Raw genomic sequence first — 54,722 nt, 5'->3', positions numbered from 1 at the left:
CAGCGTCCAGGCCCCCGACGGAACGATCTGGAAGGTCGCGACCTCCGCGAAGAAGGAGACGGGGCCCGCCACGCGCGCGTACGACGAGATGGTGCTCCTGCTCGGCGTCGCCGACGTCAAGGCGAGCAAGCAGTTCTACGTGGAGCAGGGCCTGGCCGTGGGCAAGAGCTTCGGCAGCAAGTACGTCGAGTTCACCGCGGACCCGTCGAGTCCGGTCAAGCTGGCCCTGTACAAGCGCGCCGCCCTGGCCAAGGATGCGGGCGTACCCGTCGACGGCAGCGGCTCGCACCGGATCGCGCTGGGCAGCACCGCCGGTCCGTTCACCGACCCCGACGGGTTCGCCTGGGAAGCGGCGTCCCTGACGCCCGCCTCCTGAGTTCCTGATTCTTCGTCAGCAGTGTGAGAGGGGACCTGTCATGACGCGCACCGAGCAGGAAGACGGCTTCACCGCCGAGGAACGTGCCGCGATGAAGGACCGCGCCAAAGAGGTGAAGGCGGGCGCCCGGCGCCGTGCGGGCGGTGCGAAGGCCGACCCGGAGAGCGAACTCCTCGCGAAGATCGCCGAGATGGAGGACGCGGACCGCGTCCTCGCCGAGCGGATCCATGCCCTCGTCAGGGCCGCCGCCCCGCACCTCACGCCGAAGACCTGGTACGGGATGCCCGCGTACGCGAAGGACGGCAAGGTCCTCTGCTTCTTCCAGAGCGCGGCCAAGTTCAAGGCGCGCTACGCGACGCTCGGCTTCAACGACGTGGCGACGCTGGACGACGGCACCATGTGGCCGACCGCCTTCGCCCTGACCAGCGAGCTGACCGCCGCCGACGAGGCCCGCATCAGCGAGCTCGTCAAGCGGGCGGCCGCCGGCTAGGAACCGTCACAGGCGGAGCAGGCGCTCCGCCGTCTCCCGGTAGTCGCGCAGTGCGATCCGCAGCTGCTCGGTGTCGTCCTTGGAGTCCTGCCAGGACGTACGCAGGGTGTCGCGGCGGCTCGCCAGCGTCTCGGTGAGGCTGGCCGTCAGGTCCTCGAGGATGTGGTCGGCCTCCTCCACGGAGGCCCGCGGCTCGTCGACGAACCCGGTGACCGCGTGCCGCAGCCGCCCGGCCAGTTCGTCACGGGTGCCCGTGGGGACGAGCTCGGTGTGGAGGTCGCCGTCGCCGGTCCCGTGGTCGAAGTGGCGGGCGCTGCGCTCGTGCCCCTCGGGGCTCGCGACCAGCGGCGCCGGCTCGTCGGTTCCGCTCCCGCTCCCGCTCCCGGTCCCCGTCCCCGTCCCGGTCACCGTGTTCTTCTCGACCGACGTCTTCTCGGCCGCCGTCTTCTCGGCCGCCGTGTGCCCGGTGAGCGGCCCCGCCGCCTGCCCCGGTTCGTCCTGCTGTGTGCGCTCGAACTCCGTCATCGTCCCTCAGCTCCCTCAATTGCCCTTGGTGGTACGCCCTTTGAGGGCATGGCCCGCCGTGCGGTCGGAGCCGACCAGTACGTGGAACAGGGCCCGCGCCTCGACCATCGCCGTGCGCATCTCCTCCGTACCGCCGTCCCGCGTCTCCGCCGCCCGGTGCACCCGCCGGTAGCCGTGCACCTGCGGGCCGTGGTGGACGGAGAGCGCGGCGAACTGTTCGTCGTAGCGGCTGCCGTCGGGGAAGCCGCGCTCCTTGGCGAGGTCGGCGAGGATCAGGTCCGCCTCGGCGACCGCCTCGGCCGGGGACTCGACGAAGCGCTCCTGGGCGTCGGCCCAGCGCTCCTGGTACCGCGCGCGGGCGGCGGGCTCCAGCGGCTGCTCCCGCAGCGAGCCGTGGATCCGTACCCGCTCGGCGAGTTCGTGCTCGGCGGCCTTGGCGTCGCCGTCGTGCCGGGCCACCGCCCGGTCGTACTCGGGGCCGAAACGGCGCTTGAGGCCGTGTCCCCCGCGGGGTGCGGTGCGCGCGGCGAAGAGGCCTGCCGCGACGACGACCACGACCCCCACCACGATCAGAGCGATGATCAAGCCTGTGGACATGAGTACTCCCGGACCTTCCCGGTGTCGGTGGTGGACTGCTCCGCGCCGGGTTGCCCCCACCGTCCGCTCCAAACAGATCCGGGGGCCGCCGGCGAAATCCGGTTGCGTCTCCGCGCCCCACCGGCCCCACAATCCCTCATGCGCACCTCTTGGACCGTCTCCCCCGAGCCGTACGACTCCCCCGTCGCCGCCGAACTGTGGCGCGCGTACTACACGGAGGTGAGCGACCGCTGGTACCGCCTGCACGAGGGGCGTGCCACGGACCCGGCGGAGCTGGAGCGCGAGGTCGCCGCGGGCGGACAGGAACAACTGGCCCCGCCGCAGGGCCAGTTGCTCGTCGGACGCTACGAGGGCGAACCGGCCGGAACCGCGGGGGTGCGCCTCACCGACCCGCGCACGGACCCGGTCACCGCGGAGCTGACCCGTGTCTTCGTACGCGAGGAGCTGCGCGGAAAGGGCGGGGCACCGCTGCTCGTCGCGGCAGCCGAGGACGCGGCCCGCGCGCTGGGCGCCGAGGTGCTCCGCCTGGACACCCGCAGCGACCTGGTGGAGGCGCGGGCGCTGTACGCACGGCTCGGGTACGAGGAGACGGCCCCGCACAACGACGGCGTCTACGCCGAGCACTGGTTCAGCAAGAAACTGACCAAGTGACCGGCGCAGCCGCCCAGTTGTTGAACGTGCCTCAGTTGTTGTAAGGGCTGATGAGCGTGGCCGCCCGGTGGTTGTAGCCCTTGCCGTCGGAGCGCCAGCCGGTGCGCGGCGCGGTGAGGGTGCCGCCCGGTCCTGACGGCCAGGTGAACATGGCGATGCGGCCGTCGCTGTAGCCGTAGAGGGTGGCGAGGTCGTCGCGCCCGTCGCCGTCGTAGTCGCCGGTGAGGGGCTTCATGTTCCCGTAGGTCCAACTGCCCGCCTTCGCCTGGTAGGCGGTGACCGGTCCGGCGAACCTGCCCTCGCGGTCCGCGGCGAAGGTGAAGACGGCGTCGCGCCCGTCGGCGTAGTCGTACCAGAGGGCGATGTCGCCGATGCCGTCCCCGTTGAAGTCCCCGGCGTGCGGATAGGCGCGCGCGAAGTTTCCGAACGTCTTGCTGCTCCACGAGGCGGTCCTGGTGAAGCGGCCGTCGGCGGTGGCGAGGAAGGTGTGCAGGGTCAGGGTGCCGTCACTCGCCCCGTAGAGGGCGGCGAGGTCGTCGCGGCCGTCGCCGTTGAAGTCGCCCGTGACCATCTTGGTCGCCCGGCGCTGCCAACTGGTGGGCTCCTCATGGGCGTTGACGGGCGCCGCGAACGAGCCGTCGGCGCCGGCGGCGAACGTGAAGATCCTGTTCCGCCCGTCGCTGTACGCGTACCAGGCGGCGAGGTCGTCGCGGCCGTCCCCGTCGAAGTCGCCGCTCTGCAGCGTCATGGACGTGCCGTAGAAGCCGCCCGGGTTGGACTCCCACGATCCGACGGGCCGGCCGAAGCCGCCGTCCGGTGTGGCGAGCGCGGTCATCAGGCGGACCCGGCCGCCGAGGTAGTCGTAGAGCATCGCGGCGTCGGCGCGGCCGTCCCCGTTGAAGTCGCCGGAGGCGAACTGCATCCGGTCGATGTTCCAGCTGCCCGGGTTGGAGGCGTAGGAGCCGAAGGGCTGCCCGAGGGTGCCGTCGGCGGCGGCGGTGAGGGTGTGCAGACCTGAGCGCCTGTCGCCGTACGTGTACCAGACGGCCAGGTCGCTGCGGCCGTCGCCGTCGTGGTCGTGCCGGGCGGCGGCGCCCTTCGGGTCCACCGTCAGTCGCAGGGTGAACGGAGTGCGGACGGGGACCCGGTCCGGGTTCGACCCGCCGTCCGCCGCGGCGACCCCCTCGGTGGTGACGGTGCCCTCCGCGGCGTCGTCCGCCACGGTGACCGGCACGCGGTAGTCGTGGGGCCCCGCGCCCGCCCGCCGCTCGCAGGTGACCTGCTGTCCGGCCTGGGTGCACTCGGGCGAGTCCGCCGTCACCCCGGGCGGCAGCCGGAACGTGAACGCGTGGCGCGCGAACAGCCATCCGCTGTTGTTGAAGGCGACCGCGGACCCGAGGTCGGGGTGGGCGCCCGGTGCCGGTGCCTTGATCGTCAGGGTGTGGGAGCCGGGCCCGGACAGGGTCTGCGCGGTCGTCGGCCGCTCGGCGACCGTGTAGGCGTAGGTGTCCTGGCGGTGCGGGCTCGCGGTGGCGACGGTGAACGCGGCGCCCCCGGTGCCCTCCGGCACGACGATCTGCGCCGCGACGACGAAGACGGCGGGCCCGCCCTCCGTGGCCGTGCAGGTCAGCACCCGGCCCGCGGCGCCGCAGTCCATGTCGAGGCCCGGCGCGACGGTCCCCCACGCCGCCGTGCCCGACAGCGTGTACGTGAACACGTCCCCGGCCGACCCCGAACTGCCGCCCTGCGGATGGAACATGACGGTGCTGCCCTCCGTCACGCTCACGTCGATCGGGGCGGCGACGGCGCCGGCGGACGGGACCGCGACCCCGCCCAGCACGAGCGCCGCCCCCGCTCCGAGCGCGGTCGCGTACCGGGCCGCGCGCCGACGAGGTACTGAGATGCCTGAGATACCCATGCCGCCGCATTAGACCAGTGAACCCGGCATTTACCGTGTATCGGCCCATATTGACACTCAGGCTGCGAGTCCGGCGGATCCGTCGTGCGGCCGCTCCGCGTCCGAGCCGCACATCTCCTTGTTGAGCTCGGCCACCAACTGCTGGAGGTCCGTGGGGCGTTCGGGCCCCCACCAGTCGCCGAGGAGTTCGGCCAGGGAGTCCTCGCGGGCCTGGCCGAGCCGCGCGGCGACGGCGCGCCCCTCGTCGGTGAGGACGAGGTCGAGGCCCTCGCGGGTGGCGAGGCGCCGCTCCTCGACCTGCCGGGCCGCCTCGATGACGACCGGCAGGGGCACGGTGCTGCGCTCGGCGAGGACGGCGGGTTCGGCCCAGCCGTAGCGGTTGATGCGCAGCACGAGCCAACTGGCCGCGGGCATCAGGTCGTAGCCCGCCCGCGCGGTGATCTTCTCGTAGATCGCGCGCCGCCCCTCACGCGTCCCGAGGCTGGACAGGGCCCGCGCCACCTCGTCGTACGAGGAGCGCTCCACGGGGTTGGATGCGAGCGTCTGGGTCGTGTCGGGGGCCGTGACCGAGGCGCGCAGCTTGTCCTCGCGCAGGAACCAGGACAGGGCGAAGGCGAGCAGCGCGACCGGGACCGCATAGATGAACACGTCCGTGATGGAGGTGGCGTACGCGTGCAGGACGGGCTGGCGCAGCGCGGGCGGGAGTTCGGCGATGCCGCGCGGGTCCGCCTTGAGCGAGTCGGTGCTGACGCCGGGCGGCACCTGCTGTCCGGCGAGGGCCGAACTCAGCTTCGTGCTCAGCCGGTTGGCGAAGATCGTGCCGAAGATCGCGACGCCGAAGGAGGCGCCGATGGAGCGGAAGAACGTGGCGCCCGACGTGGCGACGCCCAGGTCCTCGTACGGCACCGCGTTCTGCACGATGAGCACGAGCACCTGCATGACGAGTCCGAGGCCGAGACCGAAGACGAAGAAGTAGCCGCTCATCTCCCAGGTCGAGCTGTTCTCGGTGAGGTTGTGGAGCAGGAGCAGGCCGAGCGAGGTGACGGCCGTGCCCGCCACGGGGAACACCTTCCAGCGGCCGGTACGGCTGACGATCTGCCCGGAGACCGTGGAGGAGAGCAGCAGGCCGATCACCATCGGCAGCATGTGCACGCCCGACATGGTCGGCGAGACGCCCTGTACGACCTGCAGGAACGTCGGCAGGTACGTCATCGCGCCGAACATCGCGAAGCCGACGACGAAGCTGATGATCGCGGAGAGCGTGAAGGTGCGGACGCGGAACAGCTTCATCGGCAGGACGGGCTCGGCGGCCCGGAACTCCACGAACACGAACACCACGGCGAGCATCACGCCCACCACGGCGAGCCCGATGATCTCCGGCGAGCCCCAGCCCCAGGTCGTGCCGCCGAGCGAGGCGACGAGGACGAGACAGGTGGCGACGGACGCGATGAGGAAGGTGCCGAGGTAGTCGATGCGGTGCTTCTGGGAGCGGACCGGGATGTGCAGGGCCGCGGCGATGACGAGGAGGGCGACGACGCCGACGGGCAGGTTGACGTAGAAGACCCAGCGCCAGCTCAGGTGCTCGGTGAACAGTCCGCCGAGCAGCGGCCCGAGCACGCTCGTCGCACCGAAGACGGCGCCGAACAGGCCCTGGTACTTGCCCCGTTCACGTGGCGAGACGATGTCGCCGACGATCGCCATGGACAGCACCATGAGCCCGCCGCCGCCGAGTCCCTGCAGCGCGCGGAAGCCGATGAGCTGCGGCATGTTCTGCGCGACGCCGCACAGCGCGGACCCGACGAGGAAGATCGCGATCGCGAGCTGGAAGAGCTTCTTGCGCCCGTACTGGTCGCCGAGCTTGCCCCACAGCGGGGTCGCGGCCGTCGCGGCGAGCATGTACGCGGTGACGACCCAGGACAGGTGCTCCAGGCCGCCCAGGTCGCTGACGATGGTGGGCAGCGCCGTGGACACGATGGTCTGGTCGAGCGCGGCGAGCAGCATGCCGAGCAGCAGCGCGCCGATGGAGACGAGGACGCTGCCGCTCTTGCCCCGGTCGCCGGGGAGCGCCCGGTGCACATGGGCGCCGGCACCAGCACGGACGCCGCCACTCACGCCGCCACTCACGGCACCGTTCCCGCCGCCGCTCTCCTGGGCGCTGTCCTGGCTGCTCATGGCCACCTCCACCGGCCGCCTTGAAAGGCTGCCCCCTCCCATCCTGGTAGGTCTGGGACGGTTTGGCCTGTTGAGTCCTGCCGGTTCCGGCGAGGTCCGGCCGAGTTCGAGGCCGGTGCTGCGGGCGGGGCCCGGGGGTCTGCATAATGCGCTGCAGCTCTCGGGGAGGGGGGCCACACATGAGCGATGAGCGGCGTACGTGTCCGGAGTGCGGTGCCGAGGAGAGACCCGACGGCGGGGGTCCGTCCTGCGCCTGCGAGGCGGAGGGCTTCGGTCCGCTCCGCATCCGCCCTTACGTGACCCTGCCGGAGCCCACGCTGCCGGTACCGCCGAGGGTCTCCGACCCCTACGCACGCGCACCCCTGCCGCCGGAACAGAAGCCGGCCGACACCACCGCGGGCGACCCGGACGACGGGGCCGATGCGCGCGAGCCGCGCCGCCCACCGGCCCTGCTGCTGGCCGCGGTCGCGGGGGTACTGAGCGTGGCCGCGCTGGTGGCGGTCCTGATCTCGAGCTCCTCGGGCGGCGGGGGCCCGGACACGTCGGCGCAGGCGGCGGACACGGAGTCGCTGGCGGTCTCGGCGTCGGCCCCGACCCGGCAGCCGTCGCCCACGGCGTCCCCGAGCCCATCGGCATCGACCCGGAACACGACACCGCCCGCGTCCCCGTCGGCGACGCGGTCCTCGTCGGCGCCCGCGTCCCCCACGCCGACCCGAAGCCGGGTGACGACGCCTCCGCCGACCCCGACACCCACCACGCCGTCCCCGTCCCACGGGCACGGCCACTCGTCGAACGGCAACGTCCTGCGCCGCGGCGACACCGGCCCCCAGGTCAGCGAACTCCAGTCCCGCCTGGCCGAGTTGAGGCTCTACGACGGCACGCCGACCGGCACCTTCGACAGCAGGACCCAATACGCCCTGGCCACCTACCAGTTCGCCCGCGGCCTGGACGAGGACCCCCCGGGCACATACGGGCCGAGCACCCGCAGGGCCTTGGAGTCGGAGACCTGATCAGCCCCTCCGGAGTTCGGCCTGATCAGCCCCGCCCTTGAACGGGAGGCAGCGGGGTCCGGGACTCAGCCCCGCAACCCGAGCATCATCGCCCCGCAGCTCACCCGACGTGCAGCAGGATCTCCCCGCCACCGGCACCCTCGACCCGGACCGAGGTCAGATCGGCCACATGGACGGTGGGCCCGTGCGCCCCAGCACGAGGCCCGACCCCCACCACCCGCATCCCCGCGGCGCGCCCCGCCTCGATACCGGCCCCGGAGTCCTCGAACACCACGCAGTCCGCGGGGTCCACCCCCAGCTCGGCGGCGCCCTTCAGGAACCCCTCGGGGTCCGGCTTGCTGGCCCCCACGTTCTCGGCGGTCACCCGGACCACGGGGTAGGGCAGCCCGGCGGCGGCCATCCGCCCGGTCGACAGGGCGACGTCCGCGGACGTGACGAGGGCGTGCGGCAGCCCGTCGGAGATCAGGGAGTCCAGGAACGCGGCCGCGCCCGGCACCGCCACGACCCCGTCCATGTCGGCGGTCTCCGCGGCGAGCATGCGGGCGTTGTCGGCGAAGTTCTCGGCCATGGACCGCTCGGGCAGCAGCTCGGCCATCGTGGCGTGCCCCTGTCGTCCGTGCGCCACGCGCATGACGTCGTCGCCGTCGAATCCGTGCTCGGCGGCCCAGCGCCGCCAGATCCGCTCGACGACGGCGTCGGAGTTGACGAGCGTGCCGTCCATGTCCAGCAGGAGGGCGCGCGCGGACAGGACGAGAGGCGTGGCCGTCATCGGCAGCTCCTGAGAACGGAGACGTACGAAGGAACAAGGCGGCCCCGCCCGCCGGTCAGGGTACGCGGACGGGAACCACTTTGTTCTCGCACGATACAAAACATTCCCCAGTGATCGCCAATCGGAGCACGGACCGGCACGGACCGGCATGGACCGGCACGGACCGGCCGGACCAGCACGGACCGGCACGGACCGGCGCAGACCCCAGGGACCCCTGCGTCACCACCGGCCACCAACTCCCCACCCGCCCAACGAAGTTGCGTACCGAACCCTTGCCCGCACCCTTGCCCGCACCCCAATTTGACGCGACCCTGTCACTCAACGCACACCTTCCCGAAACCCCCGCCCCCCACGATGGCCGCACGCCAACTTCCCCCCACACACCGGGAGTTCACATGTCCCGCACGCCCGTTGTCTACGCGCGTCGACTCCTTCTGACCGCAGCCGCGATCACGCTGACCGGCGCCCTCACCGCCCCCACGGCCGGCGCGGCGCCGCCCACCCCCGTGACCGCCGCCACCGCCCGCACGTACCTCTCCGAACTGACCGTCAAGGCCGAGGGCTCGTCGGACGGTTACAGCCGCGACAAGTTCCCGCACTGGATCACCCAGTCCGGCACCTGCAACACCCGCGAGGTGGTCCTCAAGCGGGACGGCAAGAGCGTGGTGACGGACTCCAACTGCGCCGCGACGTCCGGCAGTTGGTACTCGGAGTACGACGGCGCCACCTGGACCGCCTCCTCCGACGTCGACATCGACCACGTCGTCCCGCTCTCCGAGGCGTGGAAGTCGGGCGCCAGCGGCTGGACCACGGCCCAGCGCCAGGCCTTCGCCAACGACCTCACGCGCCCCCAGCTCATCGCCGTGACCGACAACGTCAACCAGTCCAAGGGCGACCAGGACCCGGCCGAGTGGATGCCACCGCGCACCGCGTACGCCTGCACGTACCTGCGGATGTACGTCCAGGTGAAGCACTACTACGACCTGTCGGTCGACTCGGCGGAGAAGTCGGCGATCCAGTCGAAGCTCAGCGGCTGCTGATCCGGAACCATCCCGCCCGCCTCCGGCGTTCCGTACCGTACGGGGACGTCGGAGGGCCGGGAGGAGATCACATGGCGAGGCTGCGCCTGGGACCACTGTTGCGATACGTGGACGAGGAGGCCGCGACCGTCTGGGTCGAGGCGAGCCGGCCCTGCGTCGCCGAGGTGCGCTGCGCGGACGGCGCGCGGGGCAGCGCGCACACGTTCCAGGTCGACGGCCACCACTACGCGCTGGTCCCGGTGCACGGCCTCACCCCGGGCACCAGGACGACGTACGAAGTGATCCTCGACGGCGGCCCGGTCTGGCCCGAGCCGGGCTCGCGCTTCCCGGGCAGCACGATCAGCACGCCGTCGTACGCGGCCGCGCCGGACGACCCCGTCCGCGTCACCTTCGGCTCCTGCCGCTGGGCCGCACCGCCCGCCGCCGAGCACGACCCGGTGGGCCCCGACGCCCTGGACACGCTCGCGGCCCGCCTCGCCGCCGCCCCGGACACCGAGCGCCCCGACGTCCTGCTCCTCCTCGGCGACCAGGTCTACGCGGACGAGACGTCACCGGCGACCCAGAAGTGGCTGGCCCGCCGCCGCGACCTGACGGAGGATCCCGGCACCCAGGTCGCGGACTACCAGGAGTACACGCACCTCTATTACGAGTCCTGGCTCGACCCGGAGATCCGCTGGCTGCTGTCCACGGTGCCCAGTTGCATGATCTTCGACGACCACGACATAGTTGATGATTGGAACACCAGTGCGGCCTGGCGTGCGGACATGCAGGCCACGCCCTGGTGGCGCGAGCGCATCCTGAGCGGCCTGATGTCGTACTGGGTGTACCAGCACCTGGGCAACCTCTCCCCGGCCGAACTCGCCACGGATCCCCTCTACTTGGAGGTCTGCGCGACCCCGGACGGCACGGACGCCCTGCGCGCGTTCGCGGCCCGCGCCGACGCCGATCCCGCGTACGCGCGCTGGAGCTACCGCCGCGACTTCGGCCGCGTACGCCTGCTGATGGTCGACTCACGGGCGGCCCGCGTGCTGGACGACGAGGAGAACCGGGCGATGCTCGACCCGGACGAGGCCGCGTGGGTGCGGGCGCAGGCCCTGGAGGGACAGGGCTCCGCCCCCGGCGCCTACGACCACCTCCTCATCGGTACGTCACTGCCGTGGCTGCTCCCCCATCTCATCCACGACATCGAGGCGTGGAACGCGGGCCTTTGCCGGGGCGAGCGCGGGCAGCGCTGGGCGAGCAGGGGTGAAAACGTGCGCAGGAAGGCCGACTTGGAGCACTGGGCGGCGTTCCCGGCGTCGTTCGACGCGCTCACGGACCTGGTCGCGGAGGCCGGTTCGGGCCCCGCGGCACCCGCGACGGTGGCGGTCCTGGGCGGCGACGTGCACCACGCGTACGTGGCCGAGCCGACCTGGCCCGCCGACAGCGGCGCCCCGGCCGCCCCCAGCGCGCGCGTCCTTCAGCTCACCTGCTCCCCCGTGCACAACTCCATCCCGACCTGGATACGCGTCGGCTTCCGCTTCGGCTGGAGCCGCGCCGGACGCGCTCTCGGCCGCCGCTTCGGCCGGCACGGGCGCGCCGCGCCACCTCGTATCAACTGGCGCAAAACGGGCGGCCCTTGGTTCGGGAACCATCTGATGACCCTGACCCTGCGCGGCCGCTCGGCGGACCTCTCCCTCGACCGGGCCGACGCGCGCCGCGGACTCGTCCGCGCGGAGCACCGCACGATCACCTGACCCCCCGGCACGTGCGCAGTGATCCATTTCACACCTGGACTCCCCCACTCGACTCCCCCCGGTGAAACGGCATGATGAGGCGGAGCGTCCGCTTCCGGGATGTGTGTCGCCGGGCAGAAGAGACTGCCGACACACACCCCGGGCAGCCCCACCTGCCCCGGGAGTTCCGTTTTGCCCGCCCCCCACCCCGAGTTCAGCCTGGCGATCGTCGGCGCGGGTCCCCGCGGCACCAGCGTCCTGGAGCGGCTGACCGCCTCCGCGGACGAGCTGCTGCCGCCCGGCGCCCGGCTCACCGTCCATGTGATCGACCCGTATCCGCCGGGTGCGGGCGGCGTCTGGCGCACCGACCAGGCGCCCGAGCTCCTGATGAACACGGTCGCCTCGCAGGTGACCCTCTACACCGACGCCTCGGTGGACTGCTCGGGCCCGATCCGGCCGGGGCCGAGCCTGCACGAGTGGGCCGCGCGGCACGACACCGCCGTCGGCCCGGACGCGTATCCGAGCCGCGCCCAGTACGGCCGGTATCTGCGTGCCGTGTTCGCCGCGGCCGTCGCCGCCGCCCCGCCCGGCGTCGAGGTCGTCCCCCACGCGACCCGCGCCGTCCGTCTCGACGAGGGGCCCGGCGGCCTGCAGACCCTGGCCCTCGCCGACGGCGGCGAACTGACCGGGCTGCACGCCGTCGTCCTCACCCAGGGCCATCTGCCCGCCGTCGGCACCCCGGCCGAGCGCCGCCTCGCCGAGACCGCCGGGCGCCACGGCCTGCGCCACGTCCCGCCCGCGAACCCGGCCGACCTCGACCTGACGCCGCTGCGCCCCGGCGAACCGGTCCTGCTGCGCGGCCTCGGCCTCAACTTCTTCGACCACATGGCCCTGCTGACCGAGGCCCGCGGCGGCCGCTACGTCCCCGCGCCCGACGGCGGCCTGCGCTACCTCCCCTCGGGCAACGAGCCGCGCCTGTACGCCGGTTCGCGCCGCGGCATCCCGCACCAGGCACGCGGCGACAACGCCAAGGGCCCCTACGGACGACACCAACCCTCGGTCCTCACACCGGAGTTGATATCCCTCTTCCGCAAGAGAACGGACTCGGGCGACGCCCCGGACTTCCTCACCGAGATCTGGCCCCTGGTCGCGAAGGAAGTGGAGACGGTCTACTACGAGACCCTGCTGAGGCCGATGAACCCCCGTCCCGGCTTCCGGGAGCGCTTCCTCGCCGCCCCGCACCGCTCCCCCCAAGAGGCGTACGTCCTCAGGGAGTTCGGCATCCCGGAGGACCGCCTCTGGTCCTGGGACCGCACCTCGCGCCCGCACACCTCCCACGCGTACGACTCCCCCGCCGCCTGGCGCACCTGGCTCCTCGCCCATCTGCGCGAGGACGCGGCCCACGCCGCGCTCGGCAACGTCGAGGGCCCCGTGAAGGCCGCGCTCGACGTCCTGCGCGACCTGCGCAACGAACTGCGCCTGATCGTCGACCACGGCGGCCTGTCCGGCACCTCGCGCCGCGACCACCTCGACCGCTGGTACACGCCCCTCAACGCGTTCCTGTCCATCGGCCCGCCGCGGCGCCGCATCGAGGAGATGACCGCCCTGATCGAGGCGGGCGTCCTGACGGTCGTCGGACCACGGCTCGAAGTGACCGTCGCGGACGGACAGTTCACGGCGCACTCGCCCGATGTGCCCGGTTCGGCCGTGACAGCCACCACACTCGTCGAGGCCCGACTGCCGGAACCGGACGTGCGCAGGACCGCCGACGAACTGCTCGCCCGGCTCCTGAAGACCGGCCAGGGCCGGCCGCACGCCCTCGACGGTTACGAAACCGGAGGCCTGGACGTAACACCACGCCCGTACCGTCTGATCAACCGTCAAGGTCGCGCACACGCACGGCGGTTCGCGTTCGGCGTGCCGACCGAGGGCGTGCACTGGGCGACCGCGGCGGGAGCCCGTCCGGGGGTCGACTCGGTGACACTTTCGGACGCCGATGCGGTGGCCCGTGCGGCTCTGCGCACCGCTTCAGGAGCGGAAACGGAACCGGATGCAGAAGACGTTCATGGCCGAATGTTGAACTTGCAAGCATCAGTTAGGTTCCCCTAACCTGTGGAGCTCCCCGACCGAAGGAGTCCCCCACCATGACTGGACGTCTCAACAGCGCCCAGCCCTATGCCCTCGGCCTGTTCCGCATCGTCATCGGCCTGCTCTTCGCCTGTCACGGCGCCGCCTCGCTCTTCGGCGCCTTCGACTCGCCCACCGTCGAGACCGGCACCTGGCCGGGCTGGTACGCGGCCGTGATCCAACTCGTCGGCGGCGCCCTGGTCCTGCTCGGCCTCGGCACCCGCCTCGCCGCGTTCGTCTCGTCGGGCTCGATGGCGTACGCGTACTTCAAGGTCCACCAGCCCGAGGCCCTGTGGCCGATGCAGAACGGCGGCGAGCCCTCGGCCATGTTCTGCTGGGCGCTGCTGCTCCTCGTCTTCACCGGCTCGGGCGCGTTCGGCCTGGACCGCCTCTTCGCCCGGCGCACCGAACCGGCGGCCGCCGCCCAGGCCCAGCCGGACCGCGCGACGGCCACGGCCTGACCTGCCGCGAGCGATTACGGCAGGGACGCGAACGGCACGGTGAAACAGGCCACCCGCGTCCCTGCCCCGCCCGGCACGTCGTGGATCACGACCGACCCGGCCTCACCGCGCCGCAGCCCCCATGACTTGCGCACCGTGGCCGTGCCCTTGCCCGCGGCGTCGGTGGTGAAGTCGAGCCACACCTCGTTCGCAGCGTTCCCCTCGGTCTCCCGCTTCGGGTCGGCCACGTGCTGGTAGTGCCCGCCCGCCGCGGCCGGATCGACACCGCACGGCTTCTGATGCACGTGCGCGCCGAAGGCGTGGCCGGGGGCGAGCCCCTCGACGTCCAGCTCGACCTTCATGCCGCTCTCGTCGCCGCGCTGGGCGACCGCGATCGACGCGGCCGCGGGGACCAGCTTCATGTCGTACGTGATCGCGGGCGACGGCACGAACGCCATGGGCGGCGCGAACCTCGCCTCGGTCCGCATCCAATAGCAGTCCGCGGCGCCACCGCCGCCACCGCCCGCCGCGAACACCGCCGCCGCGAGCGCACCGGCCACCATCCCTGCCACCATCGCCGTTCCTCTCCTCGGTACCTGTCTGGTGGCTCGTTCGTACGGGACCGGAAGCGGTGATGCCGCGCCGGACGCGGCACACGGGTGAACGTGAGATGGGGAACATCTGTACCCCTTGCGTCACTCGGGTCACATCCTGGGCGTACGCTGTACAGCTGGAATGAAACCGCTCCTGTCTGGAGGGAACGGTCGGGGGAACGTTCGTACAGGAGTTGGCGCGCAGTGCTGGACAGCGTGGGGTCACTGACCGGAAGCCCGTGGATCTACGCGATCGTGGCGCTCTCCGTGCTCTTCGACGTCTTCGTCCCGGTGCTGCCCAGCGGCGTCCTGGTGATCACCGCGGCCACCGCTGCCGCCGCCGGGTCCGGCGCGGCCACGGGACAGGTCCCGCACGGCGTGCCCGATCTGCTCGTCCTCACCCTCTGCGCCGCGACCGCCTCGGTCCTCGGTGACCTGGTCGCCTACCGGCTCGCCTGGCGGGGCGGTGAGCGCCTGGACCGCGCGATCGCCCGCTCCCGCCGCCTGACGACCGCGCAGGAACGTCTCGGCGGAGCGCTCGCCCGCTCCAGCGGCGGCCTGCTGGTGATCATCGCCCGGTTCGCCCCCGCGGGCCGCTCGGTCGTCTCCTTCGCGGCCGGTACGGCGCACCGCCGGGTCCGCGAGTTCCTGCCCTGGTCGGCGGCGGCGGGCGTGGCCTGGGCCGCGTACAGCGTGGCGCTCGGCTACTTCGGCGCACAGTGGCTCGGCGCGAGCTGGCTGTCCACCGTGGTCTCCCTGCTCGCACTGGTCGGTGCGGGCCTCGTGGCGGCGTACGTGATGCGCCGCCCGGTCCCGGAGACTCAGGAAGCCTGAGCCCGCGGCGCCCCCCGCACCTCGAGGCCGTCGAGCAGTGCGGCCGTGGCCCGCGCGATGTCGTCGACGGCCTGCTCGAACACCTCCTGGTTGTGCGCGGCCGGCGCCCTGAACCCGGACACCTTCCGTACGTACTGCAGGGCTGCGGCCCTGATCTCCTCCTCGGTGGCTTCCTCGGGGAGCGCTGGCGGTCGAAGAGTCCTGATGCTGCGGCACATGTCTCCAGTCTGCCGTCACACCCCCAGGGATCGACCACACGTTCGCGTGAACTCCCCGAATCGGCTCGCCCCACTAAATCGAACAGACGTACCATTGCCGGGTGGCAGCGACCGAAGATTCCGAGTTCGACTTCCCGAGCGACCTCCTCGCGGGCCAGGAGGAGCTGCATCACGTCCGGGCCGACCTGCAGGTCCTTCTCAAGCGGCTGCCCTGGTCGGTGGCGCCCCTCGACGCGATCAGCGACACCCAGGGCTGGCGCAAGCTGGAGCGCCCGGCCTCCCCGGGCTGGACCGACGACGAGCAGGCCGAGGTGGAGAAGCTGCGCCGCCGCGAGCTGGAGCTGGCCGTCTTCGTGACGTGCCACCGCTACTGGTCCGAGCTCTCCGGCCCGACAGCGGTCCGCGCCCGCGCCCGCCTCCAGCACATGGACGACCTCCCGGCCGGGGACGCTTCCGGAGACGCTTCCGGGGACGACGAAGACCCCCAGCCATGACCATGACTGGGGGTCTGTTCGCGGTGGGCGCGGACGGTTTCGAACCGCCGACATCCTGCTTGTAAGGCAGGCGCTCTACCCCTGAGCTACGCACCCGGCATCCCGTGCTCTCGCGACTGCTCGCGCGACCGGGACGAGCCGACAGCGTACCTTGCCGCTCCCCGTGCACCGAAACGCGTAACGGCCCGGCCCCTTGGTGGGGTTATCTCCACCAAGGATCCGGTGGCGGTCCGGATCCCGCCCCGTGCCCTCACCCCCGTACGTTCATGACGTGCCGACCGCCGGTCGGGTGCCGCAACACCAGCCGTCCCAGGGGGAGTTCACCATGACCGTCCGTCCGCTTCGCGTGGCCGCCGCCGCGGCCGTCGTAGCAGCCGTCGCCGCCACGGTCACCGCCTGCGGCGCCGACGCCTCCGACGACGCGCATCCCGACCACCGTTCCTTCGCCCTGCAGGGCCGCACGCTCACCGTCGACTCGGACGACTCGGCGCTCGAGCTGGTACCGGGCGACGGCGACCAGGTGAAGGTCACCCGCTGGTTCCAGGGCTCCACCGTGGTCGGCTCCGACCCGAAGGCGACCTGGGCGTGGCAGGCCGACGGCACCGGATCGCGGCTGACCCTGCGGATGCACTGCCGCGGCATCGTCACGGACTGCTCGGCCCGGCACCGTGTCGAGGTGCCGCGCGGCGTCGCCGTCGTGGTCAAGGACGGCGACGGCAGCGTGCGCGCGAGCGGCTTCGAGAAGGGGCTCGACATCACGACGAGCGACGGCTCGGTGCACGTCGAGAACGTCACGGGCCCGCTGCGCCTGCACAGCGCGGACGGCTCCGTGCACGCTTCGGGCGTCGATGCCCGCCAGGTCTCCGTACGCACCTCGGACGGCTCCGCCGACATCGCCCTGCGCACCGTCCCCGACCGCGTCGACGTCCGCAGCGCGGACGGCTCGCTGACCCTCACGGTCCCCGGCGCCACCACGTATCGCGTGACCGCGGGCTCCGCCGACGGCTCGGTCCACGTCTCCGTCCCACGCGACACCCGCAGCCCGCACGTCATCTCGGCCCGCACCCAGGACGGAAAAGTCACCCTCCGAACCGCGAACTAACCGGCCCGTGTGTTCGTCATTAACCGGTGGGAGAATGGACACCGGTCAGGGCTGATACGGGCACGGGCAGCACGGGAGAGTTAGTGACGGCGACGGCGGAGGCACAGCGCCCTTCAGGGGCGCGGGACGTTGTCGGTCAGCGGCTCCGCCGCGGCACGCGGACAGCCCGTCGCACCAGCCCCCTCGGCGTTTTCCTCACCCTGACCCTGCTCCCCGTCCCCCTCCTGGCGGCCACGGTCACGACGGCCTTCGCGGGCGGCGGCACCCGCAGATGGTTCGGCGGCCGGTCCGAGTCCCAGCGCGCGGAGGCACAGGCGGCCAAGGACGCCGCGGCCGCCGCGTTCTACGAACTGGACACGGCCCAGCGGGATCTGCGCATCTCGATAGAGACGATCACCGCGGTCGACGACTCGCCCGCGGCCCGCCGCGCCGTCGCCGACTTCCAGCAACTGGGCACGCGCATCGACGAGGTCAGCGGCCAGTACATCACCGCGGTCGACGCCCACGACCTCGACCGGGACGACCTGGAGGCGAGCGCGGCAGCCCGCGCCCGGACCGAACTGACGCGGGCGAAGGACGAGTTGACCCGGGTCAAGCAGGACCTGGACCGGTTCGAGCAGGGCCTCGGCCCGCTGCTCGGCAAGGCCGAGACCCAGCTGGCCCGCCTCGCCCCGGCCGTGGAGCGCGCCCGCCAGTCCCTGCTCGCCGCGACCACCGCGCTCGACTCCGTACGACAGTCGCAGCTGAAGGCCGACGACCTCGCGGCCCGGCTCGCCGCCCTCGCCCCGGAGCTGACGAAGCTGAACCAGGGGGCGGGCCGGCACGGCGTACCGGAGACGCTGCAGCGCGCGGAGCGGGTCGCGCGGGACGCCGAGGCCGTGCGCGCGGAGGCCGAGCGCCTCCCGGAGCGGGCGGCCGAGATCGACCGACGCCTGGTCTCCCTGCGCACCCGCGCCCAGGCGCTGCGGACCCGGGCAGGTCAGGTCGAGCCGGTCCTCAGCGAGCTGCGGCGCCGGTTCTCGGCCGCGTGCTGGCAGGACCTGCAGCGCGTCCCGGACCTGGCCGAGACGAACGTGCGGCAGGCCGAGACCAGGCTCGCCGAGGCCCGCACCGCCCGCGACGAGCAGCGCTGGCCCGACGCCACGTCGCTGCTGTCCACGGTCCGCGCCCTGCTGAACACGACGGACGAGTCGGTCTCCGCCGCCTCCGACCGCCTGCAGCGGCTGAACGCGGTGGCGAAGGACCCGCAGCAGGAGATCGACCGCACGCGGTTCGCCATCCGTGACGCACAGCGTCTGGCCATGGCGGGGCGCAGCACGCCCGAGCCGCGGCACGCCCGCCCCCTCGACGACGCGGTGGCCCGCCTCGAGCGCGCCGCCACGGGCCTGGAGGGCCGCCACCCCGACTACTGGCACTTCCTCACGGAGACGGAGGCCGTGCGGCAGACCGCCGCCCGGGTCGTCGCCCAGATCCGCGAGGAGCGCGGCGGCGTCGCCTGAGATCCCGAGAGCCTCTCCCTGAGGTCGCGGACGCGGTTGGCACTGCCCCTGTGACGGGCGGATCCTTGTAGTACGTACGTGCAAGGAGGCGAACCATGGCCACGCATGTACTCCACCCAGGATCCCGGCGGCATGTCACCCTCGACGAGCACCTGCCCGTCGACCACCGCCTCGGCAAGGTCTACCGGACCGGGGCAGGGCTGATGGGACTCGTCCTGCTGGCCTTCGGCATCCTCGGCCTCATCGACAGGATCGGCTTCTTCGACACCGGCGGGGACACGGTCGCCGGCCTCAACACGAACGGCGCGCTGAGCGTGCTGTCCATCTGCGTCGGGCTGCTGCTGTTCGCCGGCATGATCATCGGCGGCAACTTCGCCTCGACCCTGAACATGACGCTCGGCGTCCTCTTCATCCTCAGCGGATTCGTGAACCTCGCACTGCTCGACACCAGCGCCAACTTCCTCGCCTTCCGCATCCAGAACGTCCTGTTCAGCTTCGTCGTCGGACTGCTGCTCATGGTCTTCGGGATGTACGGCCGGGTCAGTGGCTCGCTCCCGCACGACAACCCGTACTGGCAGGCGCGCCACCCGAAGGAGGCAAATCAGCCTGCCTCAGAGGCACATTGATGTCTCAGAGGCACATTGATATTGCACAGGAAGCCGTGCGAGCCTGCTCCGCATGACCAGCTCACCGTCGGTGCCGCACGCCGGGCGCGCTGCGCGCCGCACCGCGGTCGAGACCCTGGCGCACGGCATCACGGACGGCACGTATCCGATCGGCTCGTCACTCGAACCAGCTTGTCTGGCACGGGAGTTGGGCCTGACAGAAGCGACGCTCGCCGAAGCGCTCGGCATCCTCAGGGCCAAGGACGTCATCGACGCGGCGCACCGGGTGCGCCCGTCGACCGAGTGGAACGTGCTGGACGCGGACGTCCTGCGCTGGACCCTGACCTCGGGCCCCGTCCCTTCCGCCCCGCCGGACGGGCACGGGCCCTTCGGGTTCTTCCCCGACCTGCACGAGCTGCGCCGCGCCGTGGAGCCGTCGGCCGCCGCGCTCGCCGCGCAGCACCGCTCGTGGGCCGATCTGACCGCCCTCGACCAGGCGTTGACGGCGATGGCCGCGGCGGAGCACGCACCGCGGGCCGACCCGACACTCGCCGCCCGCGCCGACATCGCCTTCCACACGACGCTGCTCACCGCCTCGGGGAACCGCTTCTTCGCCCAGCTCCCCCGCGTCCTGGTCCCCGCGCTCGCCGCCCGCGGGCAACGCATCCACGCGGGTCCGCACCACCACCCGCTCCCCTCCCACACCGAAGTCGCGGCGCGCGTACGGGACATGGACCCGGACGGCGCCTACACGGCGATGCTCGAACTCCTCGACGTCCCGTTGCACGACGCCCCATAGCTGCTACTCATAGCCGTACCCATGGCCATTCCCGTGGCCGTTGCCCATAGCCTGTGCCCATGCCTCGCTACGAATACCGCTGCCGCACCTGCACCACCACGTTCGAACTGACCCGCCCCATGGCCGACTCCGCGTCCCCCGCGACGTGCCCACAGGGCCACCCGGACACGGTGAAACTCCTGTCGACGGTGGCGATGACGGGCGCCGCGAAGTCATCCGCGCCGGCGCCTTCGGCGGGCGGCGGGGGCGGTGGCGGCTGCTGCGGCGGAGGCTGCTGCGGCTGAGCCCCGAGCGGCGACGCGGGGGTACCCCGGCACACGGCGACTCGGGGGCACCCGCGACACGGCGACGCGGGATCATCCTTCAAACGGCGACGCGGGATCACCCGCCACACGGCGACGCGGGATCATCCTTCAAACGGCGACGCGGGATCACCCGCCACACGGCGACGCGGGATCACCCGCCACACCGCGACGCGGGATCACCCGCCACACGGCGACGCGGGATCATCCTTCAAACGGCGACGCGGGATCACCCGTCAAAACGGGCAGCCCGCGTCACGCCTCCCCGAGATCCCCGAGATCCCCCAGATCCCCCAGATCCCCCAGATCCCCGAGGAACCCCCGCACAATCGCCTCCCCCGCCAGCACCCCGCGCTCCTCCAGCACGGTCACCCCGTCCGCATGCCACCCCACATCCGCCAACTCCCCGTGCCCGGGCCGCCACCCGCGGTCCACCACCCGCAGCAGATCGACGTCCAGCAACGAATCCCCCGCCCCCAGCACCCGCCCGGCCCCCACCCGCCGAGCCACCTCCTCGACCGCCGCCCCCTTGGTCAACGGCTTCGGCACGGCGTACACCTTCCGCCCCTGCAGGGAGACACCCCAGCCGACCCCGTCGGCCCACTCCCCGAGCTCCTTGACCCACCCTTCGGGCAACAGCCCCCGGTCCACCACGAGGTACGCGAACAGATCCTCCGCGACCCGCTCCTTCAGCAGCCAGGCCGGGTCCGCGGCAGCGACCATCCGCTCCCGCACCTCACCGAGCGGCGCGCACTCCCCCTCGATCCGCGCGGCGACCCGCGCACTCCACTCCGGGTCCGACACCCCGTCGACCAGCAGGTGCCCCCCGTTGGCACAGATCGCGTACGCCGGCTCGGCCCCGGGCAACCGCACGCGCCCGTACTGCTCCCGCGTCCGCGTGGTCGTCGGCACGAACACGGCCCGCTCCGCCAGCTCCACGAGCAGCGCCGCCGCGTCCTCCGTCACGTACGACAGGGGCTTGCCCTCGTACACCTCGACGCAGAGCAGGCGCGGCGCCAGCCGGTCCGGCACGGTCAGCCCCAGCGCCCCGGCCGAGTAGATCAACGTACGGTCGAGATCGCTCGCGACGACGGTCGGCGCACTCACTTCGCCACCACCGCCGTCCCGTCCGCCCCCGTCGCCCCGCGCGTGAACCGTGGATGGATCAACCCCACGCAGCTGTACGGCAGTTCGTCCACGACCTCCACCGGCACCCCGCGCTGCTCCGCCAGCAGACGCACGTGGTCGAGGTCCGCCCCGGCCCCGGCCCGCGCCAAGATCTTCCATGGCACGCGCCGCAACAGCACCCGGGTCGTCTCGCCGACCCCGGGCTTGACGAGGTTCACGTCGTGGATGCCGTACTCCTCGCTGATCCGCTCGACGGCGGCCCAGCCCTCCCACGTCGGCGCCCGGTCGGCCCCGAGGAGCTCCTTGACGTCCGCGTCGACCGCGTCCCGCACCTCGTCGAAGCGCTCCTCGACCACGTCGAGGAACTGCCGCGACACATCCGCCCCGGCGAGCTCCCGGTAGAACTTCGCCCCGTGGAAGTCTCCGGGCCCGACCAGGTCGGCGCGCAGCACGGTGCGCGATATCAGCCCGGACACCGTCGAGTTGAGACAGGCGGAGGGTATGAGGAAGTCCTCGCGCGTCCCGTACGTGCGCACGCACGACCCGGGGTCGGCGAGCACGGCGATCTCCGGATCGAACCCGGCGACACCTTCCGCGTCCTCGAACTCCCTTATCGCTGCGGCCAGTTCACGGGTGATGGCGCCCTTGCCCGTCCACCCGTCGACGAACACGACATCGGCCGGGTCGTGATGGGCGGCCAGCCAGCGCAGCGCGTTCGCGTCGATGCCACGCCCGCGCACGATGGAGACCGCGTAGTGCGGCAGCTCCAGGCCGTGCCGGTGCCGCGCCCAGCGCCGCATCAGCACGCCGACCGGCGTCCCGGCCCGCGCGAGCGACACCAGGACGGGCCGCGGCGACCGCTCCGCGAGCACGGTCTCGGTCACCACGCCGACCGCCCGCGCGATCCGGGCGGCGGACGCGCCGAGCGCCGCGTGGAACAACTCCTGGTACTGCGCGCTCGGTTGGTACTCCTGCGGCAGCGACTCGGCGTAGTGCGCGCCGCCGCTCTGGATCGCTTCCTCACGCTCCTCGGTCGGCGCCTCCAGGGTCACGTCCGAGAGGTCCTGCAGCAGCCAGCCGACCTCGTCGGGCGCGTACGAGGAGAAGGCGGGGCCGCGCAACGGCTCGGGCAGCGACATGGAGGACCTTCCCTGGGAGTCAGCCTGAGGAACCGGCCGAGAAACCGGCCGAGGAACCGACTGCGGAACCAGCTGGGGTACGTACGACGGGATCACGACCACGACGACCCGCCGCACGTGCTCGGCGACGCGCTCCAACAGGCCGCCGGGCGCGGCGAGTTCCCGCGTGTCACCGACCGAGTCGAGGACCACGACGGCCGTGTCGAAGCCTCCGCCCGCCACGTTGTACGCGTATCTCTCGCCCGGCCCGTCGGCAGGCGCGTCGTGCGCGGGGAAGACGAGGCGGGTGCGGATCGCGTAACCGGGGTCGTCGACGGCGAGGACCGGCGAGCGGGTCGTGGTGGAGTACGCGACGTCGGCGCCGGCGGCTTCGAGAGCGGTGCCGATGCGCAACGGGGCGTACATCAACTCCTCGTTGCCCAGGACGAGTACGCGGCCGTCGGCGAGGTGCGGTGCGAGCCGCTCGGCCATCGCCGGCAGCGCCTGCTCGAGCCGTGCGCGGTGCTCGGGCAGGAAGCCGTGCCGTCCGCCGTCGGGCACGCCGTCCGGCCAGCCGAGGTCGTCGACGCGCACGATCTCGCCGCGCTCGCGCCGGGGCTCGGGCACCACGGCCGTCGCCTCGTGCTCGGCGACGAGCGCCTGCCCCTTGTCCAGGACTCCCTCCGGCAGCCGCACCGTGCCGCGCGCCGCGACGACCAGGTCGACGCGGGCCCCTATCTCGCGCGCGAACGCGTCGAGGCGGCCCTGGTCGCCGGGTGAGCGCATGTCGACGAGGGCGACGATGACGTAGTGGTCGCGGGCGTGCAGCTCGTGCAGCGCACGGATGGTGTTCAGGACCGTGTTCCCCGTGGAGAACTCGTCGTCGACCAGGACAAGGGGGCCCTGGTCCCCGTCCCCGGCGAGCAGCGCCGGGTCCTCGGGCAGCAGCAGGTGCGAGGTGGCGTGCGAGTGGGACTCCTCGAAGCCGCCCGCGCGGGCCACGCCCTCGACGGGGCGGCGCGTGGAGTGCAGGTACGGCGCGAGGGCGAGGCCGTCGGCGACCGCGTGGCCGAGTCCGGTCGCGGTCTCGGCATAGCCGAGCACGACGGCCCGCGCCGCGGCCTCGTCGCCCAGCAACTCCCTTACCCGCACGCCCAGTTCGTGTCCGCTGCGCCAGACCACCGACGGGCGCTGCGGGACGTGCTTGCCCAGCACGTTCGACACGAGGAGGTGTGCGCGCTTGGGGTTGCGGCGCAGCGCCAGGCCGAGGAGCCCGGTCAGCTCCCGGTCACCGGTCAGCTCGACCCCGAGTCTCTCGGCGACCCACGTACCCGACCACACCGTGCTCACTGTGCTCTCTGCATCCTTTGCATCGCTTACTTCGCTTACTTCGCTTACTTCGCCTACGTGGCTTGCTTCGCCTACGTGGCTCGCTTCGGTCATCCGGGCAGTCCGGCTGTCAGCAGCTCCACGAAGCCGACGTCCTCCCGGGCCACCCCGAACGCCTCCGCGCGCTGCAGGGTCCGCTCGGCCCAGGCGCGGTGCGGCTTCACCTCGTTCATCTTGTTCGTGTACGCGGATCTCAGGACTCCGCCGCCGCCCCGCTCGGGCCGCAGGATGTCCCGGGCGTCGCTGTACTCCTCGTGGCTGACGACGGACAGCGCGTGCACGGGCAGCACGTGCGAGGGGTGGATGCAGGTCTTGCCGAGCAGGCCATTGGCCCGGTCCAGCTCGATCTCGCGCAGCAGCCCGTCCATGTCGTGGCGGATGAGCGCCTCGCGGAGCGGCTCCGCACCCTCTTCGAGGAAGGGGCTGCGGCGCAGCTGCGGCTTGAACATCCGCTCCTGATGGCGAAAGTACTCCCAGACGGGTCCGGTCACCGTAAAGCCCGTGCCGTCGGCCCTCCCCAGCAGGTTCACCACGTCGGCGATGACGGAGGCCACGATCTGTACGTCGTACGCCGTCATGTCGGGCGGCCTGCGCAGCCCGTACGCCGAGCAGAAGTCGGTGACGCCCAGGCGCAGCGCGAGGACGCGCTCGCGGTACTTGTCGACGGTGCGGGCGATGCCGGTGAGGGTCTCGGTGCGGGTCTCCAGGTGCAGCAGCTCGGGCGATTCGAGGACCGGCATGGCGAAAAGCCGCCGCCCGGCGACCACCTCGGCGGCGGTCAGCGCCTCCAGGAACGGAACGCCCCGCTCCTCGGTGAACTTCGGCAGTACGAATCCGGACAGCAGCGCGACGTCGGCGCCGAGCCGGTGCACGAGGTCGGTGATCTGCTCGGGCTCCCGGACGCGGATGAAGAGCAGCGGCGGCTCGGCCTCACGAGTGGCGAGGTCGGCGAACTGGCGCACCAGGTTCTCCTCGGCACCAGCGACCTCGGCGTCGTCGATGGAGTCCTCCAGACACAGCACCATCGACACGACGCCGCGCCCGGCCTGCTTGAGCACGTCGTCCGCGAGGTGCGGCCTGGTCGCGGGGCTGTAGAGCGTGGCCCCGAGAGCGGCCGCGAGCATGCGAGGGCTGGAGTCCGCGGTGAAGATCCGTGGCTCCTGATGGAACAGGCGCTCCCGCACCTCAGGGGCGATGTGCCCGAAATGACGCATAAGACTCCCCCGTCTTGCTTGGCCGCCCTACTTGATGTGGCCGGTAATAGTACGTACAGGGCTGTGTCAAAAGTTCCCGCGTGCAATGAAATTCTGGTAACCCGGGCGTGTCAGGTGTTGCGTTCCGGCCCCGCGCCGGGCCCCCGATCTCGGCACCCCGCGTTGTCCCGGCCCGCGGCGGGAAGGCAGGATGACCGCATGACGCACGCGATGCTCAAGGGGGCGAACATCCCGCTCGACGCCACGGCGGTGCGCGCCGTGCTCCGCTGGTCCCCGGGGCAGGGCGTGCCGGACGTGGACGCTTCGGCGCTGCTCCTCGCCACGGACGGCAAGGTCCGCTCCGACGAGGACTTCGTCTTCTACAACCAGCCCCGGCACCCCTCCGGCAAGGTCTGGCGGCTCGGCAAGAAGCGGGTGGCCGAGGGCCTGACCGACACCGTGCAGGCGGACCTGGCTGGCGTCGAGCCCGGCATCGCGCGCATCCTGCTCGTCGCGTCCGCGGAGGACGTCCAGTTCCAGCACGTACCGGCGCTGCGGATGTTCGTGTACGACGCCGGCTCCGACGGCGCCGAGCCGCTCGCGCACTTCGACGTGAAGCCGGAGACGGGCGCCGAGACCGCGCTGATCTGCGGCGAGCTGTACCGGCGCGGCGACGGCTGGCGGCTGCGCGCGGTCGGCGAGGGGTACTCGAACGGTCTGGTGGGGCTCGCCACGGACTTCGGCATCTCGGTCGACGACTCGGCGGCGTCCGCGGCCACGCCCCCGGCCCCCACCGGGCCCGAGCCCGCACCGGCCCCGGCCTTCCCGCTGCCGCCCCAGCAGGCACCGTCGTACGGCTATCCGCCGCAGCCCGCGACGCAGCCTGCCCCGCCGTCCCAGCCCGCGTACGGCTATCCGCAGCCGGTGGCGGCGACGGCGTATCCCGATCCCGCGTTCCGACTGCCGCCGCAGGGGCCGCAGTTCATCGGACGCTGACCGCGCGGGCTACCGGCCGCTGACCTTGGACTTGTAGCCCCGCCCCCACTGCAGGCCCCAGCCGTACAGCCGGTCCAGCTCCGCCTGGAACCCGTACACGAACTTCACCTCGCGCCGCACCACCAGATCGCCCTTGACGTTCTCGATGGAGACCACGGCGCAGGAGCGTGCCTGGGGCGCGCGCTCGTCCAGGCTGATCTCGATCCGCGGGCCGTTGCTCGGGTACAGCGTCACGATGGCGTGCGTACGGTCGAAGGCCGGCGTCTGGTCGTAGATGTAGACGAACACCAGCAGTCTCTTGATGTCGTCGCGGTGGTCGAGATTGACGTAGACGGTCTCGCCTGACCCCGAGCCGAACCGGTCGTCCCCGCTGAGCTTCACGTACGGCGGCGCGTTGAGCGCACCGAAGAAGCCGCCCAGGGGCTGGACGACCCCCTTGTCCCCGTCCATCAGCTCGTACAGGCAGCCGAGGTCCAGGTCCACGTTGACCATGGACTGGGTGTGCGCCTGCACCACGTCCGGCTTGAACATGCTGAACGGGTGCCGCAGCAGACTGTTCTTCTCGGACCCGCCGATGTCCGAGGTCCGCATCCGCCAGGACAGATTGATCCGCAGGTTTCCGGTGGCCGCGCCCTGCTTGGAGAGCGAGACGACCGGATGCCGCTTGGTCAGTTCGATGGAGTTGGTCGCCGCGCTGCCCGAATCGAACTCGAACTGCGCGGATCGCCCGCGCCCTAGCCTGTCCCAGAAGGACATACCCGCCCCCAAGTGCCGTGCCGGAACCGCTTGTTCGGCTTGTTCAATCACATGTCGACCTGTTCGGTCACACGTCGACGGGGCGGCCGCGGGAGGACTCGTCCTCGTACGACCGCCCCGTTCACAGGGTTCCAGCCTGGGGCCCCGGGTCAAACACGGAGCCTTGTGTTCCGGTCAGACCCCGGACGACACCTCGGCCTTGTCCGCGCTCCCCGCGTTGCCTTCCTCCGCCGCGAGCCGCTTGTTGCGACGCACCGACGACCAGAACGACCAGGCGATCAGGATGACGCCGACCAGACCGGTGATGATCTCGTTGATCTGGTACTGGATGGTGACCAGCAGGATCACGGCGAGCGCGCCGATCGCGTAGTGCGCGCCGTGCTCCAGGTACACGTAGTCGTCGAGGGTGCCCTGGCGGACCAGGTAGACCGTGAGCGACCGGACGTACATGGCGCCGATACCGAGGCCGAGCGCCATCACCACGATGTCGTTGCTGATGGCGAAGGCGCCGATCACACCGTCGAAGGAGAACGACGCGTCCAGGACCTCGAGGTAGAGGAACATGAAGAACGCGGCCTGGCCGGCCAGCACCACGGCCGACTTCGGCTTACCGGTACGGGCGGCCTCCTCCTCAGCCTCGTGCTCGCGCTCCTCCTCTTCCTCGAGCCGGTTCTCGAAGAAGCCGGAGAGGCCGCCGACGATGAGGTACGTGATGAGACCCGCGACTCCCGAGAGGAGCACGGTGGCCTGCTTGTCCACGTGCGCGCCGCCGTGCTGGTGCGCGTGGACGGCGAGCGTCATGGAGGAGATCAGGAGCACGATCAGCGCGATGCAGACCGACAGCATGTCGACCTTGCCGAGCTTGGCGAGCGGACGCTCCAGCCAGCCGAGCCACTTGATGTCACGGTCCTCGAAGATGAAGTCGAGGAAGATCATCAGCAGGAACATGCCACCGAACGCGGCGATGGACGGGTGCGCGTCCGTGACCAGCTGCTGATAGCGGTCGGGCTGGTTGAACGCGAGGTCGACCGCGTCGATCGGTCCGATCTTCGCGCTGATGGCGACGATCACGACGGGGAAGACCAGGCGCATGCCGAACACGGCGATCAGCACACCGACCGTGAGGAAGATCTTCTGCCAGAAGGCATTCATCTTCTTCAGGATTCCGGCGTTGACCACCGCGTTGTCGAAGGACAGCGAGATCTCCATGATGGCCAAGATCGCGACGAGCCCGAGCGCGGTCCAGCCGTCGTAGAACACCGCCGCGATCAAGCCGAGCACGGTGATCGCGAACGACCAGCCGAAGGTTTTCAGAACCACTGGCTACCCCATCGTGTGTACGGGTTTCCCCGTGCTGGTTGTACGGGGCTCCCCCGCTCCGTGCACGGCTTTAGCAACGCTTTATGAAACGTTGACTCCGAAGTCTAGAGCGATGCCGCGGAGTCCTGACGCGTACCCCTGCCCCACTGCACGGAACTTCCACTCGCCCCCGTAGCGGTACAGCTCACCGAAGATCATCGCGGTCTCGGTGGAGGCGTCCTCGGAGAGGTCGTAGCGCGCGAGCTCCTGGCCGTCGGCCTGGTTCACGACGCGGATGAACGCGTTGCTGACCTGGCCGAAGGTCTGGCCCCTGTTGTCCGCGTCATGGATCGAGACGGGGAAGATGATCTTGTCGCAGGTGGCCGGCACCTTGGACAGGTCGACGATCAGCGACTCGTCGTCGCCCTCGCCCTCACCCGTGAGGTTGTCCCCGGTGTGCTCGACCGAGCCGTCGGGGCTCTTGAGCTGGTTGTAGAAGATGAACCACTCGTCGCCCATGACCCGGCCGCCGCTGCACAGCAGTGCACTGGCGTCCAGGTCGAAGTCGGCGCCGGTGGTGGAACGTGCGTCCCAGCCGAGCCCGACAAGCACCTGCGTGAGGTTCGGTGCGGCCTTGGAGAGGGAGACATTGCCTCCCTTGGCGAGCGTGACGCCCATGATGGTGGTCCTCCCCGGTGTGAGCGTTGCTGTTGTTCAGCGCGTCCGGCGCCGCACTGCGAGAGTGCGGCGCCGGACGGACGAGCGTGCTGGTGCTTCGGCTCAGACGTTCACGCCGAAGTCCTGCGCGATGCCGCGCAGGCCCGAGGCGTAGCCCTGGCCGACGGCGCGGAACTTCCACTCCGCCCCGTTGCGGTACAGCTCACCGAAGACCATCGCGGTCTCGGTGGAGGCGTCCTCGGAGAGGTCGTAGCGCGCGATCTCCGCCCCGCCCGCCTGGTTCACGACGCGAATGAACGCGTTGCGCACCTGGCCGAAGGACTGCTGGCGGTTCTCGGCGTCGTAGATCGACACCGGGAAGACGACCTTCTCGACGTCGGCCGGAACCGCCGCGAGGTTGACCTTGATCTGCTCGTCGTCGCCCTCGCCCTCACCGGTGGTGTTGTCACCGGTGTGCTCGACGGAGCCGTCGGGGCTCTTCAAATTGTTGAAGAACACGAAGTTCTGGTCACTGCTGACCTTGCCCTCCGCGTTCGTCAGGATGGCGCTGGCATCGAGGTCGAAGTCCGTACCGGTAGTGGTACGGACGTCCCAACCGAGGCCCACGACGACCGCCGTGAGGCCAGGGGCCTCCTTGCTCAGCGATACGTTGCCGCCCTTGCTGAGGCTGACTCCCACGAGTCCTCCCTTGGTCTTAGGGGCGGGGAGCCCCGTAGTGCGTCTGGCATCGGATCAACGTCTGGATCCTAGTGACGGGTTCCCGCACCCGGCGAGGCTTCTTACAGGGTGTCGAGCGCCTTGACGTACTCGTTCAGGTCACGGGCGTCGGGCAGACCATTGACCACGGTCCAGCGCACGATGCCCTCCTTGTCGATGATGAAGGTGCCGCGCACCGCGCAGCCCTTCTCCTCGTCGAAGACGCCGTACGCGCGCGAGGCCTCGCCGTGCGGCCAGAAGTCGCTGAGCAGCGGGTACTCGAGGCCCTCCTGCTCGGCGAAGACGCGCAGCGTGAACGGGGAGTCGTTCGAGACGGCCAGCAGCTGCACGTCGTCGTTGACGAACTTCGGCAGCTCGTCGCGGATCGCACACAGTTCGCCGGTGCACACCCCGGTGAAAGCGAACGGGTAGAAGAGCAGCACCACGTTCTTCTCGCCGCGGAAGTCCGAGAGCCTCACGGTCTCACCGTGCTGATTCTTGAGCTCGAACTCCGGAGCCTTGGTGCCGACCTCGATCGCCATGGTGAAGCTTCCCTTCGATGGGGCTGTTCGGGTGGCTTCAGCCTAGTTGGCCGCCTTGGGCGCCCCGCCGCCCGGGGCGCCGGGGCGGGCGCGTGGGGCGGGCCGTGGGGCAAGGAGGGGCGCGGGAGGACGTGCGGCGGCCCCTGGGCATGGGTGAGGCCTCTCAGGGCGCACAGAAGCGCCCTGAGAGGCCTCACATGGATTTCCCGTTCCCGCCGGGACGGCTACCGCTTCTTGGCTGCCGTCTTCGGCGTCACCAGCCTGCTCCCGGTCCAGTCCTTGCCCACGCTGACGCCCTTGGTCTGCGAGAGTCCGGCAGTGGTGGCGGCCTCGCCGATCTCGCTCGGCTCGACGTACCCGTCACGCCCGGTCTTCGGCGTCAGAAGCAGGATGTAACCGCCGTCTTCGATGTACGTGGTGGTGTCCACCAGCGCATCAGTAAGGTCCCCGTCGTCCTCACGGAACCAGAGCACCACGGCATCAGCCACGTCGTCATAGTCCTCGTCGACGAGCTCGGCGTTGGTAGCGGCCTCAATGGCCTCACGGAGCTCCTGATCGACGTCGTCGTCGTAGCCGATCTCCTGGACCACCATGTCGGGCTGGAAACCCAGCCTTACGGCAAGGTTCGTCTCCGCGTGGTCCGCGGTCGCGCTCACGGATTGCCTCCTGATCATGTTTACGAAGTTGTCTTCAGCATCGCGCACGCGCGAAGCGTTGGCCGTAGTCCACACGTGCGCGACGGATCGCGCAAGTACCCGGCCGCCGAGACCGCCGAAACGGTGACGTTCCAGGCCGTGCCACCACAACCCCTGTCAAGGATTCTCGCAGGTCGGTGATGTACGCCACAGCGATCTGCCGGGTTTGCCCATACTGCCCCCGCACAGACCTCGACCGGGGCCGAACAGCCCCACGGAACGTGTGAGCGAGATGGGCGTATCGTTGCGATTTGTTCGAAACCGCTCGACGGCGACTGGTGCGCCCTCGGGATGTCCCTCGATTACCTCTCGGTAGAGATGACGATTCCGATTCCGAGGTACACGATGGACAACGGCGTACCCGACAGTGGAACAGTGGCATCACCGACAGTGAAGGAACAGCGTGGCTTCCGGATCCGATCGCAACCCGATCATCATTGGCGGTCTTCCCAGCCAGGTCCCTGACTTCGATCCCGAAGAGACCCAGGAATGGCTCGACTCCCTTGACGCCGCCGTCGACGAACGCGGCCGGGAGCGGGCCCGCTACCTGATGCTCCGCCTGATCGAGAGGGCCCGCGAGAAGCGCGTGGCCGTGCCCGAGATGCGCAGCACGGACTACATCAACACGATCGCCACCAAGGACGAGCCGTTCTTCCCCGGCAACGAGGAGATCGAGCGCAAGGTCCTCAACGCGACGCGGTGGAACGCCGCGGTGATGGTGTCCCGCGCCCAGCGCCCCGGCATCGGCGTCGGCGGCCACATCGCGACCTTCGCCTCCTCCGCCTCGCTGTACGACGTGGGCTTCAACCACTTCTTCCGCGGCAAGGACGAGGGCGACGGCGGCGACCAGATCTTCTTCCAGGGCCACGCCTCGCCGGGCATCTACGCCCGCGCCTACCTCCTGGACCGCCTCAGCGAGGACCAGCTGGACGCCTTCCGCCAGGAGAAGTCGAAGGCGCCCCACGGCCTGTCCTCGTACCCGCACCCGCGCCTGATGCCGGACTTCTGGGAGTTCCCCACCGTCTCCATGGGCCTCGGCCCCCTCGGCGCGATCTTCCAGGCCCGGATGAACCGCTACATGGAGGCCCGTGGCATCGCGGAGACCTCCAAGTCGCAGGTGTGGGCCTTCCTCGGCGACGGCGAGATGGACGAGCCCGAGTCCCTCGGCCAGCTCTCCATCGCCGCTCGCGAGGGCCTCGACAACCTCACCTTCGTCGTCAACTGCAACCTGCAGCGCCTCGACGGCCCGGTGCGCGGCAACGGCAAGATCATCCAGGAGCTGGAGTCCCAGTTCCGCGGCGCCGGCTGGAACGTCATCAAGCTTGTCTGGGACCGCAGTTGGGACCCGCTGCTCGCGCAGGACCGCGACGGCGTCCTGGTCAACAAGCTGAACACCACGCCCGACGGCCAGTTCCAGACCTACGCCACCGAGCCCGGCTCGTACATCCGCCAGCACTTCTTCGGCGACGACCACCGCCTGCGCGCGATGGTCGAGAACATGACCGACGACCAGATCCTCCACCTGGGCCGCGGCGGTCACGACCACAAGAAGATCTTCGCAGCGTTCACGGCGGCCAAGGAGCACAAGGGCCAGCCGACGGTCATCCTGGCGCAGACCGTGAAGGGCTGGACCCTCGGCCCGAACTTCGAGGGCCGCAACGCCACGCACCAGATGAAGAAGCTCACGGTCGACGACCTCAAGCGCTTCCGCGACCGGCTGCACATCCCCATCACCGACGCGCAGTTGGAGGGCGGCGCCCCGCCGTACTACCACCCGGGGCGCAACTCCGAAGAGATCCAGTACATGCACGACCGCCGCAAGGCACTGGGCGGCTACGTACCGACCCGCGTCGTGCGCGCCAAGCCCCTCCAGCTCCCCGACGACAAGACGTACGCGGGCGTGAAGAAGGGCTCCGGCCAGCAGTCGATCGCCACCACCATGGCGTTCGTCCGCCTCCTGAAGGACCTCATGCGGGACAAGGAGATCGGCAAGCGCTTCGTGCTGATCGCGCCCGACGAGTACCGCACCTTCGGCATGGACTCCTTCTTCCCGAGTGCGAAGATCTACAACCCGCTCGGCCAGCAGTACGAGTCCGTGGACCGCGAACTCCTGCTCGCCTACAAGGAGTCGCCCACCGGCCAGATGCTGCACGACGGCATCTCGGAGGCGGGCTGCACGGCGTCGCTGATCGCCGCGGGCTCCGCGTACGCGACGCACGGCGAGCCGCTGATCCCGGTCTACGTCTTCTACTCGATGTTCGGCTTCCAGCGCACCGGCGACCAGTTCTGGCAGATGGCCGACCAGCTGGCCCGCGGCTTCGTCCTCGGTGCGACCGCCGGCCGCACGACGCTGACCGGCGAAGGCCTGCAGCACGCCGACGGCCACTCGCAGTTGCTGGCCTCGACCAACCCGGGCTGCGTCGCCTACGACCCGGCCTACGCCTACGAGATCGCGCACATCGTCAAGGACGGTCTGCGCCGGATGTACGGCCCGACGGCCGACGGCAAGCCGGGCGAGGACGTCTTCTACTACCTCACCGTCTACAACGAGCCGATCCAGCACCCCGCGGAACCGGCCGATGTCGACGTCGAGGGCATCCTCAAGGGCATCCACCGCATCAGCACCGGCACTTCGGGCACGACCCCGGCCCAGATCATGGCCTCGGGCGTCGCTGTGCCGTGGGCGCTCGAGGCCCAGCAGATCCTGGCTCAGGAGTGGGACGTACGAGCCGACGTGTGGTCCGCGACCTCGTGGAACGAACTGCGCCGCGAAGCAGTGGAAGTAGAGCGCCACAATCTGCTGCACCCCGAAGAGGAGCAGCGCACGCCCTACGTCACGCAGAAGCTGTCCCGCGCGCAGGGTCCGTTCGTCGCGGTTTCTGACTGGATGCGGTCGGTGCCCGACCAGATCTCGCGCTGGGTGCCCGGTACCTACCAGTCGCTCGGTGCAGACGGCTTCGGCTTCGCGGACACCCGTGGTGCCGCGCGTCGCTTCTTCCACATCGACGCCCAGTCGGTCGTGGTCGCGGTGCTCACGGAGCTGGCGCGTGAGGGCAAGGTCGACCGCTCGGTCCTCAAGCAGGCCATCGACCGCTACCAGTTGCTCGACGTCACCGCCGCCGATCCGGGCGCGGCCGGGGGCGACGCGTAGCAGCCCGTCTTCGTGAGGGCGGCGGGGCCGATGGTCCCGCCGCCCTCCGGCTTTTCCTACGATGCGCGCATGAAGGAGCAACCGGCACAGATCCGTTGGGAGCGGCACACGCAACGTCCGCTGCTCGCGTTCGCTCTGGCCTTCGCCGTCGCCTACGCGGTACCCATCGTCCGCCCGGACGCCTCGCGGGCGGTGAACGACGCGTGCCTGGTCGTGGAGTGGGTCGTCTGGGGCGCGTTCGCCCTCGATTACCTCGTTCGTCTGGTCCTTGCGCCGGACCGTCTGCACTTCGTGCGCTCGCACCCCCTCGACCTCCTCGCCGTGGTGCTTCCTCTGGCGCAGCCCCTACGGCTGCTGCGTGTGGTGTCGACTCTGCTGCTGGTGGGCCGCCGGGCACGGATGGCCGAGCAGATAAGGCTGACCACGTACGTCGCCGGCGCCGTGGTGGGCCTGTTGATGTTCGGCTCACTGGCTGTGCTCTCCGTGGAGCGGGAGTCTCCGGAAGGCAACATCAAGACGCTGGGCGACGCCGTGTGGTGGTCGTTCACCACCATGACGACGGTCGGCTACGGCGATCACGCACCCACGACGGGCATGGGCCGTGTGATCGCGGTGGGGCTGATGCTGTCCGGTATCGCACTGCTCGGTGTGGTCACCGCCAATATCGCGGCGTGGTTCATCTCCCGGTTCGACAAGGACGACGCGGAGGAGCGTCGTCAGACGGAGGCGATCGAGGCGCTCGCACACGAGGTGCGGGCACTGCGTGCGCAAGTGGCGGTGCTGTCGGGGCAGCCCTCGGCGCCGGAGGGACCGAGGCCGGTGCCGGGCGTCCCGGATGTGGGACCGCAGGGTGCGGGAACGCCGAGGCCGGGTGCGGCGGCGCCGATCTCCTCCTCGATAGCTTCGGGCGCTGCGGGCGCTACGACCGTGGCGGCTCACCCAGCAGCCGCCGACGATTCGGGCGTCCCGCATTCCGAGGCGGGTGCGTCCGCGGACAGCACAGGTAAATCGCCCGGGACCGCGTGGAGTTGACGCCCACGGGTGTCAGTCAGGCGTGCACGCTCACCCCGGGCACCCTCAGGCGCTCGTACGTGGCGATCAGTGGCGATCAGTGGCGATCAGAAGAGTCCACCCACGGCGGTGCCGGTCGCGGAGATCAGCCAGATGACTGCCAGCAGAGTGTCGATCGCGCCGAGGACGACGGCGACGAGGGCCGGCACCGATTTCGTGCCGGTCCAGCGTCGGCCCATGGCCAGCCACCCGCAGAGGAGAGCGACTGGTCCCAGCACGATCCCCAGCACGAAGAACCCGGCAATCGCGCAGATGAGCCCGATGATTCCGAGCGACGCGCGATCCGGCCCGCTCCGCATGCCTGCGCGGCTGCGTGATCGAGGGGTCTTGCGCGTGGTGTGTCCGAAGCCCGCCATCATCACTCCTTGAGTTCGTCCGGAACTTCTTGGGTTCGTCCGGACTCGGGCGATGCTTCGGGTACCCCCGTCTGCCGCGGTCTATCGCACGACGCTCTGCTCTCCCCTATCTCTCCCAGACCTTGAACGCCCGCGCGCGGTAGGGGGATTCGGGCTCCCACGTACCGCTGCCGGGATAGGTCTGGAACTCCCCGGTCTCGGCGCACTCCGCGGACTGGTAGGTGGTGACGGGTCGACCGGTGCGGTTGGCGAGGGCGGCCGCGCTGCTCCCCTCCGGCAGCGCGACACAGCTCTCGATGTCGATCCCGGCCAATTCATAGGTGTGCCGAGGCCCCTTGAACCCGGCCTTGTCCCACAGACACAGCTCCCCCGCCGCGCAGGCGCCGAGTGTCGGCGGCGACGCCGCCGCGGCGATGCCGGGTGTGAGAGCCACCGCGGCGAGTGCGGCTGCGGCAACGGTCCTGGGCATGGATGTACGCATGTGCTTCAACCCCCGTGTCGTATCGACCAGTTGCGGTCGCGACTGATCGCTTGCCTGACACTTTGGCCCGGAGGATTCGGTTCCGGGAAGGGCTGCCGAGCGACGTCACTCGGATAAGCGAAAGCCCCCGGATAGTTCCCCGGGGGCTTCCCTCACAAGGGCGGTTTCAGCACCTTGTTCGCAACGTGAGGACGGTCTCTCGAGGCAGCGTCCGTCCGTCGTCAGATGTGCGCGGCACCCGCTCCCGCCTCGGCGTTGGCACCGCGCTTGGTCAGCAGCGCGACGAACACCGCGACGACCGCGACCCCCGAGGCGACCAGGCAGGCCAGGCTCATGCCGGAGATGAAGGTGTCGTGCGCGACGCCCGTGATCTTCTCGACGAGCCCGGCCGACGTGCCGGGCGCCACCGGGGCGGCACCGACCTGAACGGCCTCGGACGCTTGGTCCAGCTGGCCGGCGGAGAGTTCGGGAAGCTTCGCGTCCGCCCAGTTGCCCGCGAGATCGCTGTCGACCTTGGATGCCATCACCGCGCCGAGGACGGCGGTGCCGAGGCTGCCACCGATCTGCATGGCGGCCTGCTGGAGTCCGCCGGCGACGCCGGAGAGCTCCATCGGCGCGTTGCCCACGATGACTTCGGTGGCGCCCACCATCACGGGCGCCAGACCGAGGCCCAGCAGGGCGAACCAGACGGACATGATTCCGCTGCCGGTCTCGGCGTCCAGGGTGGACATCCCGTACATGGCGATGGCGGTGAGCGCCATGCCGCCCGCGAGCGGGATCCGCGGACCGACCTTCGTGATCATCGCGCCCGCCAGCGGCGAGCCGACGATCATCATCCCGGTCAGCGGCAGCAGGTGCAGGCCGCTCTTGACCGGGCTCATGCCGTGCACGTTCTGCAGGTAGAAGGTGACGAAGAACAGGCCGCCCATGAACGCGATGGCCATGAGCACCATCAGGACCACACCGGCCGACAGGGGCACGGAGCGGAACAGACCCAGCGGGATGAGCGGTTCCGCGACGCGCGTCTCCCAGATCGCGAAGAGAACGAAGCACAGCACCGACGCGGCGATGAACGTCCACGTCAGGCCGTCACCCCAGCCCCAGGTCGGCGCCTTGATGAGCGCCCAGACCAAGCAGAACATCGCGCCGGACAGCAGGGCGATGCCGGCGACGTCGAAGGACCTCGGCGCGTTCTGGGCGCGGTGGTCGAGGAGGATGACGAGCCCGAGGACGAGGGCGATGACGCCGACGGGGACGTTGATGAAGAAGACGGACTGCCAGCTGACGTGCTGGACGAGCAGTCCGCCGAGGATCGGACCGCCGGCGGTCGAGGCTCCGATCACCATGCCCCAGATGCCGATCGCCATGTTCAGCTTCTCGGCGGGGAAGGTGGCGCGCAGCAGGCCGAGTGCGGCGGGCATGAGCAGCGCGCCGAACAGGCCCTGGAACACGCGGAACATCACGACGAACGCAATGCTGTCGGACAGGCCGATGGCTCCGGACGCAGCGGCGAAGCCGACCACGCCTATCAGGAACGTCTGCCGGTGTCCGAATCGGTCGCCGAGCTTGCCCGCGGTGATCAGCGTGACCGCAAGGGCGAGGAAGTAGCCGTTGGTGATCCATTGGACGTCGGCGAAGCTCGCGCCGAGGTCCTTCTGAATGGCGGGGTTGGCAATGGCGACGATGGTGCCGTCGAGGGCAACCATCATCACGCCGATCGCGACGGAGAACAGTGTCAGCCAGGGGTGGCCGCGCAGGCCCTTGGCCGGTGCCGGGACGGGGTCGGGCTCCGGAACCCGGTCCGTCTTGTCGACAGTGGTCTGACTAGTCATGCGTTCGAGGCTAGTGACAGTCCCTGACAGTTGACAAAGGGTTTCACAAGTCGGTAACTGTCACGTCGCTCACAGTACGGTGGTCTGCGCATGCAGCCAGAAAGAGGACCATGTCGACCCGATTGAACCTGCGCGAACTGAAGAAGCAGCGCACACGAAACGCCTTGCTGCGCTCGGCACTTGAGCTCTTCACGTCCCAGGGCTTCGACCGGACGACGGTCGACGAGATCACGGAGGCCTGCGAGGTCTCCCAGCGCACGTTCTTCCGCTACTTCGCGAACAAGGAAGAGGCCGCCTTCGCCGTACAGGAGATGACGGAGTCCCGTTTCGTGGCCGCACTGCGTGAACGCCCGGCGCAGGAAAGCCCCTTCGAGGCCTTGCGCCATACGGTCCTCGGCACGTGGGAGGCCATGAGCCGCTCGGTGGCGGAGGTGATTCCGGTCGAACTCCACATGCGCACCTACCAGATGATCGAGTCGACCCCGTCCCTGCTGGCCGTGCATCTGCGTCGCTCCGCCGAACTAGAGGAGGAGGTGGCCCGAGCGATCGCCGAGCGAGAGGGGCTCGACGTGGACACCGACCCTCGCCCGCGCGTGGCCGTGGCTGCGTTCAGCGGGGTGATGCGGATGACCGGACGCCTGTGGGGCGCCGGCGGGGACGCGAGCGTCGATGCCATCCGCGCGCTCACCGAGTCCCACCTCGACCATCTGAAGCCGGCCCTGGGTGAGCACTGGCGCCCCGACCCGGCGTGAGCGACGTAGGCGCCTGCGTGTGATCCGGGTCGCACCCCCGCGCGCGTGGGGCGCTCTCATCCCCTACGTAGCGTGAAGGCTTGACTTCAACTACGTCCACTTTTAACCAAATACCCCCCTGGAAACGTGATCTGCCTCACCCGAGGTCCGGAGCCCCGTGCGCTTCTCCTAGGGTGTTCCGCAGTGACTTCCTTCGACTCGTCCCCCCCACTCAGCGTCTGGCGCGCACTGCTCGCTCTGGCCGTCGTGTTCGTCATGCTGGCGACCACCGGCTGGACCGCGGTGCGTCACCACCGAGGCGTCACCTCGCCGCTCCAGGCCGCGCTCACCGCATGGGAGCACGGCAGCCTGCACGGACACGCACTGCCCGCGCCCGACGAATCCCCCACCCGCCTCGCGCACTTCTTCGCCTCGCTGACCCCGCACGAGCGCAGCCGACTCGCTGCCCGCTACCCGCTCGCGGTCGGCAACATGAACGGTGCACCGGTCGACCTGCGCTACCGCGCGAACCGGATCGCGCTCGATCAGGCCCGCGCCGTCGAGGCCAAGCGGATGCACGACAACCGCCTGTCAGCCGTCGGCCACGACGACGCCGGGCAGCGCATGAAGCGCTTCGCGCTCCTGATGAACCCCGACCGCAAGATCCTCGCCTTCGACCCCATGGGCAACGGCAGGGTCGCCGAGGTCTTCGGCGACCTCGACAAGGCGCAGCGCGTCTCCGTCGTGGTGCCGGGCGTCGACACGAACGTGCTGACCTTCCAGCGCACGTTCCGCAAGTACTCGGCCCCCGTGGGCATGGCACGTTCGCTGTACGCCGCCGAACGCTCGGCGAGTCCGCGTACCCGCACCGCGGTCATCGCCTGGGCCGACTACACGGCCCCGAACGGTCTCGGCGTGGACGCCGCCACGTCCATGCGCGCCGACGACGGCGCGGTCCGGCTCAACGCCATGCTGCGGGGTCTGCCCGGCGATTCCCCCGTCGCCCTGTACTGCCACAGCTACGGCTCGGTGGTGTGCGGTGTCGCGGCGCACGAGCTGCCCGCGCGGGTCAGCGACATCGCTGTGGCCGGCAGTCCCGGGATGCGCGCCGACAGTGCTTCCGGGCTCGGCACCCACGCGCGCGTGTGGGCCATGCGGGACAAGGACGACTGGATCCAGGACGTGCCGCACATGGAGGTGGGCGGTCTCGGGCACGGCGCCGACCCCGTCTCCTCCGGTTTCGGTGCCCGTGTCGTCTCCTCGGTGGATGCCAAGGGTCACACCGGTTACTTCGAACCGGGCACCGACAGCCTCAGCAACTTCGCCGAGATCGGGACTGGCTCGTACCGATCGGTGCGGTGTGCGGACTCGGACCAGGACTGTCGGGAGGGTTTTTCCGGCGGTGCATCGACCTGACGCGCGTAGAAATCGGCGATACAGCGGTCTGACGCAACAGGCGACGGAGGCGCGCGTGCCGCATACGATGAGCCGCATGGGTGACGTACTGGCCGGATTTCATGCCGCCTGGGAGTTCGAGTCCGACTCCGTGCTCATCCGCTTCGAACGGGGGATCCGCACGCCGAAGCTCCTCCAGGCGCTCGGCGAACGCCGCATCCCTCTGGAAGCGATCGCGGCGGTGACGCTCACGCCCGGAAAGCGCGGGACCGTGGTGCTGCACGCCGTCCCGCGGCCGGGCGCCGATCCGCTGATGGACGCGGCGGCAGGACAGCTCAAGGACGGCAGCGACCCTTACCGCCTGGTGCTGCCCGCCGAGCGCGAGACGCTCGCCGAGTACTACGCGGACGAGCTGCGCGGAATGCTCCGCACCAATACCGGCTTGGACGCGGACCTCCGTCCCGACAGCTACCTGGTGGCACCGCCCGAGGCCCCGCTGCACTTCAAGGCGTACGACGGTAAGGCCTCCTTCGACGGCGCCTCGGTTTCGTTCCGCTGGTTCTGGACCGGTGCTTCGTCCGCGAAGTGGAAGGCCGGGGACAAAACGTTTCCGGTCGCGGAACTCAGCGGTGTGGAGTGGCGCTCGCCCGAGCTGTTCGAGGGGCATCTGCGTCTGCTGCACCGCGACACCGCCGACGAGCAGCCGGGGCAGGCGGACCAGGATCCGGCGGCGGTGGTCTTCGGGCTCGGCTACGGGCCGGTGCACGAGTCGCTGCCTTTCGCCGCCTCGGTACTGGCCGCCGTGCGGGCCAGGAATCCGGCGCCTTCGGCTGCCGGGCAGCCTCGCGTCGAATCGGCCGCTTCGGGGCGCCGCGACCCCGCGGACATCGCCGAGCGCATCCGTCACCTCGGCGAGCTGCACCAAGCGGGCCTGGTCACGGACGACGAGTTCTCGACGAAGAAGGCCGAGCTGCTCGCGGAACTGTGACCGCCTGGCGCGCGGGGCCTGTGATACCTGGGTATGAGGTGCGGTTGAGCACCTCGGTATGACGGCGCGCGCCGGGTCCATTGCCTAGGCTGATCTGGCGATGAGCACTGCACCTCCCCCACCCGATCAGGCCCCCCGCTCACCGGACGAGGAATCCGGGCGAGCGGGGCGACAGCCCATGTCCAGGGCGCGGGGTCGCCGACTGCGGAGCGTGGGCGACAGGCTGGCGGCCGCTGGTTCGGCGCTCACGATCGCCGTAGGCGGCGACCGGACCGAGCCGCTGCTCGCCCAGGCGCCCAAGCGCTGGATGCGGCTGCTGCCGTACCTCGTCGCGCTGAGTTTCGTAGCGGTGCTCATCCCGGTGACGACGCAGGTGCTGTCGCACGACTACGGAGTGGACGGCGGTCTCGCCGGAGCCATCGGTGTCGCCCAGTCCGCTCCGCTGCTCCTCGCGGTCAGCCGTCCGCTGGCCGCGTGGTGCATCACCATCGTCGCTGTCGTGCTGGGCACGCTTCCCCTGTTCCAGGGAGACGCACACCTTCCTTCGCCGTGGACGCCCATGGTCGTCGTGGGCTATGTGGCGTTGTGCATCGCTCTGGCCCTCAGAGAGAGCCGCCGCACCCTCATCACCATCTGGCTGGTGACCGTCGTCGCGAGCATCGTCCTCGGCGTGTTCCGTGACAAGACCAGTCAGGACACGGGAGTTCTGCTCATCGTCCTGAGCGGGGGCGTGCTGCTGCTGGGTGCGTTGTTGCGGGAGCGGGGCGAGACCCGGCGCAAGCTCGTCGAGCAGGCGACGATCAGCGAGGCCGAGCGCACCCGCCGCACGCTCCTGGAGGAACGGGCCAGGATCGCCCGGGAGTTGCACGACGTCGTGGCCCACCACATGTCCGTGATCACCGTGCAGGCGGACTCCGCGCCCTACCGTCTGCAGGGCCTGTCCGGCGAGGCGCGCGAGGAGTTCGCATCCATCGCCGCGGGCGCGCGCGACTCGCTGACCGAGATGCGCCGCCTGCTGGCCGTGCTGCGCAGTGAGGGATCTCAGGGCGATCTGGCACCTCAGCCGGGCCTCGCGCATCTGCGGCAACTGGTGGAGGCGACGGTTCGGGGCGGCGTGCCGACAGACCTGTCGTACCCGGAGGTGGCGCTCGTCGGGATACTGGCCCACGCCCCGCCCGCGGTCGATCTCTCCGCGTATCGCATCGTGCAGGAGGCCCTGGCCAACGTGGTGCGGCACGCCCCCGGCGCGCTGGCCCGGATCTCGGTCGACCTGGACGACGACGCGCTGCTCGTACTCGTGGTCAACGGCCCGCCCAGGAAGCCGGTTTCGCGCCTGGAGACCGCCGGCACGGGGCACGGCCTGATAGGGATGCGCGAGCGCGTACGGTTGCTCGGCGGCACGCTGGACGTGGGGCCGCTGCCCGACGGAGGCTTCCGCGTCGCGGCCCGACTCCCGTTGACGGTCCCTGACTCCCCCACGGCGTAAAGGAATTCGGCACGCATGACCATTCGCGTGATCATCGTCGACGACCAGAGCATGGTGCGGGCGGGCTTCGCCGCGCTGCTGTCGGCGCAGAGCGACATCGACGTCGTGGGCGAGGCCCCGGACGGCAAGCAGGGCGTCGACGTGTGCCGGTCCACCCATCCCGATGTGGTCCTCATGGACGTGCGGATGCCCGAGATGGACGGGCTGGCAGCGACCCGCGAACTGCTGGATCCGCCGCCGGGAGTGGTGCACCGGCCCAAGGTGCTGATGCTCACCACGTTCGACGTGGACGACTATGTGTACGCCGCGCTGCGGGCAGGCGCGTCCGGGTTCCTGCTGAAGGACGCGCCGCCCGCCGATCTGATCTCGGCAGTACGGGTCGTGGCGGCCGGCGAGGCACTGCTCGCGCCCACCGTCACCAAGCGGCTCATCGAGGACTTCGCCAGGACCCGGCCGACGCGCAGGGACCGTTCCCCACAGCTCAACGGTCTCACGCCGCGCGAGTTGGAAGTCCTCGAGCTGATCGCGCGCGGCCTGTCGAACCAGGAGATCGCGCAGAAGCTTGTCCTGGCCGAGCAGACGGTGAAGACCCATATCGGCCGTGTGCTCGCGAAGTTGGGGCTGCGCGACCGCGCGCAGGCCGTGATCTTCGCGTACGAATCCGGTCTTGTCTCGCCCGGCGAGCAGTGACGCCTGCTACCCCAGTACGGGTTTCCCTGCCTTTCTCCGCGCGCACCGGGGTGGCAGCGCCTGGACAACTCCCTTGGTACCACGGCGTTTTGCGAGGCCAGCGACGCGCGTCCTGGTCACCCCCTACTGCGGTATGAGGTGCGGATACCCCAGTATCAGCCGCGAGTTGGCTCCGTAGTGTGACGTGCCGACCGAGGCCGACTTCCTACCTTCCCCTCGTCACGCCAACTGATGGAGGGGAGACGGGCGATGGGCCTGGGTTCTTGGAAACGACGCGGTCGCCGCACCCTGGTCGCCGCCGCACTCACGACGACCGTCATCGCGGGCACTGCGGGCTGGGCGTCAAGTCACGAGCAGCACCCCCTGACCGGCCCGCCGCCGGGCACCTCGTCCTGGCGGGCGGACGGGACACTGGGGACCAGACTGCCCGACCCCGCGACGGCGAGTCCGGCCCAAGTGGCCGACTTCTTCCGCGGGTTGAGCGCGGCGGCGCAGCACGAGCTGGCCGCCCGGCACCCGTCGGTCGTCGGCAATCTGGACGGCGCCCCGATCCCCTTGCGCTACGAGGCGAACGCGCGGACGTTGCGCTCCGAGCGCACCCGGGCCCTCGCCGATGCGCACGACACCACGCTGACGCCGCAGGCTCGGGCTCTGGCGAGCGCGCACGCCGAGCGCTGTGCCGATCTGCTCGCCGACGGCCGTCGGATACTCGCCTTCGACTCGCGCGGCCGTGGTCAAGTGGCCGAGGTATACGGGGACTTGACCACGGCCCGGCATGTGTCCGTGATCGTGCCCGGCTCGGACATCGACCTGGGCACCTACGACCGGGCGAAGGACGTGTACGGGACCCCGGCCGGCATGGCCAAGTCCCTCCGGGCAGCAGCGCACGGGCGTACAGCCGTGGTGGCGTGGGTGGGGTACACCACACCGGTGGGCCTCGGCCCGGATGCTGCCACGGGCCGGCTCGCCGAGGCGGGGGCGCCGCGCCTGATCCGGTTCGTCCAGGGCCTCATCGCTGCGGGCACGCCGCACCCGGCCGTCTTCTGCCACAGCTACGGATCGGTGGTGTGCGGCCTCGCCGCCTCTCGACTGCCCGCGTCGGACCTGGTGGTGCTCGGCTCCCCCGGACTGCGCGCCGACAGCGTGGCGGATCTGCACACCCGCGCACGGGTCTGGGCGGCGCGGGACGACAGCGACTGGATCTCCAAGGTCCCCCATGTCGAACTGCTCGGCCTCGGGCACGGCGCCGACCCCGCCGATCCTTCCTTCGGGGCACGGCGAGTGCCGGCCGAGGACGCCGAGGGCCACACCGGCTACTTCGCGCCCGGCACGGACTCGCTGCGCGCCTTCACCGACATCGCCACCGGAGCGACCTCATGACCCTCGCCACTTTGCGGGCCTCTGCCACCTCGGCCGTGACCGCGATCGACGCGAAGACCCCGGCCCACCGGGACCGGGCGGTGGACGGGCTGCGTGCTCTGGCGCTGCTCGCCGTCCCGACCGGGCACTGGCTCCTCGGGGGATTCACCCTGGACGGCCAGGGGGCCCTGCACAACGCGAGTCCGCTGTCCTCCTTCGGCTTCTTCGCGCCCCTGAGCTGGGTGCTGCAGATGCTGGGGGTGTTCTTCCTGGTCGGCGGGTACGCATCAGCGCTGTCGTACCGGCGGGCACAGGAGCGCGGTACGTCGACGGCAGGATGGCTGCGCGGCCGAGTGGCTCGGCTCGGCCGCCCGGTCCTGGGCGTGACAGCGGTCTGGGCGGCGATGATCCCTGTGCTCTACGCGCTGGGAGTGCCGGGGACGACGTTGCGGACCGGCGCCACGCTGGTGATACAGCCCCTCTGGTTCGTCGGCGTCTACACCGTGATCACTGCACTCACACCCTGGTGCATACGGACCGCTCGCCGGCTCGGCGCGTGGGCCGCCGCACCGCTCCTCGGCGCGGTCGCGCTCATCGACTTCCTTCGGTACGGGCCGTTCGCCTCGGCCATGCCGTCCTGGCTGAGTCTGCTGAATCTGCTGCCGGGCTGGATGTTCGCCTACCAACTCGGCGTCTGCTGGGGCGAGAAGCGACTGGGCAGGCGCGGCGCATGGGTTCTGCTCCTCGGAGGGAGCGCCCTGTTCTCGGCGCTCCTGCTCGCCTTTCACTACCCGGCGTCGATGGTCGGGGTACCGGGCCAGGACCGGACGAACTCCCACCCTCCGTCGCTGCTGGTCCTCGCCCTGGCGGCCGCGCAGAGCGGCGCCGCGATCCTGCTGCGGAACCGGATGGGCCGTCTGCTGCGCCGGCCCGCACTGTGGGCGCCGGTCGTAGTGATCAATCTGTCCGCGATGACGATCCTGTGCTGGCACCAGACAGCGATGCTCGCGGCGGCGGTCCCCGCGTCGTTCACCGGGGCGATACCGGGCCTGACCACCGGCCCCGACACCCTCGGCTGGATAGCGGCCCGTCTGTCGTGGCTTCCACTGTTCGCGGGGCTGCTGGCCCTGATAGGTCGCTACGCGCGAGGCTTCGAATTGCCCTGGAAGCAGGCGAGTCGGGGACGCCGGGCACTGGCCGGGGTGCTGGCCGCCGGGTTCACGGTGTTCGCCCTGGGGCTGGCGTGAGGTGGCAGGAGGGTGCCGGGCAGGCTCCAGGAGCCGGGCGCCCGGCGGCGGTTGGCCGCCGGGACACCGGTCCTGCGGCTACTCGCGGCCCGCCGAGGTGAAGGCCATGTCGGCGTAGCGGTCACCGGACACCTGGGAGGCGATCGGTTCGAGCAGCGCCAGCTCGTCGCCGGTCAGGGTGATGCGGGTGGCGGCCGCGTTCTCCTCGACGCGGCTGCGCCTGCGGGTGCCGGGAATCGGGACGACGGCGAGACCGAAAGCTCCCGCCTGCTGCTGCACCCAGGCCAGGGCGATCTGGCCGAGCGTGGCGCCGTGCGCGCCGGCGACCTGGCGGATCGGGGCGAGGAGGGCGGCGTTGGCCTCGGCGTTGTCTCCGGTGAACCGGGGCTGCTGGCGGCGGAAGTCGTTCTCGGACAGTTCCTTCTCGGCGCTCACGAAGGCGCCGGTGAGGAAGCCGCGGCCGAGCGGGGAGTACGGGACGAGCGCTACGCCCAGTTCCGCGGCGGCCGGGACGACCGACCGTTCGATGTCGCGGCTGAACAGCGACCACTCGGACTGGACGGCCGCGATCGGGTGGACCGCCTGGGCAGCACGGAGTTCGTCGGCGGTGACCTCGCTCAGGCCGAGGTGCTTGACCTTGCCGGCGGCGACGAGTTCGGCCATGACACCGACCGTCTCCTCGATGGGCACCTTCGGGTCCCGGCGGTGCATGTAGTACAGGTCGATCGAGTCGACGCCCAGGCGCTGGAGGCTGGCGTCGATGCAGGTCCGAATGTACGTGGGGTCGTTGTTGATGATGCGCTTCGTCGGGTCGTTCGGATCGAAGCCGAGGGCGAACTTGGTCGCCAGGACGACCTCGTCACGATGCGCTTTGACGAAAGGAGCAAGGAACTTCTCGTTCTCACCGGAACCGTAGGCGTCGGCGGTGTCGTACAGGGTGACACCGAGTTCCAGGGCCCGCTCCAGGGTGGCCCGCGCCTCGTCGGCGTCCGTCGGACCGTAGGCGAAGCTCATGCCCATGCAGCCGAGCCCCTGCAAGCCCACCACGGGCCCGTTGCTTCCCAACTCAACAGTGGATATGCGCTGTTCGTGCGCCTGCGGCGGGTGTTCTGTGCTGGTCATGCGGTTCAGCCCCTCCTGACGCCTACTGGGCGCCCGCGTAGAAGTTGATCTTGTGGTCGAGCACGGCCAGGGTGTCCTGGAGCTCGGCCATCCGGTTCAGGACGTCGCGACGGGTCGACTCGAGGAGTTCCCGGCGCTCCTCGAAGGTGTGCTCGCCCAGGCGGACGAGTTCGGCGTAGCGGACCATGTGGGCGACCGGCATGCCGGTGAGCCGCAGCTTGCCGACGAAGGCCAGCCAGTCCAGGTCGCGGTTGTTGTAACGGCGCTGGCCGGTGTGCGAGCGGTCGACATCCGGCATCAGACCGATCCGCTCGTACCAGCGCAGGGTGTGCGCGGTCAGCCCGGTGAAGGCGACGACCTCACTGATCGTGTAGCGGTCCTGGCCGTCCGGGCGCGGATGGGCGCTCGGCGCCGTGGCGCAGGCATCGACCTTGGTGCGGGTGAGTGCGGGCGTGGTCTCCATCACCGTCATGCCCCCACGCTAGAACCTTGGAGTGCGCTCCAAGCAAGCACCTCCCCGGGAATTCCTGGCGACGGCCGAGCAGCCCCCGTTACGGTGTGGATCATGTCGCTCGTCCGTCGTGCCGTCCCCGAGGACGCCCCAGAGCTGGTCCGCCTGCGCAAGATCATGCTCGACTCCATGAGCCCCAGTTCCGATGTGAGCTGGCAGCCGGTCACGACCGAGGCGCTGCGGGCCCATCTCTCCGATCCGGACGGCGAGTTGGCGGCCTTCGTGATCGACTCCCCCACGGATCGGGGAAGGCTCGCTGCCTGCGCGACGGGCACGATCAACCACAGTCTGGGCAGTCCGGGCAATCCCTCCGGCACGTCGGGGCACGTCTTCAATGTGTGCACCGACCCGCAGCACCGGCGGCAGGGCTACTCGCGTGCCTGCATGGAGGCGCTGTTGGACTGGTTCCGGCAGCGTGATGTGCGCCGGATCGATCTGCATGCCACGGCGCAGGGCGAGCCGTTGTACGCCTCGCTCGGGTTCGCCCGCACCCCCGCGCCCTCGATGAGGCTGACGCTCTAGGCTCGTACGCATGCAGAGCCTCGCCTTGATCGAGAACTGGCCGGTCCCGACCGCCGCAGCAGCCGTCGTCCGTGCGGACGGCACGGTGCTGGGGGTGCACGGCCCCACGGCCCACCGTTTCCCGCTGGCCTCGGTCACGAAGCCGCTCGCGGCGTACGCGGCACTCGTCGCGTACGAGGAAGGCGCGATCGAGCTGGACGAGCCGGCCGGCCCCCAGGGGTCGACCGTCCGGCACCTGCTGGCCCACACCAGCGGGCTCGCCTTCGACGAACACCGGACGACGTCGGAGCCGGGGACGCGGCGGCTGTACTCGAACGCGGGCTTCGAGGTGCTCGGGGACCACCTGGCGAAGGCCACGGACATTCCCTTCGCCGAGTATCTGCGGCAGGCCGTGCTCGAACCCCTCGGGATGACCGCGACGACCCTGGACGGGTCGCCCGCCAAGGACGGGGTGTCCACGGTGGACGATCTGGTGCGGTTCGCCGCAGAGGTGCAGGCCCCTCGGCTGCTCGACCCGCGGACGGTGGCCGAGGCGATGACGGTGCAGTACCCGGGGACCAAGGGCGTGTTGCCGGGGTACGGACACCAGAACCCGAACGACTGGGGGCTCGGTTTCGAGATCCGGGACCACAAGTCGCCGCACTGGACGGGCAGTTCGTCCTCGCCGCGGACGTTCGGGCACTTCGGGCAGTCCGGCACGTTCCTGTGGGTGGATCCGGATGCCGGGGTGGCGTGTGTCGCGCTGACGGACCGGGCGTTCGGGCCGTGGGCGGCCGAGGTGTGGCCACCGTTCACCGACGCCGTGCTCGCGGAAATCCGAGCGGGGGCCTGAGCAAAGACCCGGCGGGGCCTGGGCAAAGGCTCGGCCGGAGCCTGACCGAGGCCTAGGCAGGGGCCCGACCGGAGCGCGGGCCGGAGCGCAGCCCGGGGGCATTGGCGCCAACCGCAGTCGCGATCGCCAGCCGCCACAATCCCGGCCGTCGCAGTCGCAGTCGCAGTCGATCATGGAGGGGCATGGCCAGACGCGCCGAAGTCTGACGCGCCGCGACCACCGCTCATGTCCCCCAACACGCGCCGCGACCACCGCACACTCCCCCATCACCCGCCCCGCTCAGCCGCTCATCTCCCACACCAATAGCTGCGCGGCCGTCGTCGCCAGCACCTCGGGGCCGGCTTCCTCGGTGAGGCGGGCGGCGTCGCCCGGCCCCAACTCCGTGTCGTGCAGCCGCACTTCGCCGTGCACCACATGGAGGTAGACGTACGGGGCCGTGGGCAGCTCCGTGCGCTCGCCCGCGGCCAGACGTCGCACATGGAGCATCGCGCCCGCCGCGGGGACGTCGTACGGGGTCGAGTCGGCGATGCCGTGGACCACTTCGTACGCGGGGTCGCCGCCGGGGTCGCGGGGTGCCAGCCACATCTGGATGAAGGTGAGGGGCTCGGTGGCGTCGTTGCGCTCGACGTGACGGACGCCGCCGCCGGAGCTGAGGCGCTGCACATCGCCGGGGCGCACGACGGACACGTGGCCGGTGGAGTCGCGGTGGGTGAGTTCGCCGGTGACGACCCAGGTGACGATCTCGGTGTGGCTGTGGGGGTGTTCGTCGAAGCCTGCGCCGGGCGCCAAGTGCTCCTCGTTGCAGGCCAGGATCGCGCCGAAGCGCAGGTTGTCCGGGTCGTAGTGCGGGCCGAAGGAGAAGGCGTGGAAGGACTCGATCCCGGCCTCGGGTTCGCCTCCGGGATAGCGGTCGCCGGAGCGACGTACATCAATCACGCGGTACACGGTAGCCGTCGTTTCCAGCCGTCCGCCGGGGTCACCTCGGACCCTCCACTCCGCTGAGCCGTCCCGATAAGGCAGTCTTGTCCCCGTGCCCCAATCGGAATCAGCGCAGCCCTCAGCGAACGAACCGGCGGACCTCCGCCCGGATGTCCACGCGGCCCCTCACCCGCACTCGGCGACCCTGAAGCGTCTGGAGAAGTCATCCGGGGCGCTGGCCGCGCAGGCGATCACGCGCATGGACGAGACGCTGTCCTGGTACCGGGCCATGCCGCCGGAGAACCGGTCGTGGATCGGGTTGGTGGCGCAGGCGGGCATCGCCGCGTTCACCGAGTGGTTCCGGCACCCGGACGCTCCGCAGGCCATCTCGACGGATGTGTTCGGCACCGCACCGCGGGAGCTGACGCGGGCGATCACCTTGCGCCAGACCGTGGAGATGGTGCGCACGACCATCGAGGTCATGGAGTCGGCCATCGACGAGGTGGCCGCACCCGGTGACGAGAGCGTGCTGCGCGAGGCACTGCTCGTGTACGCGCGGGAGATCGCGTTCGCGACGGCCCAGGTGTACGCGCAGGCGGCGGAGGCGCGGGGTGCGTGGGACGCGCGGCTGGAGTCGCTCGTCGTCAATGCCGTGCTGTCGGGCGAGGCCGACGAGGGCGCGGTCAGCCGGGCCGCAGCGCTCGGCTGGAACTCGCCGGAGCATGTGTGCGTCGTGCTCGGCACCGCGCCCGACGGCGACAGCGAGCTGACCGTGGAGGCGATCCGGCGGGCCTCACGCCACGCCAAGCTTCAGGTGCTGACCGGTGTGCTCGGTGACCGGCTGGTCGTCATCGCAGGTGGCAGCGACAATCCGCTGGCTGTCGCCAAGTCGCTGATCGGGCCGTTCGCGGCCGGGCCCGTGGTCGCGGGGCCCGTCGTTCCCGACCTGCTCGCCGCCACGCGGTCCGCCCAGGCAGCGGCCGCCGGGCTGAAGGCGTGCGGGGCGTGGCAGGACGCTCCGCGTCCGGTTCTGGCGGACGATCTGCTTCCGGAGCGGGCCATCGCAGGAGACCCGTCCGCGCGAGAGCAGTTGGTGGAGGAGATCTACAGACCGCTGGAGGAAGCGGGCTCGGCTCTTCTGGAGACGCTGAGCGTCTATCTGGAGCAGGCGAGCAGCTTGGAAGGCGCGGCCAGGATGCTCTTCGTGCACCCCAACACCGTCCGCTACCGGCTCCGACGTGTGACCGACGTCACCGGCTGGTCGCCGTCGGACGTCCGGTCCGCTTTCACCTTGCGCATCGCGCTGATCCTGGGGCGCCTGGCCGACGCGGATCCCCAGTCGTAGGCTTTTGTCGGGGGCCTACAATTCCCCCTTCGGTTCTTCGTCCCTGTCCCCACGGGCGGCCCGCACCGTCCACAAGAGAGAGTGTGAGAGTGCTCGTACTCGTCGCTCCCGGCCAAGGCGCTCAGGCGCCCGGCTTCCTGACTCCCTGGCTCGACCTCCCCGGCGCAGCGGACCGCGTCGCCGCGTGGTCGGACGCCCTTGGGCTCGACCTTGCCCACTACGGCACCCAGGCCGACGCGGACGCGATCCGTGACACGGCGGTGGCCCAGCCGCTGCTCGTCGCTGCCGGTCTGCTGTCGGCATCGGCCCTCGGCGATGTGACTCCGGGTGCCGTGGCGGGGCACAGCGTCGGTGAGATCACCGCCGCCGCGTTCGCCGGTGTGCTCGACGACGCCTCCGCTCTGCAGCTCGTGCGCAAGCGCGGTCTGGCCATGGCCGAGGCCGCGGCGATCACGCAGACCGGTATGTCGGCGCTGCTCGGCGGCGACCCCGAGGTCACCATTGCGCACCTGGAGAAGCTCGGCCTGACCCCGGCGAACGTGAACGGAGCGGGCCAGATCGTGGCCGCCGGCACGCTCGAGGAGCTGGCCGCGCTCGAGGCCGACAAGCCGGAGGGCGTGCGCCGCGTGGTGCCGCTGAAGGTGGCCGGTGCGTTCCACACCCGGCACATGGCTCCCGCCGTGGCGACGCTGGAGGCGGCCGCCAAGGAGCTGGCCCCGGCCGACCCCACGGTCACGTACGTCTCGAACAAGGACGGCAAGGCCGTCTCGACCGGTGCCGAGGTGATCGCCCGCCTGGTCGGCCAGGTCGCGAACCCGGTGCGCTGGGACCTGTGCATGGAGACGTTCCAGGAGCTCGGCGTCACCGCGCTGATCGAGGTGTGCCCGGGCGGCACCCTCACCGGCATCGCCAAGCGTGCGCTGCCCGGCGTGAAGACCCTCGCCCTGAAGACCCCCGACGACCTCGACGCAGCCCGCGCCCTGATCGCCGAGTCCGCTGAAGCCACGGCCTGACAAGGAGATCCGAGCAGAATGTCGAAGATCAAGCCCAGCAAGGGTGCACCGTACGCGCGCATCCTCGGCGTCGGTGGGTACCGGCCGACGCGGGTCGTGCCGAACGAGGTGATCCTCGAGAAGATCGACTCGTCCGACGAATGGATCCGTTCGCGCTCCGGCATCTCCACCCGCCACTGGGCCAATGACGAAGAGACCGTGGCGATGATGTCCATCGAGGCATCCGGCAAGGCCATCGCCGACGCGGGCATCCAGGCCGAGCAGATCGGCGCCGTGGTCGTGTCGACGGTCTCGCACTTCGCGCAGACGCCGGCCATCGCGACGGAGATCGCGGACAAGCTCGGCACGCAGAAGGCCGCGGCGTTCGACATCTCCGCGGGCTGCGCCGGCTTCGGCTACGGGCTGACGCTGGCCAAGGGCATGATCGTCGAGGGCAGCGCGGAGTACGTGCTGGTCATCGGCGTGGAGCGACTCTCGGACCTGACCGACCTGGAGGACCGCGCGACGGCCTTCCTGTTCGGTGACGGTGCCGGTGCCGTGGTCGTCGGCCCGGCCAACGAGCCCGCGATCGGCCCCACGGTGTGGGGTTCCGAGGGCGACAAGGCCGGGACGATCAAGCAGACCGTGCCGTGGGACAGGTTCCGGATCGGCGACGTGTCCGAGCTGCCCCTGGATTCCGAGGGCAACGTCAAGTTCCCTGCAATCACGCAGGAGGGCCAGGCGGTGTTCCGCTGGGCCGTGTTCGAGATGGCGAAGGTCGCCCAGCAGGCGCTGGACGCGGCCGGGATCAGCCCGGACGACCTGGATGTCTTCATTCCCCACCAGGCCAACGAGCGGATCATCGACTCGATGGTGAAGACTCTGAAACTGCCGGAGCACGTCACGGTCGCCCGTGACGTGCGCACCACCGGCAACACCTCGGCCGCCTCGATCCCGCTCGCGATGGAGCGGCTCCTGGCGACCGGCGAGGCGAAGAGCGGCGACACCGCGCTCGTGATCGGCTTCGGGGCGGGTCTCGTGTACGCCGCCACGGTCGTTACCCTCCCCTAGGCATCAATTCCGCGCGGATCACCTGGTCCGTGCGGTTGTGACCAGCCTGCCGCTGCCGCGGCGGGTGCCACACCCTCTGGATACACACCGAAGGAGCGCCAACATGGCCGCCACCGAGAAGGAGATCGTCGACGGTCTCGCGGAGATCGTGAACGAGATCGCCGGCATCCCCACCGAGGACGTCCAGCTGGACAAGTCCTTCACCGACGACCTGGACGTCGACTCGCTGTCCATGGTCGAGGTCGTCGTCGCCGCCGAAGAGCGCTTCGACGTCAAGATCCCCGACGACGACGTCAAGAACCTGAAGACCGTCGGCGACGCCACGAAGTACATCCTCGACCACCAGGCCTGAGCCACCCGGCTCGGACCATAAGGTCAGTCGCTCCGCCACCCGGCGGTGGCGCCGCTGAATCCCTCGCATCCGTTGGAGAAAGAATCCCTGTGAGCTCGACCAATCGCACCGTGGTCGTCACCGGTATCGGCGCAACCACACCGCTGGGTGGCGACGCGACATCCACCTGGGAGGGCCTGGTCGCCGGACGTTCCGGTGTCAAGCCCCTCGAGCAGGAGTGGGCCGCCGAGCAGGCGGTCCGTATCGCGGCGCCCGTCGCCGTGGAGCCGGGCGAGGTCATTCCCCGCCCGCAGGCCCGCAAGCTGGACCGCTCCGCGCAGTTCGCGCTGATCGCCGCCAAGGAGGCGTGGGCCGACGCCGGTTTCACCGACAAGGCGGGCGAGGACCCGGCTGTCGACCCCGACCGTCTGGGCGCCGTCATCGCGTCCGGCATCGGCGGCGTGACCACGCTCCTCGACCAGTACGACGTGCTGAAGGAGAAGGGCGTTCGCCGCGTCTCCCCGCACACCGTGCCGATGCTGATGCCCAACGGCCCTTCGGCCAACGTGGGTCTGGCCGTGAACGCCCGCGCGGGTGTGCACACGCCGGTCTCCGCCTGTGCCTCGGGCGCCGAGGCCATCGGCTACGGCATCGAGATGATCCGCACCGGCCGCGCCGACGTCGTCGTCTGCGGTGGCACCGAGGCGGCCATCCACCCGCTGCCCATCGCCGCGTTCGGCAACATGATGGCGATGTCCAAGAACAACGACGACCCGCAGGGTGCCTCGCGCCCCTACGACGTCGCCCGTGACGGCTTCGTCCTCGGTGAGGGCGCGGGCGTCATCGTCCTGGAGTCGGCCGAGCACGCCGCCAAGCGTGGCGCCCGCGTGTACGCGGAGGCCGTCGGCCAGGGCATCTCCGCCGACAGCCACGACATCGTGCAGCCGGAGCCGGAGGGCCGCGGCATCGCGCACGCCCTGCAGAACCTGCTGGACAACACCGACCTGGACCCGGCCGAGATCGTGCACGTGAACGCGCACGCGACGTCGACGCCCGCCGGTGACGTGGCCGAACTGAAGGCGCTGCGCAAGGTGTTCGGCGACGACACCGACCACTTCGCCGTCTCCGCGACGAAGTCGATGACCGGGCACCTGCTCGGTGGCGCCGGTGGCGTGGAGAGCGTGGCGTCCATCCTCGCGCTGTACCACCGCGTCGCTCCGCCGACCATCAACGTGGAGAACCTGGACCCGGAGGCCGAGGCCGCCGCCGACATCGTTCGGGGCGAGGCTCGCAAGCTGCCGGTCGAGGGCCGCATCGCCGCGCTGAACGACTCGTTCGGCTTCGGTGGGCACAACGTGGTGCTGGCGTTCCGCTCGGTCTGAGTCCGAGTGTCACCGCTCGGTTGAACCGAGAGTGGGGCCCCCCCGGGCTACCCCGGCGGGGCCCCCCGCGGGTGGGGGGGGCAGTCGGGGCAGCCCCCAGGGGCACCCCCCGCACCGGGGCGGCCCCGCCCCCGTCCACGCAC

At 70.6% G+C, this 54,722-nt stretch carries 54 protein-coding genes and 1 tRNA gene (1 of these 55 cut by a window edge); 32 read left to right on the top strand and 23 right to left on the bottom strand.

The window, feature by feature from the left end:
- A protein-coding gene (locus ACIBUY_RS20255; RefSeq protein ID WP_365561420.1) for a glyoxalase crosses the window boundary here: on the top strand, positions 1–376 show its 3' portion. It extends 257 nt beyond the left edge of the window; 376 of the gene's 633 nt are visible here — the last part of the coding sequence; its start codon lies beyond the left edge, outside the window; it ends in the stop codon at positions 374–376.
- A 40-nt stretch (positions 377–416) separates the two neighbouring features.
- Positions 417–866, top strand: a complete 450-nt coding sequence (locus ACIBUY_RS20250) for a DUF1801 domain-containing protein (RefSeq protein ID WP_365561418.1) — start codon at positions 417–419, stop codon at positions 864–866.
- A gap of 6 nt (positions 867–872) precedes the next feature.
- On the opposite strand, the gene ACIBUY_RS20245 is transcribed toward ACIBUY_RS20250, so the two are convergent.
- Positions 873–1,391, bottom strand: a complete 519-nt coding sequence (locus ACIBUY_RS20245; RefSeq protein ID WP_365561416.1) for a hypothetical protein — start codon at positions 1,389–1,391, stop codon at positions 873–875.
- Positions 1,392–1,406: 15 nt separating this feature from the next.
- Positions 1,407–1,988 (bottom strand): hypothetical protein, encoded by a 582-nt coding sequence (locus ACIBUY_RS20240; RefSeq protein WP_365561413.1) that lies wholly within the window; start codon positions 1,986–1,988, stop codon positions 1,407–1,409.
- A 138-nt stretch (positions 1,989–2,126) separates the two neighbouring features.
- On the opposite strand from ACIBUY_RS20240, the gene ACIBUY_RS20235 reads away from it, so the two are divergent.
- Complete coding sequence (locus tag ACIBUY_RS20235) at positions 2,127–2,639, top strand: GNAT family N-acetyltransferase (RefSeq protein WP_365561411.1); 513 nt, start codon at positions 2,127–2,129, stop codon at positions 2,637–2,639.
- A 31-nt stretch (positions 2,640–2,670) separates the two neighbouring features.
- Here the strand turns inward: ACIBUY_RS20235 and ACIBUY_RS20230 are convergent, their stop codons facing one another.
- Both ACIBUY_RS20230 and ACIBUY_RS20225 read right to left on the bottom strand, forming a co-directional pair.
- Positions 2,671–4,557, bottom strand: a complete 1,887-nt coding sequence (locus tag ACIBUY_RS20230; protein ID WP_365561409.1) for a VCBS repeat-containing protein — start codon at positions 4,555–4,557, stop codon at positions 2,671–2,673.
- A gap of 57 nt (positions 4,558–4,614) precedes the next feature.
- On the bottom strand, positions 4,615–6,729 hold the full coding sequence (locus ACIBUY_RS20225; protein ID WP_399153249.1) for a DHA2 family efflux MFS transporter permease subunit: 2,115 nt from the start codon (positions 6,727–6,729) through the stop codon (positions 4,615–4,617).
- A gap of 179 nt (positions 6,730–6,908) precedes the next feature.
- On the opposite strand from ACIBUY_RS20225, the gene ACIBUY_RS20220 reads away from it, so the two are divergent.
- A complete protein-coding gene (locus ACIBUY_RS20220) occupies positions 6,909–7,739 on the top strand; it encodes a peptidoglycan-binding domain-containing protein (protein ID WP_399153248.1) in 831 nt (276 codons plus the stop codon).
- 100 nt (positions 7,740–7,839) lie between these two features.
- Here ACIBUY_RS20220 and ACIBUY_RS20215 read toward each other — a convergent pair whose 3' ends face one another.
- Entirely contained in the window at positions 7,840–8,508 is a 669-nt protein-coding gene (locus ACIBUY_RS20215) for an HAD family hydrolase (RefSeq protein WP_365561401.1), read from the bottom strand.
- 395 nt (positions 8,509–8,903) lie between these two features.
- Between ACIBUY_RS20215 and ACIBUY_RS20210 the strand changes: the two genes are divergently transcribed.
- The 4 genes from ACIBUY_RS20210 to ACIBUY_RS20195 all read left to right on the top strand — a co-directional run bounded on the left by ACIBUY_RS20210 (position 8,904) and on the right by ACIBUY_RS20195 (position 13,851).
- The gene (locus ACIBUY_RS20210; protein ID WP_399153247.1) at positions 8,904–9,548 is read left to right on the top strand and encodes an HNH endonuclease family protein; all 645 of its coding nucleotides are present in this window, start codon (positions 8,904–8,906) and stop codon (positions 9,546–9,548) included.
- A 71-nt stretch (positions 9,549–9,619) separates the two neighbouring features.
- Positions 9,620–11,284 (top strand): alkaline phosphatase D family protein, encoded by a 1,665-nt coding sequence (locus ACIBUY_RS20205; RefSeq protein ID WP_399153246.1) that lies wholly within the window; start codon positions 9,620–9,622, stop codon positions 11,282–11,284.
- Positions 11,285–11,455: 171 nt separating this feature from the next.
- Positions 11,456–13,372: an FAD/NAD(P)-binding protein gene (locus ACIBUY_RS20200; RefSeq protein WP_399153245.1), complete on the top strand. Its 1,917-nt coding sequence runs from the start codon at positions 11,456–11,458 to the stop codon at positions 13,370–13,372.
- Positions 13,373–13,407: 35 nt separating this feature from the next.
- Positions 13,408–13,851 carry a DoxX family protein gene (locus tag ACIBUY_RS20195; RefSeq protein ID WP_365561392.1) on the top strand — a complete coding sequence of 148 codons (444 nt, stop codon included), beginning with the start codon at positions 13,408–13,410 and terminating at the stop codon, positions 13,849–13,851.
- Positions 13,852–13,865: 14 nt separating this feature from the next.
- On the opposite strand, the gene ACIBUY_RS20190 is transcribed toward ACIBUY_RS20195, so the two are convergent.
- The gene (locus tag ACIBUY_RS20190) at positions 13,866–14,405 is read right to left on the bottom strand and encodes a superoxide dismutase family protein (RefSeq protein WP_399153244.1); all 540 of its coding nucleotides are present in this window, start codon (positions 14,403–14,405) and stop codon (positions 13,866–13,868) included.
- 222 nt (positions 14,406–14,627) lie between these two features.
- Between ACIBUY_RS20190 and ACIBUY_RS20185 the strand changes: the two genes are divergently transcribed.
- Complete coding sequence (locus ACIBUY_RS20185; RefSeq protein WP_365561386.1) at positions 14,628–15,257, top strand: VTT domain-containing protein; 630 nt, start codon at positions 14,628–14,630, stop codon at positions 15,255–15,257.
- On the opposite strand, the gene ACIBUY_RS20180 is transcribed toward ACIBUY_RS20185, so the two are convergent.
- On the bottom strand, positions 15,245–15,475 hold the full coding sequence (locus tag ACIBUY_RS20180) for a DUF2277 domain-containing protein (protein WP_365561384.1): 231 nt from the start codon (positions 15,473–15,475) through the stop codon (positions 15,245–15,247). The genes ACIBUY_RS20185 and ACIBUY_RS20180 overlap by 13 nt on opposite strands.
- Positions 15,476–15,576: 101 nt before the next feature.
- Here ACIBUY_RS20180 and ACIBUY_RS20175 point away from each other — a divergent pair, with 101 nt between their 5' ends.
- The gene (locus ACIBUY_RS20175; protein ID WP_365561382.1) at positions 15,577–15,969 is read left to right on the top strand and encodes a hypothetical protein; all 393 of its coding nucleotides are present in this window, start codon (positions 15,577–15,579) and stop codon (positions 15,967–15,969) included.
- A gap of 24 nt (positions 15,970–15,993) precedes the next feature.
- Here the strand turns inward: ACIBUY_RS20175 and ACIBUY_RS20170 are convergent.
- A tRNA-Val gene (locus ACIBUY_RS20170) sits at positions 15,994–16,065 on the bottom strand.
- Positions 16,066–16,294: 229 nt separating this feature from the next.
- Between ACIBUY_RS20170 and ACIBUY_RS20165 the strand changes: the two genes are divergently transcribed.
- From ACIBUY_RS20165 to ACIBUY_RS20145, 5 genes are all read left to right on the top strand, one after another.
- A complete protein-coding gene (locus ACIBUY_RS20165) occupies positions 16,295–17,071 on the top strand; it encodes a DUF4097 family beta strand repeat-containing protein (RefSeq protein WP_365561379.1) in 777 nt (258 codons plus the stop codon).
- An 83-nt stretch (positions 17,072–17,154) separates the two neighbouring features.
- Entirely contained in the window at positions 17,155–18,570 is a 1,416-nt protein-coding gene (locus tag ACIBUY_RS20160; RefSeq protein WP_399153243.1) for a hypothetical protein, read from the top strand.
- Positions 18,571–18,665: 95 nt separating this feature from the next.
- Complete coding sequence (locus ACIBUY_RS20155; RefSeq protein WP_399153242.1) at positions 18,666–19,196, top strand: DUF4383 domain-containing protein; 531 nt, start codon at positions 18,666–18,668, stop codon at positions 19,194–19,196.
- A gap of 52 nt (positions 19,197–19,248) precedes the next feature.
- A complete protein-coding gene (locus ACIBUY_RS20150) occupies positions 19,249–19,974 on the top strand; it encodes a FadR/GntR family transcriptional regulator (protein WP_399153241.1) in 726 nt (241 codons plus the stop codon).
- Positions 19,975–20,033: 59 nt separating this feature from the next.
- Positions 20,034–20,258, top strand: coding sequence for a zinc ribbon domain-containing protein (locus ACIBUY_RS20145; protein WP_365561371.1), 225 nt, complete (start codon positions 20,034–20,036; stop codon positions 20,256–20,258).
- 273 nt (positions 20,259–20,531) lie between these two features.
- Here the strand turns inward: ACIBUY_RS20145 and ACIBUY_RS20140 are convergent, their stop codons facing one another.
- The 3 genes from ACIBUY_RS20140 to ACIBUY_RS20130 form a co-directional block, all read right to left on the bottom strand.
- Entirely contained in the window at positions 20,532–21,383 is an 852-nt protein-coding gene (locus tag ACIBUY_RS20140) for an HAD family hydrolase (protein ID WP_399153240.1), read from the bottom strand.
- Positions 21,380–23,872, bottom strand: coding sequence for a phosphoribosyltransferase (locus ACIBUY_RS20135; protein ID WP_399153239.1), 2,493 nt, complete (start codon positions 23,870–23,872; stop codon positions 21,380–21,382). Before ACIBUY_RS20135 ends, ACIBUY_RS20140 begins: the two co-directional genes overlap by 4 nt.
- Positions 23,873–23,961: 89 nt before the next feature.
- A complete protein-coding gene (locus tag ACIBUY_RS20130) occupies positions 23,962–25,125 on the bottom strand; it encodes an HpcH/HpaI aldolase/citrate lyase family protein (protein ID WP_365561363.1) in 1,164 nt (387 codons plus the stop codon).
- Positions 25,126–25,323: 198 nt separating this feature from the next.
- Between ACIBUY_RS20130 and ACIBUY_RS20125 the strand changes: the two genes are divergently transcribed.
- Complete coding sequence (locus ACIBUY_RS20125; RefSeq protein WP_365561360.1) at positions 25,324–26,100, top strand: TerD family protein; 777 nt, start codon at positions 25,324–25,326, stop codon at positions 26,098–26,100.
- Positions 26,101–26,109: 9 nt separating this feature from the next.
- Here the strand turns inward: ACIBUY_RS20125 and ACIBUY_RS20120 are convergent, their stop codons facing one another.
- From ACIBUY_RS20120 to ACIBUY_RS20095, 6 genes are all read right to left on the bottom strand, one after another.
- The gene (locus tag ACIBUY_RS20120) at positions 26,110–26,856 is read right to left on the bottom strand and encodes a Tellurium resistance (protein WP_365561358.1); all 747 of its coding nucleotides are present in this window, start codon (positions 26,854–26,856) and stop codon (positions 26,110–26,112) included.
- Positions 26,857–27,030: 174 nt separating this feature from the next.
- Entirely contained in the window at positions 27,031–28,176 is a 1,146-nt protein-coding gene (locus ACIBUY_RS20115; RefSeq protein ID WP_365561355.1) for a DUF475 domain-containing protein, read from the bottom strand.
- Positions 28,177–28,257: 81 nt separating this feature from the next.
- The gene (locus tag ACIBUY_RS20110) at positions 28,258–28,833 is read right to left on the bottom strand and encodes a TerD family protein (RefSeq protein WP_365561353.1); all 576 of its coding nucleotides are present in this window, start codon (positions 28,831–28,833) and stop codon (positions 28,258–28,260) included.
- A 102-nt stretch (positions 28,834–28,935) separates the two neighbouring features.
- Positions 28,936–29,511: a TerD family protein gene (locus tag ACIBUY_RS20105; protein ID WP_365561350.1), complete on the bottom strand. Its 576-nt coding sequence runs from the start codon at positions 29,509–29,511 to the stop codon at positions 28,936–28,938.
- Between the two features lie 101 nt (positions 29,512–29,612).
- Positions 29,613–30,071 (bottom strand): peroxiredoxin, encoded by a 459-nt coding sequence (locus ACIBUY_RS20100; protein ID WP_365561348.1) that lies wholly within the window; start codon positions 30,069–30,071, stop codon positions 29,613–29,615.
- Between the two features lie 224 nt (positions 30,072–30,295).
- A complete protein-coding gene (locus ACIBUY_RS20095; protein ID WP_365561976.1) occupies positions 30,296–30,727 on the bottom strand; it encodes a DUF3052 domain-containing protein in 432 nt (143 codons plus the stop codon).
- Positions 30,728–31,169: 442 nt separating this feature from the next.
- Here ACIBUY_RS20095 and aceE point away from each other — a divergent pair, with 442 nt between their 5' ends.
- Positions 31,170–33,917, top strand: coding sequence for a pyruvate dehydrogenase (acetyl-transferring), homodimeric type (aceE, locus tag ACIBUY_RS20090; protein ID WP_365561345.1), 2,748 nt, complete (start codon positions 31,170–31,172; stop codon positions 33,915–33,917).
- A gap of 69 nt (positions 33,918–33,986) precedes the next feature.
- The gene (locus ACIBUY_RS20085) at positions 33,987–34,949 is read left to right on the top strand and encodes a potassium channel family protein (RefSeq protein ID WP_399153238.1); all 963 of its coding nucleotides are present in this window, start codon (positions 33,987–33,989) and stop codon (positions 34,947–34,949) included.
- Between the two features lie 86 nt (positions 34,950–35,035).
- Here ACIBUY_RS20085 and ACIBUY_RS20080 read toward each other — a convergent pair whose 3' ends face one another.
- The 3 genes from ACIBUY_RS20080 to ACIBUY_RS20070 form a co-directional block, all read right to left on the bottom strand.
- A complete protein-coding gene (locus ACIBUY_RS20080; RefSeq protein ID WP_365561341.1) occupies positions 35,036–35,347 on the bottom strand; it encodes a small hydrophobic protein in 312 nt (103 codons plus the stop codon).
- Between the two features lie 103 nt (positions 35,348–35,450).
- The gene (locus tag ACIBUY_RS20075; protein WP_399153237.1) at positions 35,451–35,825 is read right to left on the bottom strand and encodes a peptidase inhibitor family I36 protein; all 375 of its coding nucleotides are present in this window, start codon (positions 35,823–35,825) and stop codon (positions 35,451–35,453) included.
- 221 nt (positions 35,826–36,046) lie between these two features.
- Positions 36,047–37,657, bottom strand: coding sequence for an MFS transporter (locus ACIBUY_RS20070; RefSeq protein ID WP_399153236.1), 1,611 nt, complete (start codon positions 37,655–37,657; stop codon positions 36,047–36,049).
- Positions 37,658–37,767: 110 nt separating this feature from the next.
- On the opposite strand from ACIBUY_RS20070, the gene ACIBUY_RS20065 reads away from it, so the two are divergent.
- The 7 genes from ACIBUY_RS20065 to ACIBUY_RS20035 all read left to right on the top strand — a co-directional run bounded on the left by ACIBUY_RS20065 (position 37,768) and on the right by ACIBUY_RS20035 (position 45,553).
- Positions 37,768–38,409, top strand: coding sequence for a TetR/AcrR family transcriptional regulator (locus ACIBUY_RS20065; protein WP_399153235.1), 642 nt, complete (start codon positions 37,768–37,770; stop codon positions 38,407–38,409).
- Positions 38,410–38,592: 183 nt separating this feature from the next.
- A complete protein-coding gene (locus tag ACIBUY_RS20060) occupies positions 38,593–39,804 on the top strand; it encodes an alpha/beta hydrolase (protein ID WP_399153234.1) in 1,212 nt (403 codons plus the stop codon).
- 76 nt (positions 39,805–39,880) lie between these two features.
- Positions 39,881–40,771: a DUF4429 domain-containing protein gene (locus ACIBUY_RS20055; protein WP_365561328.1), complete on the top strand. Its 891-nt coding sequence runs from the start codon at positions 39,881–39,883 to the stop codon at positions 40,769–40,771.
- 100 nt (positions 40,772–40,871) lie between these two features.
- On the top strand, positions 40,872–42,257 hold the full coding sequence (locus tag ACIBUY_RS20050; RefSeq protein ID WP_399153233.1) for a sensor histidine kinase: 1,386 nt from the start codon (positions 40,872–40,874) through the stop codon (positions 42,255–42,257).
- 15 nt (positions 42,258–42,272) lie between these two features.
- Positions 42,273–42,947 carry a response regulator transcription factor gene (locus ACIBUY_RS20045; protein ID WP_365561321.1) on the top strand — a complete coding sequence of 225 codons (675 nt, stop codon included), beginning with the start codon at positions 42,273–42,275 and terminating at the stop codon, positions 42,945–42,947.
- Between the two features lie 249 nt (positions 42,948–43,196).
- The gene (locus tag ACIBUY_RS20040; protein WP_399153232.1) at positions 43,197–44,327 is read left to right on the top strand and encodes an alpha/beta hydrolase; all 1,131 of its coding nucleotides are present in this window, start codon (positions 43,197–43,199) and stop codon (positions 44,325–44,327) included.
- On the top strand, positions 44,324–45,553 hold the full coding sequence (locus ACIBUY_RS20035; RefSeq protein ID WP_365561317.1) for an acyltransferase: 1,230 nt from the start codon (positions 44,324–44,326) through the stop codon (positions 45,551–45,553). Before ACIBUY_RS20040 ends, ACIBUY_RS20035 begins: the two co-directional genes overlap by 4 nt.
- 78 nt (positions 45,554–45,631) lie before the next feature.
- Here ACIBUY_RS20035 and ACIBUY_RS20030 read toward each other — a convergent pair whose 3' ends face one another.
- Entirely contained in the window at positions 45,632–46,675 is a 1,044-nt protein-coding gene (locus tag ACIBUY_RS20030; RefSeq protein WP_399153231.1) for an aldo/keto reductase, read from the bottom strand.
- A 22-nt stretch (positions 46,676–46,697) separates the two neighbouring features.
- Positions 46,698–47,147 carry a MerR family transcriptional regulator gene (locus tag ACIBUY_RS20025; RefSeq protein WP_365561314.1) on the bottom strand — a complete coding sequence of 150 codons (450 nt, stop codon included), beginning with the start codon at positions 47,145–47,147 and terminating at the stop codon, positions 46,698–46,700.
- A 93-nt stretch (positions 47,148–47,240) separates the two neighbouring features.
- Between ACIBUY_RS20025 and ACIBUY_RS20020 the strand changes: the two genes are divergently transcribed.
- Both ACIBUY_RS20020 and ACIBUY_RS20015 read left to right on the top strand, forming a co-directional pair.
- Entirely contained in the window at positions 47,241–47,708 is a 468-nt protein-coding gene (locus ACIBUY_RS20020; protein ID WP_399153230.1) for a GNAT family N-acetyltransferase, read from the top strand.
- A gap of 10 nt (positions 47,709–47,718) precedes the next feature.
- The gene (locus tag ACIBUY_RS20015; RefSeq protein WP_399153229.1) at positions 47,719–48,540 is read left to right on the top strand and encodes a serine hydrolase domain-containing protein; all 822 of its coding nucleotides are present in this window, start codon (positions 47,719–47,721) and stop codon (positions 48,538–48,540) included.
- A gap of 279 nt (positions 48,541–48,819) precedes the next feature.
- On the opposite strand, the gene ACIBUY_RS20010 is transcribed toward ACIBUY_RS20015, so the two are convergent.
- On the bottom strand, positions 48,820–49,476 hold the full coding sequence (locus ACIBUY_RS20010; RefSeq protein WP_399153228.1) for a pirin family protein: 657 nt from the start codon (positions 49,474–49,476) through the stop codon (positions 48,820–48,822).
- A 187-nt stretch (positions 49,477–49,663) separates the two neighbouring features.
- Here ACIBUY_RS20010 and fasR point away from each other — a divergent pair, with 187 nt between their 5' ends.
- The 5 genes from fasR (at position 49,664) to ACIBUY_RS19985 (ending at position 54,579) form a co-directional block, all read left to right on the top strand.
- Positions 49,664–50,803: a fatty acid biosynthesis transcriptional regulator FasR gene (gene fasR / locus ACIBUY_RS20005; protein ID WP_365561966.1), complete on the top strand. Its 1,140-nt coding sequence runs from the start codon at positions 49,664–49,666 to the stop codon at positions 50,801–50,803.
- An 89-nt stretch (positions 50,804–50,892) separates the two neighbouring features.
- The gene (locus ACIBUY_RS20000; RefSeq protein WP_365561304.1) at positions 50,893–51,816 is read left to right on the top strand and encodes an ACP S-malonyltransferase; all 924 of its coding nucleotides are present in this window, start codon (positions 50,893–50,895) and stop codon (positions 51,814–51,816) included.
- An 18-nt stretch (positions 51,817–51,834) separates the two neighbouring features.
- On the top strand, positions 51,835–52,866 hold the full coding sequence (locus tag ACIBUY_RS19995; protein ID WP_399153227.1) for a ketoacyl-ACP synthase III: 1,032 nt from the start codon (positions 51,835–51,837) through the stop codon (positions 52,864–52,866).
- Positions 52,867–52,969: 103 nt separating this feature from the next.
- The gene (locus ACIBUY_RS19990) at positions 52,970–53,218 is read left to right on the top strand and encodes an acyl carrier protein (protein ID WP_111662126.1); all 249 of its coding nucleotides are present in this window, start codon (positions 52,970–52,972) and stop codon (positions 53,216–53,218) included.
- A gap of 89 nt (positions 53,219–53,307) precedes the next feature.
- Complete coding sequence (locus ACIBUY_RS19985; RefSeq protein WP_365561300.1) at positions 53,308–54,579, top strand: beta-ketoacyl-[acyl-carrier-protein] synthase family protein; 1,272 nt, start codon at positions 53,308–53,310, stop codon at positions 54,577–54,579.
- Positions 54,580–54,722 lie beyond the last annotated feature (143 nt).

Source organism: Streptomyces sp. NPDC050085 (genome assembly GCF_044460595.1).
GTDB lineage: Bacteria > Actinomycetota > Actinomycetes > Streptomycetales > Streptomycetaceae > Streptomyces.
The sequence above is the reverse complement of the archived record's forward strand: the minus strand, read 5'-3'. Positions and strand labels throughout refer to the sequence as shown.

What these genes read in the sequence shown, in the direction of transcription:
- ACIBUY_RS20250 (WP_365561418.1), top strand. Translation starts at nt 417, where the DNA reads ATGACGCGCACCGAGCAGGAAGACGGCTTCACCGCCGAGGAACGTGCC.
- ACIBUY_RS20245 (WP_365561416.1), bottom strand. Translation starts at nt 1,391, where the DNA reads ATGACGGAGTTCGAGCGCACACAGCAGGACGAACCGGGGCAGGCGGCG.
- ACIBUY_RS20240 (WP_365561413.1), bottom strand. Translation starts at nt 1,988, where the DNA reads ATGTCCACAGGCTTGATCATCGCTCTGATCGTGGTGGGGGTCGTGGTC.
- ACIBUY_RS20235 (WP_365561411.1), top strand. Translation starts at nt 2,127, where the DNA reads ATGCGCACCTCTTGGACCGTCTCCCCCGAGCCGTACGACTCCCCCGTC.
- ACIBUY_RS20230 (WP_365561409.1), bottom strand. Translation starts at nt 4,557, where the DNA reads ATGGGTATCTCAGGCATCTCAGTACCTCGTCGGCGCGCGGCCCGGTAC.
- ACIBUY_RS20225 (WP_399153249.1), bottom strand. Translation starts at nt 6,729, where the DNA reads ATGAGCAGCCAGGACAGCGCCCAGGAGAGCGGCGGCGGGAACGGTGCC.
- ACIBUY_RS20220 (WP_399153248.1), top strand. Translation starts at nt 6,909, where the DNA reads ATGAGCGATGAGCGGCGTACGTGTCCGGAGTGCGGTGCCGAGGAGAGA.
- ACIBUY_RS20215 (WP_365561401.1), bottom strand. Translation starts at nt 8,508, where the DNA reads ATGACGGCCACGCCTCTCGTCCTGTCCGCGCGCGCCCTCCTGCTGGAC.
- ACIBUY_RS20210 (WP_399153247.1), top strand. Translation starts at nt 8,904, where the DNA reads ATGTCCCGCACGCCCGTTGTCTACGCGCGTCGACTCCTTCTGACCGCA.
- ACIBUY_RS20205 (WP_399153246.1), top strand. Translation starts at nt 9,620, where the DNA reads ATGGCGAGGCTGCGCCTGGGACCACTGTTGCGATACGTGGACGAGGAG.
- ACIBUY_RS20195 (WP_365561392.1), top strand. Translation starts at nt 13,408, where the DNA reads ATGACTGGACGTCTCAACAGCGCCCAGCCCTATGCCCTCGGCCTGTTC.
- ACIBUY_RS20190 (WP_399153244.1), bottom strand. Translation starts at nt 14,405, where the DNA reads ATGGTGGCAGGGATGGTGGCCGGTGCGCTCGCGGCGGCGGTGTTCGCG.
- ACIBUY_RS20180 (WP_365561384.1), bottom strand. Translation starts at nt 15,475, where the DNA reads ATGTGCCGCAGCATCAGGACTCTTCGACCGCCAGCGCTCCCCGAGGAA.
- ACIBUY_RS20165 (WP_365561379.1), top strand. Translation starts at nt 16,295, where the DNA reads ATGACCGTCCGTCCGCTTCGCGTGGCCGCCGCCGCGGCCGTCGTAGCA.
- ACIBUY_RS20155 (WP_399153242.1), top strand. Translation starts at nt 18,666, where the DNA reads ATGGCCACGCATGTACTCCACCCAGGATCCCGGCGGCATGTCACCCTC.
- ACIBUY_RS20150 (WP_399153241.1), top strand. Translation starts at nt 19,249, where the DNA reads ATGACCAGCTCACCGTCGGTGCCGCACGCCGGGCGCGCTGCGCGCCGC.
- ACIBUY_RS20145 (WP_365561371.1), top strand. Translation starts at nt 20,034, where the DNA reads ATGCCTCGCTACGAATACCGCTGCCGCACCTGCACCACCACGTTCGAA.
- ACIBUY_RS20130 (WP_365561363.1), bottom strand. Translation starts at nt 25,125, where the DNA reads ATGCGTCATTTCGGGCACATCGCCCCTGAGGTGCGGGAGCGCCTGTTC.
- ACIBUY_RS20125 (WP_365561360.1), top strand. Translation starts at nt 25,324, where the DNA reads ATGACGCACGCGATGCTCAAGGGGGCGAACATCCCGCTCGACGCCACG.
- ACIBUY_RS20120 (WP_365561358.1), bottom strand. Translation starts at nt 26,856, where the DNA reads ATGTCCTTCTGGGACAGGCTAGGGCGCGGGCGATCCGCGCAGTTCGAG.
- ACIBUY_RS20110 (WP_365561353.1), bottom strand. Translation starts at nt 28,833, where the DNA reads ATGGGCGTCACGCTCGCCAAGGGAGGCAATGTCTCCCTCTCCAAGGCC.
- ACIBUY_RS20100 (WP_365561348.1), bottom strand. Translation starts at nt 30,071, where the DNA reads ATGGCGATCGAGGTCGGCACCAAGGCTCCGGAGTTCGAGCTCAAGAAT.
- ACIBUY_RS20085 (WP_399153238.1), top strand. Translation starts at nt 33,987, where the DNA reads ATGAAGGAGCAACCGGCACAGATCCGTTGGGAGCGGCACACGCAACGT.
- ACIBUY_RS20080 (WP_365561341.1), bottom strand. Translation starts at nt 35,347, where the DNA reads ATGATGGCGGGCTTCGGACACACCACGCGCAAGACCCCTCGATCACGC.
- ACIBUY_RS20075 (WP_399153237.1), bottom strand. Translation starts at nt 35,825, where the DNA reads ATGCGTACATCCATGCCCAGGACCGTTGCCGCAGCCGCACTCGCCGCG.
- ACIBUY_RS20070 (WP_399153236.1), bottom strand. Translation starts at nt 37,657, where the DNA reads ATGACTAGTCAGACCACTGTCGACAAGACGGACCGGGTTCCGGAGCCC.
- ACIBUY_RS20065 (WP_399153235.1), top strand. Translation starts at nt 37,768, where the DNA reads ATGTCGACCCGATTGAACCTGCGCGAACTGAAGAAGCAGCGCACACGA.
- ACIBUY_RS20055 (WP_365561328.1), top strand. Translation starts at nt 39,881, where the DNA reads ATGGGTGACGTACTGGCCGGATTTCATGCCGCCTGGGAGTTCGAGTCC.
- ACIBUY_RS20050 (WP_399153233.1), top strand. Translation starts at nt 40,872, where the DNA reads ATGAGCACTGCACCTCCCCCACCCGATCAGGCCCCCCGCTCACCGGAC.
- ACIBUY_RS20045 (WP_365561321.1), top strand. Translation starts at nt 42,273, where the DNA reads ATGACCATTCGCGTGATCATCGTCGACGACCAGAGCATGGTGCGGGCG.
- ACIBUY_RS20040 (WP_399153232.1), top strand. Translation starts at nt 43,197, where the DNA reads ATGGGCCTGGGTTCTTGGAAACGACGCGGTCGCCGCACCCTGGTCGCC.
- ACIBUY_RS20035 (WP_365561317.1), top strand. Translation starts at nt 44,324, where the DNA reads ATGACCCTCGCCACTTTGCGGGCCTCTGCCACCTCGGCCGTGACCGCG.
- ACIBUY_RS20030 (WP_399153231.1), bottom strand. Translation starts at nt 46,675, where the DNA reads ATGACCAGCACAGAACACCCGCCGCAGGCGCACGAACAGCGCATATCC.
- ACIBUY_RS20025 (WP_365561314.1), bottom strand. Translation starts at nt 47,147, where the DNA reads ATGACGGTGATGGAGACCACGCCCGCACTCACCCGCACCAAGGTCGAT.
- ACIBUY_RS20020 (WP_399153230.1), top strand. Translation starts at nt 47,241, where the DNA reads ATGTCGCTCGTCCGTCGTGCCGTCCCCGAGGACGCCCCAGAGCTGGTC.
- ACIBUY_RS20015 (WP_399153229.1), top strand. Translation starts at nt 47,719, where the DNA reads ATGCAGAGCCTCGCCTTGATCGAGAACTGGCCGGTCCCGACCGCCGCA.
- ACIBUY_RS19995 (WP_399153227.1), top strand. Translation starts at nt 51,835, where the DNA reads ATGTCGAAGATCAAGCCCAGCAAGGGTGCACCGTACGCGCGCATCCTC.
- ACIBUY_RS19990 (WP_111662126.1), top strand. Translation starts at nt 52,970, where the DNA reads ATGGCCGCCACCGAGAAGGAGATCGTCGACGGTCTCGCGGAGATCGTG.